Source organism: uncultured Pseudoxanthomonas sp. (assembly GCF_947498795.1).
Lineage (GTDB): Bacteria > Pseudomonadota > Gammaproteobacteria > Xanthomonadales > Xanthomonadaceae > Pseudoxanthomonas_A.
In genome coordinates this window covers 1-44577 of the sequence record NZ_CANMLQ010000013.1, presented here as the reverse complement: position 1 = coordinate 44577, position 44577 = coordinate 1, and the positions used below count along the sequence as shown (strand labels likewise).

The window sequence follows — 44577 nt, the reverse complement described above, 5'->3', positions numbered from 1 at the left end:
CGCAAGACGCTGGACTACGAAACACCAGCAGAGCGATATCGACAAACTGTTGCGTCGATTGGTTGAATCCAAGGTCGAAAGCGGCCGTGCGAAGGCCGCTTTCGTGGTCGAGCTATGCTTCGGTCTGCTCTGCTAGCACAAGAGCATCATCCACCTCCACCCCGAGGTAACGGACGGTGCTCTCAATCTTGCTGTGCCCCAGCAGCAACTGGACGGCACGCAGATTCTTGGTCCTTTGATAGATGAGTGATGCCTTGGTGCGACGCATGGAGTGCGTCCCGTAGTTCACTGGATCCAGATCGATACTAAGCACCCAAGCCTTCACCAAGCGAGCGTACTGGCGCGTGGAAAGGTGGGACGAGCCTCGCTGCCTGCCGGGAAAGAGGTGATCGTCCAAGCCAAGCTCCTGGCTATCGATCCAAGCGACCAATGCGTCTCTAGTCTGCGGCGTGATCTCGAACTGAACAGGACGCTTTGTCTTGCGCTGGATGACGCATCCTCTTGAGCCAATGTGCATGCCATGTGCAACGTCACGTACCCGCAGCCCAACCAAGTCGCATGCGCGCAGCTTGCTGTCGATGGCGAGATCAAAGAGCGCCAGCTGCCGACTATCGCCCTTGAGCTGAAGCCTGACTCGAATCGACCATATCTCCTTGAGCTTCAGAGGCGCCTTCTGCCCAACCAGCTTGCCTAGGTTCCAAGCAGGACGTGCCGCTGAACGGCCTGAGCTTCGCTTCATAGCTTTCTCCAATCCCGAGATGGGATGGAGAGGCTCCGGTTACCTCTGTATCGCCTTAGTTAAGAGCTATTACAAGACCCAGCTTGGCCGTTTCGACCCAGATCGGGCATCAGTTAATCGTGGGATCAGATCAATCTTGAAGATTGAAGTTCCGGTCGATTGCAATGGGCCACCCGTAGGTGGCCCATTGCACCTCATGTGACCAACGATGGCTCAGAAGCGCCAGTCCAGTCGCGCCATCGCGCCATGCGTGGTGCCGCTGCCGGAGAATGTGCCTTCGTAACGCAGGCCCAGCGACAGTCGGTCGGTGACCGGCCAGGACGCACCGGCGGCCACGCGCACGCGTGACTTGTCGGCCTCCGGGCCACGCACGGCGAACGGCGTCGGGCTGCCGGCGAACAGACCGCTGCGTTCCGCGATGCGGTCAGCGGCCACGTCCTGCACATGGACCGCGCGCAGCTCGTAACCGCCCGCGCCCAGTGCGCCGGACACGCGCAAGCCCAAGCCGAGATCCAACTGCTCGTGGCGTTGCCGTTCCAGCGACAGGTCCAGCGCGCCTGCGCCGGACTCGTGGATCGCGTCGAAGTTTGCTCGCAGCGCATCCACGGTCAACACGGGAGCCAGTGCCACCGCGCCGTCGTAAAGCGTCCACGCCAGCTCGCCGCTGAACCCGAATGCATCCATTGCCTGTTCCGCCGTCGCAGTGCGCGTCAGTGCGCCGAACGCGATCCCACGGGCCATGTCGGCGTCACCATCCATGTAACCCAGCGCACCACGGGCCTCCCATGCTCCCTGCGACCAGCCGGCGTAGACACCAGCGTGCCAGGCATCACCACGCGCACGCGACGCACGTCCGTCCACGTCGGCCCGTGTATCGGTCATGCCGATCGCCGCACCCAGCGTCCAGCCACCGTCCGCCGTCGTCGCGCCGCTGCCATAACCCAGTGCGATGCCCCCAACCTGGTGGTCGAGCGCGGCCGCGTTGCCATCGCCGTCGATGTCGCCGGACCCGTACACGCCGGCCAGCCACAGCCCCGGGCCATCGGCCAGCGGCTGCCGCAGCAGGGTCCGGTTGAACGCGCCGCCCGCCGCCGCCATCGCCTGCTGGTTGCCGGCGTGGATCTCGCCGGACGCGGCATCGAAGGCAGCACGTGCCGACGACGCATCCAGCATCAGCACGGTGTTGTACACCGCCAGGGCATCACCCGAGGGGCTGAGATCGCGCAGCGCGGTCGACGACTGCAGCTGGTTCCAGCTCTGCGCGACATCCGGGAACGTCGCCACCTTGGCCAAGGTCAGCCACGCGCTGTTGCCGGTGTAGCCCAGGGTGAAGTCGAGGAAGGCGGAGTCGTCGTTCACGCCGGCGAAGGTGCCGGTCAATCCACCCGCCGCGGTGAGGAAGGTGTACTGCTGGCCGTCGGTGTAGGCGGTGTGCGGATCCAGTGCACGCACCTCAACCGTACCTCCCTGCAGGTCGGCCCGACCGCCGACCTGCAGCAGGTCGCTGCGGCCATCCGCGGCCACTTCCACTTCGAACGTCGAGCCGGCCAGGAACGTCACGTCGCCATCGGCCAACAGGGTGCCGATGGAATTGCCTGGTGCCACCCGGCCGGCGATGCGCAGGTCGTTGGCGCGGCCGGTGCCCGACAGGGTCGCGGCCGCCGCCAGGTCCAGCATCCCGCCGAGTACGCCGGAGAGGTGGAACACGCCACTGCCGCTGCCGAGCGTGCCCGAGTAGCCGCTGCCGTCGCCGGCGAAGTCGAACACGCCGCCACCAATACGATGGAACGCCGCACTGCCGCTGAGCGCACCGCTGTAGCGGACGTTGCCCGCAGTCTCCAGACGACCGCCCTCGTTGCCGATGTCGAAGCCGCGCGCCGTGCTGAATCCGTCGCCCACGCGCAATGTGCCGCCGCGGAAGGTGACGTCGCCCTGCGCCGCGCCCAGTGCCGCGTCCGATGCGGCTTCCAGCACGCCTTCGAACAGCTGCGTGCCGCCTGCGTAGGTATTGGTGCCCGACAGCACCAGCGTGCCTGCGTCGCGACGGACCAGCGCACCGTCACCGGTCAGCGCCACCGACAGCCGCGCGGTGTGGCCCGGGTCGACGCGGATGATCGTCTCCGGCTCGACCAGCGACAGCGCACCGCCCTGGCCGGCGACGACAGAGTAGCCGTCCGCCGCGAATTGCAGGCCGGTGACCTGCTGCTCGCCGACCACGGTCACGGTACCGCCGCTGCCCTGGAACACGGCGAAGTTGCCTCCCCACGCGTCCTCGCGCGTGCCGTTGGCATCGGTCCAGTGCGCCGATCCCGCGTCCCAAGTACCGGATCCACCCTGCCAGAACAGGATCGGCGCATCGATGCCGCCGACGATGAGGTTCACTTGACCGCCGATCGCAGTCTGGATACCGAAGGCCGCATCGTCGAAACCGCCGCCGACCACCCCGGCGACTGCAAGGCCGCGGTCGGTCAGCGCGCCGCCGTAGTTGAACAGGCGGTACACACCATTGCCGAACGCAGGCGCGGCATCCACATGCAGCTGGCCGTCGAGCACGAGCGCACCCGTGACGTTGACCAGATCGTTGTCGGCACCGCCGACGACATCCGCCGTGCCCAGATCGAAGCGCACGATCGATTGCTCGGACAGCGACAGGCTACCAACCGTCAGCGTGCCGACGTCCATGCCGCCCGGCGAGAACGTGGCGCCATCGCTGACGGTCACCGCGCCGACCGTGCCGGAGCCGCCGAAGGTGCCACCGGTGACCGCGACCGTGCCGCCCAGCCCGCCATCGACCAGCAGCGTACCGCCAGTGACAGAGGTGGTGCCGGTATAGCCGGCGCTATCTCCGGTGAGGCGCGTGTCGCCGGCGACGTGCTGCAGTCGGCCCGTCCCCGAAAGCGACGTGCCGAACACGTAGCCGGTGTCGGTGTGGTTGAACAGCAACGTGCCGCGATAACTTTGATAAGGATTGGCTATCGACAACGCGTCGACATCGAAGAGGCCGGCCGCGGTCGCCGCCAGCGGATCGCGATTGCCGTCGATACCGCCGCCGATCGCGAGCACGCCGCCGTACCCCAGCGTCGCGATTTGGCCATGGATGCGGCCACCGTCGGACAGTGTCAACGTTCCATTCGGTGCGTCGCGGCCGTCGCTGCCGATCTGCACATGGCCCGACTCCCAGACCGAGCCCGCACCGGTGATCGCGACATGGCCCCAGCCGTTCAGTCCGCCGGTGCCGATGTTGGCGTTCCCGCTGACCACGCGGCCGCCATCGGCGATCGTCATCATGCCGTCGCCGCGGAAGCCATGGATGTCCAGATCGCCCGCGATCTCCAGCAGGCTGCCGGCGCCTTCAACCGTCAGCTGGCCAAGGCCGTCATAACCGACCTCCGCGGTCGTCGCAGTGACGTGGCCGCCGTTGCTGACGCGCAGATGCCCGGTGGCATCGCCCTGGCCGATGCGCAGCAGGTTGGCGATAGTCCAGCGCGATCCGGCGCCCGCCACGTGGGCGTTGCCATTGCCGATCGTGTAGCCGTGGCCGACGTACGCGTTTTGCGTGCTCGCGGTGGCGCCATCCAGGACTTCCAGCAGGCCTTCGCCGCCGGTGACGCCGATGCGCAGGTCGCCGGTGTTCGCCCAGTGCGAACCCGCGCCGGTCACCGTGAGTCGCCCGTCCGCGCGTTCGGCGGCACCGTTGCTGCCACTGCCGATGTTGGCCTGCGCACTGCTGGCGGCACCGCCGTTCTCGACCACGACGCGTCCGACGCCGGAGGAACCGACCGTCAGCTGCCCGGTCACACTCCACTGCGAGCCAGCTCCGGACACCTGCACGGCGCCGTCGCTGCCGGCGCGCACACCGACGCTGGCGTCGCGCGCGACCGTGACCTGACCACCCTCGACGATGGACAGTCGGCCGAAGGTGTCCCATGTCGGCGCCACTGCAAGGTGGCCACCGATCGCCCACAGGGAATTCACGCCAGTCACGGTCACGAACCCGCGCGCACCGCCCTCCCAGCCCACGTAGCCGCCGCGCCCCGAGTAACCGATGTCGGCGTACTCGTTGGTCTGCAACGTGCTGCCGCCGGACACCGTCACGGTGCCGGTGGTGCGGTTGCCGCTGGCAACCGCCAGGTCCTGCGAGCTCACGCGACTGCCGCCGCTCAAGGTCAGCGTACCGAGGCTGTCGTTGTCGGAGCCGACGACCAGCGTATTGCTGACGATGACTTCGCCACCGTCCTCGACCAGCAGCCGGCCATCGCCGTAGGTGCGGTTGCTGGCCGCACTGTAGCCGCCCAGGAACAAGCTGCTGCGCGCGGTGAGCATGGAGCCGCCGCCAGTGACCCGTACCGTGCCGATGCTGAGGGGGCCGGTCTGCGCGCTGCCGAGGTCGCCAAGCCCGATGTAGACCGCGCCGCTCGAATGCAGGCCGCCGCCATTGCGGATGGTCAGCAGGGCCTCGCCGCCGGCGTCACCGATCACGGCATCGTGGATTGCCGTGGTGGTCCGTGCGCCGACCTGTGCATTGTCGATAACCGCGCCGTCGCCGGTGGTGCGGCGGATCCTGGGATTGACGTTCATGCCAGTGCCCGGCACGTTGCCGGCTGCCCAATTGGCACCGTCGCGCCAGTCACCGCTGCTGCCGTTGCCGGTCCACTCCTGCGCCGCGGCCGTCGATGGCAACCATGCACCCGCCGCCAGTGCGACGCAGATCGCCGCCGCCAGCCCGCTGCGCTCCGGCCGCCGCACCTGCTCGCCCTTCCCCTTGGCACCGGCGCTACGCGCCGGCATCGAACCCGTTGCCTTGCCCATCGTTCCATTCCCCGGTTTTGACGCGAAGTGCGCCGACATAGAGGGGAGGCGCAAAAGGAACGTGAAACGGATCACGCTTACTGAACTGATGATGCATTCCTCGCCGACTCCATCGACAAGGCGACCGCGCTGAAGAGCACGACGGCGGGGACCATGGCGACGCTCGCCATGCAGGTACGACGAGGCAACCCGCAACGTCGGCACGAGAGCTGACGCGTGATCGAGCAAGCAATCTGCCCAGTGCCAAGGGTGCGGCGATTCATCGATCGTAGCGTTGTGGCTCCGGCTCGACGTAGGGCTCAGCGACGTGCAGGTCCCAGAGACCCAAGCTGTGGCCCGATTGGAAGTAGCTGATACCCATCTCAGGCTCGCGCCTGCATTCTCCCCGCCGGTAACCGCCTTCGCAGGTCGCACGTACCGTGCGCAGCTCCCATGCCAGCCACCAGCGGGGAATCCAATCAGAGTCCACGTGCATTGACTGCCACACCGCTTGGGCAGCGGCAAGATCGAACTGTTCGGAAGGCGCAACGATCAGCAAAAGCGGACTGGTTTGCACGTCATGGAATCCGCGGCCCGTTGCTTTGACTTCTACGTCGATCGCCAGGAACTCGCGCGTGGCGCCCAACGGGCCATCACGCGCGATCGCCAGCCAGGCTGCACCAGTCGACCATCCCCGGCGTGAGGCAGGGGTACGCCCGTTCAAGGGCTCGGACGTCGCTACGATCTCGAAGGTTCCGCCACGCTCGGCGAACGCACGTAACGTGTCCCGTGCGATGCGGGCGGCTGCAGATCCCTGGCCTCCCGGTGCAGCATGCTGGCCAGCAATGCGGGACGGAGACCCTAGCGCGATGCGCGCGCCGCTCGTTGGCGCCACCGCCTGCCACAGCACGCAGGATGTCCATGCCGCGCACCCCGGCGTGCCGGGCTCGTAGTAGGGGATGCAAGGCTTCCTGCCGTCGCAAGGTGGCCCGTCGGGTGCAGCCGGGGCGTTTGCCGTCCAGCCCTTCGGAACCTCGATGCGACCGAAGGCAAGCGGCTCGCTACCCCCCTGCGTCACCGCCTCCGTCATCGGCAGCATGGCACGCGCTGCCGTCACGAACGGCATTTCCGCGGGCGTGGCCGCCATCGGTGGCAGACGGTCGTTGTCGAACCGCGCATCGCGCAGCACTCCGTCCATCGGGACTGCACCGGGTCCGGCAACGCTACACGCCGCCAGCAATACGGACAGCAGCCCCCATGGACGCCATCGGCGCACGCGAGTCACCGCGACGCGCCTTGCTGGCCCCCGCCTCTGTTTACCGGCAGGCCAGCTTGCCGCCAGGCCTCGAGGCCGCCGCGATACCAGTACACGTTGCGGAAGCCCATCCGGATCGCGCGCAGCGACGCGTTGTACGACCCCCAGCACTGCACGCCGGCGCAGTAGAACACCAGCATCTTCTGCAGGTCGCCGCCGGTGGCCTGCTTCAGATACTGGCCGAACTCGCGCTGTACCTCGTCGTCGAAACTTCCGCCCTGCGATGCAGGCGCGACCGCGATGGCGCCCGGCAGATGCTCCATGCCACCGAAGGCATGCAGCAGCATCACCTCGCCCTGCCTGCGCTGCAGCAGCTGCGACAACTGCTGCGTGCCGATCACCTTGCCGCCGGGGATCGAGGTGGGCGTGTACGCATGCAACCGATCGCTCGGCCGCAACTGCGGCGTCGGCGACACGCCGAAGTCCTGCGCCTCGCCGGGCGTGCCGCGCGACGGCGCTGGTTGGCCGCGATCCGGCATGCCCCCCGACGGAGGCATCCGGAGTGCGCGCTGCTCCTGTGCCAGCGGCGGCTGCGACGACGGACCGCCGAAGCTGTCTTGGGCCACGACCGGCGCGGGCAGCAGCCACGCGCAGGCCAGGGCGGTCGCCCACACCGCAGCGAGCAGCGTGGCAGCGCGGCTCACGGGATGCGCTCCAGTTCGGTCGCGTCGGTGGGATCGTGGTACGGATCGTTGGTGTTGTAGGCCTGGTTCGGATCGCGATTGCTCTGGAACACGCGGTCGCCGCCATGGATGCTCGATTTCACCACGCTGCCGTCGGTGCCCGCGTACGAGTTCACGCCATTGATCGTGTCCACCGTGCGCGCGTGGATGCGGTCATTGGTCGCGCTGGTGTTGGCGGCGATGGAGCTGTAAATGCCGGCGACTTCCTGGTTGGTGCGCATCCGGATCGCATGGCGATCCGCCGCGCCGCGCGCATTGATGATCGCCATCTGCCGGTTGTGCCAGTCGTTGATGCTGGCGCGCTGGTCGTTGCCGATCTGGCGTACCGCGGCCATGCCGCGCTCGGTGATGGCCTGCGCCCACTGCGGATTGACCCGCACAGTCTCGCCTATGCGCTCGGTCAGGCCCATGTCGAGGCGACCATTCGGCGCGCGGCTCGATGAGATCATGCTGGTACCTGCCACCACGTTGCCTTGCATTTCGGAGAACGTCACCGTGGCGCTGAGCATTTCGCGCATCTCCACGCCGTCCTTGTCGTAGGCGATCAGCAGGCGGCCGGCGTCGTGACGGATCCGGGCCCCGCCCATCGGCGCAGGCGCGGCGGCAGCGGCCTTACTTGCGACGTCGGGCTGGTCCTGGTAGTCCAGCACGCGTGCACCCGGACGCGTCCGCTGCACCGTCGCTTGCAGGAATTCGCGCGTGGACCGGTATGGCGCCACCGGACACGGGTTCATCTGGATCTGCGTGCCGGCGACCTGCCAGTTGAAGCCGGGCAGCAGCTCGACCGCGGTCAGGCTGTCCGGCGCCATCGTGGTCCATCCCATCTGGAACCGGTTGGTCACGCAGCTGGTCTGGTTATTCCACGTCACGCCTCCAACCGTGTCCCACCCATCCGGCACCTGCAGGTCCGCCACCACCATCGGCTGCCCGGCACCGGTCTTGTCGATGATCTGTGCCGGCCGCAGGCGGCGGGTATCGGGCGGTGGTGGCATCGCCATCTGCCTGCCGCCCCCATCGCTGACCACCATGCGGGCCGACATGTCGGGCTGCAGTCCGTCGCCCGCATCGTTGCCGTCAGGCCACGGCTGCGCATTGGCACCCTGAGCATCGTCGGCATAGGCTTCATCTCCCATTTGTCCATCATGGCCTTGTTGTGGGGCGCGACTGCAGGCGGCGGCAAATGCGGTGGCCAGCGCCAAGGCCAGCAACGTGGGAATACGGTGGTGCGTCATGGTCGGTCCCCCGGGCGGAATGCCCTGTCCGGTAAGGAGGCGCAGGACCGCGGAAAATCGGCTCACCAAATCGCAAGAACCCCGAGTGAGCCGATCCGGCCCCGCTTTGCGCCTCTCAGGGCAGAGGCCGTTGTGGCCGCCAAGGCGTATTGCGTGGATGTGGCCAGCCACAACTCGATGTCCAGAAACGCAGAGCCCGTAGCGCGTCCGGCTACCAGCTGCGCGTGGAATCGCGAACGCTTGGGCCTGCCTGGATCAGCCGACGGCGGACAGCGTCTCGAACAGCCAGGTGCGAGCGACTTGCCAATGCCGCTTCACGGTCGCCGGCGACAGGTCCAGCGCCTCGGCGGTCTCCTCGATCGTCAGCCCGCCGAAGTAGCGCAACTCGACAATGCGCGCCTTGTCCGGGTCCAGCCGCTCCAACGCTTCGAGTGCGCTGTCCAGGGCCTCGATGTCGATACCGCCGTCTTCGCCCGCCGCGAGCTCGATCTGGGTCAGCGACATCCGCTCACCGCCATCGCGCTTGTGTGCCGCGCGCCGGCGCGCGTGGTCGACCAGCACTTCGCGCATGATCCGTGCCGCCATGTGGACGAAATGGACGCGGTCCTTCCAATCGATCCGTTCGAGGCCACTGAGCCGCATGTAGGCCTCATTAACCAGCGCCGTCGCCTGCAGGGTATGGCCGGCTCGCTCCCCACCCAACTGGCGCTGGGCGATCGCGCGCAGCTCGGGATACGCCGCCTGTACCAGCCGATCGCGTGCGGCCAGGTCGCCTTGCCGCCATGCGGAAAGCCACGTCGTGAATGGTCCGTCCATGCGTCCGAGTCTAGCAGCGCATCCGCGACCCGACACGTGGGCAAGCGCCACCACTTTTGCTACGTTGATTGCGTCGGCGGGTCGCCCGCCGGCAAGGGGATACCGAATGGCAACGAACGACGAAGGTCAGGTGCTGCTCTGGTTCGAGCGCGCGCTCGACCAGCCGCCGCCGACACGCCGTGACTGGCTGGATGCGCAGTCGCTGCCCGAGTGGCTGCACCTGCGCGTGCTGCGCCTGCTTGAGACTGAGGCGTCGCTTGATGCCTTCCTTGAGAAGCCTGTCGCAGCGCCGGAGCCGGATGGCTTCCCACAACTGGGCGAGCGCCTTGGCAACTACGCGCTCGTCGAACGCATCGATAGCGGCGGCATGGGCGTGGTCTACCTGGCGCGCCGCGCGGATGACGCCTACGAGCAACGGGTCGCGGTCAAGCTGATCCGCCCCCTGCATCTGAGTGCCAGTGCGGCCTTCCGCGCGCAATTGGTCAGTCGCTTCGAGAACGAGCGCGCCCTGCTGGCGCAGCTGTCCCACCCGAACATCGCGCGCATCCTCGACGGTGGTACCACCTCGTCCGGATTGCCCTGGCTGGCGATGGAGTACGTCCCCGGTCTGTCGCTGATCGCGCACTGCGACCAACACACGCTCGACGTACCGGCGCGGCTGCGATTGTTCCGCAAGGTCTGCGACGGCGTGCAGGAAGCGCACCGCCACCTGATCGTGCACCGCGACCTCAAGCCCGAGAACATTCTGGTCGGCGAAGACGGTGAACCACGGCTACTCGACTTCGGCATAGCGCGCATGCTCGAGGCAGAAGAGGACGTTGGCAGTTCGCTGACGTCGCTGACGGCCATGACACCTGCTTACGCAAGCCCGGAGCAGGTGCGCCGTGAACCGACCACGACCCGTTCCGACGTGTACTCGCTGGGCGTGCTGCTGTTCCAGCTGCTGACGGGCATTCGCCCGTACGAGCTTGCAGGGCTCAGTCCGGCGCAGGCGGAACGTACCGTGTGCGAGACGCAGCCATTGCCGCTACGCAAGGCGGTGCGCGAGGCCAAGCTCGTGGACGAAGTGCGACGCCAGCGCGAGGGCACGCTGGACGACGACCTAGAGCGCATTGTCGCCAAAGCAATGCATAAGGACCCGGCGAGGCGCTACGGATCGGCCCAAGAACTGGGCGAGGACCTGCAGCGTCACCTTGAAGGTCGCCCAGTTCGCGCACACCCTGATTCGCGCCTCTACCGCGCCAGCAAGTTCATAGGTCGACATCGCCTAGGCACCACACTCGCCTCATTGGCGCTGGTGGCGATCATCAGCGCCACCGGCGTCGCTCTATGGCAGGCACGAGAAGCGGCGCGCGCAGCCGAGGACATGCGCCAGGTCAACGCTTTCCTGCTCGACGTGTTGTCTATGTCGGACCCATTCGAAGGAAGCGGCGAGCTGACGTTGAGTCAGGCACTGGACAGTGCCGCTGAACGCATCGACGACTATTTTCCGGATCGGCCTGACCTGTCTGCGGAGGTCCGATTCGGGATCGGCTATAGCATGATCGGGCGATACAGGCTGCCGCAGGCCGAGAAGCAGCTTGAGCTTGCCTTCCAGGAGAGTGAGCGCGTGTTCGGACGCGATGACGTGCGCACGATCCGCGTCATAGAAGGCCTCGCGGGGCTGCGCCAGGAGCAAGGTCGCATCGCCGATGCCGAGGCGCTGTATAAGATGGGCATCGCAGCATCCGACAAGCGCGAGTTCTATGACGACCCCATCCGGATGTATCTGCTCAACAATCTCGGCATGATGTATCTGACCGAAGAACGCTATGCCGACGCTGACGTGATGCTGCGGCGGGCAATGGCCGCATGGGAAGAGAATCATGGCGGCAATCGGGAAGAAGCGGATCGGGCGCGAACCCTTTCAAATCTGGCACAGGCAGCGCATGGCCTCGACCAATTGGAGCGTGCCGATCGCCTTTACGAGCAAGCGCAAGCATCACTGCAGAAGCAGTTCCCGGATGGCAATGCGGATCTCGCCATCGCGCTCGGAAATCGCGGCCAACTGGCCGAAGAACGGGGCGATCGTACAGGCGCGCTTGCGTTGTATAACCAGTCGCTGGAGATGCGGGAGCGTATATTTCATGGGGATCACCCAAGCATCGTCGTTGGGCTGGTGAACGTTGCACGGATGTCGGGCGCCACGGGCGCGCCTGCCAAAGCCTTGCCCCTAGCAGAGCGTGCGGCGGCGATGGCCGATCGCGTCTACACGGAACCCGCACCTCGCCATGCAACCACCTATGCGCTACTGGTCGAAGCGCGATTGGACGCTGGTGATACTCGTGGAGCATCGGAAGCGATGCGTCGCGCGAATGCCTTGGCGGCTCGCTTGGAGACGCAGCCGCCAACAACCCGTCAGAACCTGTCTCGTGCGCGTCAGCGCCTTTGTGCTGTGGACGCGCCTCCCCAAGATGTCTGCGGGCCGGGGAGATAGCGGACCAGTAAAGTCAGCGTCAATCGTGTCATTGGCAGCAGCCGATCGGCCTAAAGCGGACACCCCATATCAGGCAATGATTGGATTAGCGCTTCACGTAGCCAGTCGTGCCATCGGCGTACAGCACAATCTGTTCCCAAGCTTCGCCGTTGCGGTCGACCATGCCACGGCGCTGGTAGCGCTCTCCCGGATTCAACGTTTCAAGCACGGGCGCTTCCGCATCGGGGAATTCGCGGACCTGCACCGTATCCCGCGCCTGCCATTGGCCACCCTGCGGTTTGACCCGGAACTCCAGCGTCGCCATCCGTGCCATCACCGGGTCGTGCACGTAGGCCTTGCGCTTGTCCGCCCCCCACGGCGCCACCTCGATCCACCCCGTCGTGCCCACGATGCCACTGACCGGGATGAGCAGATCCTTGCCCAGGTCGTCGATCGGGGGCGCCTGCGGCGAGGGAGCCGCGTGGAAAACAACCGGCGTCGCCTGGCGATGACTCCACTTGGGCAGGTTGCGACTGCGCACGAGCGAGATCGGCTGCGCGGAGATCGCGATGCCGGCGGGCATGGAGGTGGCGCCGGACGTGGCCAACACGTCCGCCGGTAACGCGGCGAGATTGCGCGGGTTGCCAGCGACGAGCTTCACCCCATTGCGGGTGCGGTACACCAAGGTCGGGAATGCGAACGTCGAGGAGCGGTCGTACGGCCGCATCTGGTAGTTGACGCTGTCCATCACTCCCTGGTTGTAAGCGAGGCCACGCTGCGCCGCCGCCGTATCCGGCAAGCGCGCACTGCGGCCGTTGAACGCCCCTGCGATGCTGGCGCCATCGCGTGCCGCCACCACGCCGGTCGCCGTGCCACCCGCCACCGGAATCCATCGCAACTGCACCTTCCCGGCGAGGCTGCGCGTGTCGTCGTAGAGACGCTTGCTCCACGCGCAATCGGTGCTGTACAGCACGTAGACCGGCTTGTCCGCGGCCTGGCCATCCGCCGCCCATATCGCGTTCTCCACCGTGTCCAACAGCTGCGCAGCGGGCGCCGATGAGGACACCACCACCTGCTTGCCGCGATCCACGGCTTCGCCGCGCAGCGGCAGCAAGGTGACGAACGTCAGGGCCATCGCAGCGAAGAGACGCCGTGCCGCTCCCGGCCCGCCTGCATATTCGATTCCGTTTTTAAGTGCGGAAGGATGAATCCCCATGCCTGCTCCCCTGTTCTGTAATGGCACGCGTACACCCGCGCCCCGCGGGGACGGCGATGCATGGCGGAAGGATGTGCCGCGGTCGCGCGGCCTATTTCCTGCGGATGTCCTGCAGGGCTTCGTTGATCTTGAACAGCACGATCATGATTTCGCAGTAGATGCGTGCCAGCAGCGCAGACAGCGTGGCCAGGATGGGCGCGGCCACCACCATGCCGAAACCGGCGAAGCCCGAGTAACGCATCATCCCGAAGCCCTTGAACATCAGAACCAGTCCGGACACGACGGCGCCCGCCAGCAGGATCCAGTAGATGAAGGTGATCATCTTCGGGGTCACCATCGCATCGAAATAGAGCCAGTCCCTCATTGCGTTCTCTCCTGTTGGAATCATGATCGGGATGGCGGGCACTCAGTCCGTCACCCGCTTGTAGGTGACGCCCATCGGGCCGGACAGGGTGTTCCCATCCACGCGCGTGAGCACCAGCGCCGCGCCGTCGATGTCGGGATGCGACAGACGCACGCGATCGTCATCCACCTCGTAGCGCAGGCGGACCTCGACGCCGCCCAGCGCGGCGGACTGCACGACCGAACCGTCGCGCTCGAACCGCAGCTGGCTCAATCCCATCGCATCTTCGTAGGTACCCTGCATGCCGCTGCCGCAGGCGGCCAGCAGCAACACCAGGCACGCCAGCGGGACGATTCGCGCGATCGCCATGTCATGGTCCCCCTGCGCCGAACTGCCGATCGCCCAGCGACACCGGTCTCCCGTAGCGGTCGCTGCCGATGCTGTAGCCCTCCAGGCGCGCGGTGATCACCGGACCATCGCTGCGGCGGTTGACGCCGGTGATGCGCAGGCGGCTGTCCAGCGTGACGTCGCGCAGTCCGCTGTTGCGCGCCAGCACGTCCTGCGCGGCGGCCGCATCGAGCGGCCAGAAGTTGAGCTCTTCCGGGTTGTCGATCTGCAGGCTGACGCGTTGCTGGCGTTCGGCGGGCGACGGTTGCGCGTTGAAATGGAACACGCTGCCGGGCATGAAGGCATCGAGGTAGTAGCCGCCGCGCGCACTGTCGTACTCGCCGAACCGCGCGTTGACGTTCAGGCGCAACCGTCCGACGTCGGCAGTGCCGTCATGGATCGCCTGCAGGCGCCCCCGTTCGTCCAGCAGCAGTGCGGGGCGCTGGAACTCGTCGGCATAGACCACCCGCGACTGCTGGCCCGCCCACGTGGCGATGGGCGGCTCGCGTCCTTCCAGACGATAGGACAGCAGCAGCATCTGCAGGTCGTCCGGATGGTCCAGCTGGCGTTCGCCGTAACGCGCTTCCGTCGCCGCAGGCTGCGTGGAAGAAGACGTCGATGTCGTGCCCGCCACCGGCGCATCGCTGGACGACGATGCCGGCGTTGCGGTGGCCGCAGCCGGCGCTTCGACCGCGGCGTCGTTGTTGCCACCGCATGCGGACAGCACCAGGAGCAGCGCCACGATCGCGGACGCGCGGACTTCAGAGGCGGACATCGCTGGCATCGCCGGCCTCCTTGACCTCGGCATCGCGACGCGCCTGGCCGAGCCGCTGCAACTCCGCCCCCATGCCTTCCACGACGGCGTAAGTGTCGCTCTGCTGGATCATGGCGGTGTAGAACTCCATCACCAGCCCCGGGTTCTTGCCGCTCAGCACGACACGCGCACTGATGTTCAGGCCACACCCCTCGGTCCAGCGGGCGCTGGTGTTGTCGCTGGCCGCATAGACACCGTTGCGGCACTGGTTGAACAGTGGATTGGCCTCGGACAGCGGATTGCCCGCACGGTCGTAGATCCACTGCAGATCACGCGTGCCGGCCGCATAGCCGCGCGGCGAATCGATGTTCTCGCGCACCTGCGGCTGTCCGTACTTGCCGGTCAGCGCTTCCAGCGTGGCATCCACCGACGGCATCTGGCCATCGCGGAACTTCTGCGTGCGCCAGATCGCGACCGCCGTTTCCCTGCCCGGCACGCCCGGCGTGGCGACGCTGATGATTTCGTCGGTGTGCTCCCACTTGAATTTGCCGCGGCACTCCTGCCACTCGCGCGCGAAGTTGCACGGCCGGTAGCTGCCTTTCTCGACGGTGAAGAACTGCGGGCCCAGCTCGACGCCGTAGGTATCCAGCCGATCGAGCCAGCGCTTTTCCTCGGTCACCACCGCGTCTTCGCCCAGCGTGCAGCGCACGATGGACAGCGCTTCCTCGCGCGTCATGCCCGGGCGCAACCCGGTGATGTCCGGGCCGACCAAGTCCTTGCGCACCTTCGGCGGACAACGCAGCGACGCGGTGTCGTCGGGCGCGGCCGCCGCCGCTTCCTCTAGCTCATCGACCGGCACGCCCATTTCCTCCTGGCCGTCGGCGAGGTCGTTGTCGCCGCCGCAGGCGGACAGCAGCAGGACGGACAGGGCCAGCAGGGGCAAGGTCTTCGTCATCGGCATTTCCTTTTCTGGTTGATGGGTGTCGTGGCGCGCGCGGGCGACACGGCGCAAAGGTTCAGTCCAGCAACACGATCTCGACCCGGCGATTGGCTTCCGCCTCGGGCGTGCGCGGTTGCTTGAGGCGTGTCTTGCCGAAGCCCTGCACGTCGACGCGTTGCGGCACGATGCCGAACGCACGCTGCAGGTATTCGGCGACAGCCGCCGCACGCTGGCGCGACAGGCGCAGGTTGGCGTCCGGGTTGCCGACGGCATCGGTATGGCCGTGGATGCCGATGCGCCGTGCGGACAGCGCGGGCGTCAGCAGGATCCGTCCCAACTCGTCGAGTTGCGGCAGGCTGTCTGGCCGGATCGTCGCCTGCGCGAAATCGAACAGGATGTTCAGATCGACGCGGCCCGCGTTCGTCAGCGCGTCGCCAAGGCGTCCCGCATCCTGCAGGTCGGCCTGCGCGACCGGCATGGCGATGGCGCAGGTGGCTGGCGGTGTCACCGGTGATGGCGCGCGGGCCAGGTCGAACTGCTTGCATGCGGGCGCACCGCTGACCTTGCCGGTGAACCGGCGACCCTCCGCATCGACATGGCCGTCGAAGTGCACCACGCGGTAGCCCCCGGGCTTGAGCAGCCAGTCCCCGCCCTTGAGTTGCAGCCGGCCTGACGCGGGGTCGTACTGGCCGGTCATGGTGAAGCAGCCGGTCGGCACCCGCGGATTGCGCGGATCCGCATAAAAATGGAAGAGCGCGCGTGCCTGCGTGGGCGTGGCCTCGGCGATGCTGAGCGTCAGCCCGGTCAGGCCCTGCGCGCAGACATAAGTGCCCACCCACGGACCCAGGACGCTGCGCGCAGGCGCTGGGGTCTGGGCAACGACCGCTCCGGCAACACCACACCCTAAGGCGGCGATGAGCAGGGTGATAAGCACGCCCCGGCCCCGCCACCCCCGTCGGCTTCCCCTGTCCGTTCCCATGCGCGCTCCCCTGGATGTCCGTCCGGGAGCCACATGGCCCGGGCATGGAACCGAGGCTGCGGGCCCTGCGCCCCTGACGTCCTCATGGAGTTTTCAAGAAACCTTCAAGCCCGCCAGGAGGGGGTTTTCGCCCATGCAATCGACGCTGTAACCGGCGTTATCATCGATCGCATGCCACCTTCCCCGCCTCCCGACGCCCGCCTCTACCGCTGGCGCTTCGGCACCGTCGAGTTCGATGAAGCCCGCCACGAGCTGCGGGTCGCCGGCCTAGCCGTCGACATCGAGCACAAGCCGCTGCAGGTGCTGTCGGTACTGCTGCGCCACGTCGGCGAGGTGGTGACCAAGGAGGAACTGTTCGATCAGGTCTGGACCGGCCGGATCACCGTCGACCACGTCCTGGCCACCGCCATCGGCAAGCTGCGCAAGGCGCTCGATGCCGCCGGCGAAGACCGCATCGCCACCGTGCCGCGCGTGGGCTACCGCCTCGACGGCCCGGTCGAACGCGTGGCGCAGGGACAACGGCTCGGCACCGCGCTGAGTTTCGTCGCCGGCCAACCGGTGCCCGGCCGCGAACACTTCCTGCTCGAACGCCCGCTCGGCCGCACCCTGGGCAGCGAAGTCTGGCTGGCCCGCCAGCCACGCAGCCGCGATGCGCGCGTGTTCAAGTTCAGCGTGGGTGGCGAGCGCCTGGCCGCCATCAAGCGCGAGGCCACGCTGATGCGCGTGCTGCGCGACACGCTGGGCGAACGCGACGACTTCGTGCGCGTGCTGGACTGGAACTTCGAGACCGAACCCTATTTCCTGGAGTGCGAGTACGGCGGCCAGGCGCTGCCTGATTGGGCGGCGGAGCACGATGCGCTCGCTGGCTGGGACCGCGCACGCAAGCTGGCGTTCTTCCTGCAGATCGCGGCGGCCGTGGATGCCGCACATGGCGTGGGCGTGCTGCACAAGGACATCAAGCCGGACAACGTGCTGGTGCGCGCACGTCAGGGCGAGCGCTGGCAGCCCTGCCTCACCGACTTCGGCAACAGCCGCCTGCTGCAACCGGAACGGCTGGCCGAACTCGGCATCACCGGCATGGGCATGACGGTGACCACCGCCGGCAGCGACAGCTCCGGCACCCCGCTCTACCTGGCGCCGGAACTGATCGCCGGACAGCCGGCCACGGTGCGCAGCGACGTCTACGCTCTGGGCGTGCTGCTGTACCAGTGGCTGGTGGGCGACCTGCGCCGCCCGATGGCGCCCGGATGGGAACGCGACATCGATGATCCGCTGCTGGTGGAAGACATCGGCCGCGCCACCGACGGCGACCCGACGCGGCGCCTCGGCAGCGTAGCGGACCTGATCGATCGCCTGTCCTCGTTGCCGCAGCGACGCGCACGCGAGGACGAACAACAAACGGCAGAGCGCAACGCCCGGCACGCGCAACGGATGCTGGAACGCACGCATGCGCGGCGTCCCTGGATCGTCGCCAGCTTCGTGCTGCTCAGCGCAGGCCTGCTGGCGAGTTCGCTGTTCTGGTACCGCAGCGAACAGCAGCGCCAGAGCGCGGCAATGCAGGCCGCCCGCGCAGAGGCGGTGACGCGCTTCCTCAGCGACGACCTGATCGGCGCACTGAGTCCGGGCGGCGTAGGCTTCGAACGCGATCCGACCGTGCGGCAGATGCTCGAACAGGCCGGCGCACCGCTGGCCGCGCGCTTCGACCGCGATCCCGCCGTGCGCGGCGGCATCCACGCGGCACTGGGGGATGCCTGGCGCACGCTCGGCGACCGCGAGCGCGCCGCCGACCATCTGCGGCAGGCGGTGCAGGACTACGGCCGCGCCTTTGGCGTGGACGACGAACAGACACTGGTCACGCGCTACGGCCTGGTGCGCACGCTGGCCTATGCCGGCACGCGCGAATCCTTCGCCGAGGCCGAGCGGCAGTTGCAGGAGGCCGACCGCCTCGCCGGCCGCCTACGGCTGGACGGCCGGAACGACGTGGCCCTGTATGCCGCCATCGCGCGCGGCCAGCTTCACTTCCAGCAACTGCAGATCGAACCGTCGCTGGTCGCGCACCGCCGCGCGGATGCGTTGCAGCGTGCGTTGCGTCCCGACGACGCCTCGATGGCGGCGCTGATCCGCTCCAACATCGCCGATGCCCTGCTCCGCTCCGGCAAGGCCGAAGAAGCGGTGCCACTGCTGCAACAGCTGTTGGTCGATCCGTTGCTGGACGCCGGCCGGATCGGCGAGTCCACCGTCGCCGGCTACCGCGTGATGCTGGCGCGGGCGCTGCGCAACATGGGCCGCTACGCCGAGGCGCTGCCGATCGCACAGACCGCGGCCGCCACCACCGAACGCATCCTCGGCCCCGACGACTACACCACGCTGGTGCAGCTCTCGCTGGTGGCCAGCATCCACGACTACGCCGACGCCTGCCCCAAGGCCTTGCCCATCGCGCGCACGGTGCGCGAGCGCATGGCGAAGCGCTACGGCGAAGAACGCCAGGCCACGCTGATCGAGACGGGCAACCTGGGCTTCAAGGAGTACGACTGCGGCGACCGTCCGGCGGGCCTGGCCTACCTGCGCCAGGCGGAGAGCGGCCTGCGCCGGCATTTCGGCGAAGACAACGTCGCCGCGCACAGCTTCCGCTATGCGCTCGCCGGCCACCTCGCCACCGAAGGCCAGTACACCGAAGCGCTGGAGATGGTAGATGGCCTCAGCGTGCCTGCCCTCACCGCCGGCGACTCCACGCCCGGCTGGGAACACCGGCTGCAGGCGCTGCGCGGCCAGATCCTCATGCAGTCGGGTCACGCGCAGGAAGGCCGCCCGCTGCTGGTTGCCGCAGTGGCGGCGCTGACCGACCTCGGCACGCCGGAGGAAGACGAGATGGCCGCGTGGCAACGCTTGTTGCAGGGCCCGGGAGGCGCGGGGGATTGAGGTGGTATCCGGGGGGATGGACGTCCGCCTCGCTCAAAGCGGGGCCGGCCTGCCTCCACTGCCGGCGATGCGGGTTCGCAGAACCCGCGGGACATGTCCGGAACAGCATCACTCACAGGGGAAGCGTATGAAGATCGGCGCGGCGTTGATGTTCGCCTTACTCGGCACACAGGCAGGACTGGCATGGGCGAATGACAAGGATGCCGCTGCCCTGGCGCACTATCCTTCCGCAGAGCAGGTCCAGTCCGACCTTCTGGCGACCGCAGGGGACGCGGAACCCGACGAAATCGCCGGCCGCCAGGCCGGGCGGCTGATGATGCTGCACAGTGCCCTGGCGCATACCTCAAGCAGCAGCGGCAATGTGTCCCAGGCATCGCGTCCTGCTCGCGAGCTGCTCGACGCGTACAGCCAGGCGTATCGTGCCCTCGACGAAAAGATGCAGGCCGATCCCGACTGGCGCAAGAAGTGCGGCTATGTGGACAACCTGTTCGATACCTGCCGCCGCCAGCGCTTTGCCAGGGAGAAGAACTACTTCAAGGCGAGTCCGCAGGCGGCGCAGGAGACGGCCCAGCTGTATTTTCCGCCGGGGTATCAGGATCGATTCGTGGACCTGACCGGCGTGGGCGGCAGCCGTCAGCGGTTCGCCGACTATCAGAGTGAACGCCGCGAAGCCGGACGTGCCGAGCGCGGACGCGAATTCCGGAAGAAGCTGCCCCTGATTCTCGGCGGGCTCTCGCTGATTCCGCTGGGCATCGGCATCGCCCTGTTCGCCTTGGCCCGCAGACTGGGCACCTCTCTTGCACGCTACGAATTCCACAACACCTCTGCGGGGGGCGTTGTCGAGTTTGCGAGCTTCGGAGCATCGCAAGCGCACGAAAGGAAACGTCTGTTTCGGCGCATTCTCGGCAATGTCGGCTACCTGATGCTGGCTATCGGCGCGCTGGGATTTGGTTTGGCGGTTGGCGTGCAAATTGCTAACTCGCAATGAGCAATCAATGCCGTTGGCAGCATAGTAAGAAGCCTTGCTGAGCTAGGGACTGATAGACCAGACCTTGTCCGCTATCGGCCAGAAGCGGACATGGAACGACCGAGCGTGGGGCCGCCTATCCCTGCGGCACGCCCGTCATGTTCGGCAGGTGGTGGGCCACGCCCTTGTGGCAATCGATGCAGGTCTTCTTGCCGGTGCCCAACCACAGCTTGTGCACCTGCGCCGCGCGCGATCCCTGGCGGGTGAGGTCCATCGAGTCGTAGTCGTGGCAGTTGCGGCACTCCAGCGAATCGTTGGCCTTCAGCCTGTTCCATTCGTGCGTGGCCAGGATCAGGCGCTCGTCGAGGAACTTCTCGCGCGTGTCGATGGTGCCGAAAATCTTGCCCCAGACCTCCTTGGATGCCTGCATCTTGCGCGCGATCTTGTCCGTCCAGTTGTGCGGCACGTGGCAGTCGGGGCAGGTCGCGCGCACGCCGGAACGGTTGCTGTAGTGGATCGTGGTCTTCAGTTCCTCGAAAACGTTGTCGCGCATCTCATGGCAGCTGGTGCAGAAGGCTTCCGTATTGGTCGCCTCCAGCGCCGTGTTGAAGCCGCCCCAGAAGATCACGCCCGCCAGGAAGCCGGCCACCGTCAGGAAGCCCAGGCTGTAGTGGCGGCTGGGCAGGCGCAACGTGCGCCACAGGCCCAGCACCCGCGCTTTCGTCCGTGACCACATGGGCTACTCCTTCGCCGCCGGCGGCGACGACAGCACGCTGTCGATGTCGCGGAACTGGTTGGCGACCAGCACCGGCGCATCGGTCTGCACGACATGGCACTGGTTGCAGAAGTAGCGGCGCGGTGAAATCGTGGCCAGGAACTGGTCGTCGCGATCCATGTAGTGGGTAACGCTGACCGGTGGCGCCTGGAACGTGGCCGCGTTCGCACGCGCGTGACACAGCATGCAGCGGTTGCTGTTCTTGTCGATCTGGTAGCCGTCGATGGCGTGCGGGATCGTCGGAGGTTGCATCGGGTAGGCGCGCGCGCGCCTGAGGTCCGCGTTCTCCACGTGCGCCATCGGTGGCGGATGGCCCTCCTGATCGATCGGCACACCACGTCGGATCGCATCAATCTGCCCACCGCCGGGAACGAACACCGCGCGCGCATCCACCGGTGCGGATTCAACCTCCGCCACGACATCGGCGTGCTTCGGCCGGCCGAACATCCAGCCGGCCACGAACAACAGCACCATCAGCAGCCCCGTCAGCGCCACTGCGATCCACAGTTGCTTGTTCTGCATGGCGAGCCTCTAGGCAGCGACGACCTTGACCGCGCACTTCTTGTAATCGGTCTGCTTGGAAATCGGATCGGTGGCGTCCAGCGTCACCTTGTTGATCAGCTGCCCGGCATCGAACCACGGCACGAACACGACACCGCGTGGCATCCGGTTGCGTCCTCGCGTTTCCACCCGCGAGCGCATCTCGCCCCGGCGCGAGGCCACGATGATCTCGTCGCCGCGCTTGAGTCCGCGCTCTTTCGCGTCATCCGGATTCATGAACACCACGGCCGCCGGGAACGCCTTGTACAACTCGGGCACGCGCATCGTCATCGAACCCGAGTGCCAGTGCTCCAGCACCCGGCCGGTGACCAGCCACAGGTTGAACTCGTCGTCGGGTGATTCGGCGGCCGGCTCGTACGGCAGCGCCCAGATCACCGCCTTGCCGTCCTTGTTGCCGTAGAACTCGAAACCGCTCCCCGCCTTGACGTAAGGATCGGCGCCTTCCCGGTAGCGCCAGCGGGTCTCCTTGCCCTTGACCACCGGCCAGCGTAGGCCGCGCGCCCTGTGGTAATCGTCGAACGGCGCCAGATCGTGGCCGTGGCCGCGACCGAAGGCCGCGTACTCCTCGAACAGGCCCTTCTGCACATAGAAGCCGAACAGCGCCGATTCGTCGTTGGCGTAGCCGCGCTCGATCTGATCGCTGGGGAACCGGTCCACGTTGCCGTTGCGGTACAGCACGTCAAACAGCGTCTTGCCCTTGTACTGCGGGTTCGCCGCCAACAGTTCGGCCGGCCAGCACTCGTCGGTGGTGAAGCGCTTGGAGAACTCCATCAGCTGCCACAGGTCCGAGCGCGCTTCCCCCGGCGCCTTCACCAACTGGTGCCAGAATTGGGTGCGCCGCTCGGCGTTGCCGTAGGCGCCTTCTTTCTCCACCCACATCGCCGCCGGCAGGATCAGGTCGGCGGCCTGGGCGGTCACCGTGGGGTAGGCATCGGAGACGACGATGAAATTGTCCGGGTTGCGGTAGCCCGGCCAGGTCTCTTCGCGCAGGTTCGCCGCCGCCTGCATGTTGTTGTTGACCATCACCCAGTACGCGTTGAGCTTGCCGTCCTTCAACGCGCGGTTCTGTTCGACCGCGTGGTAACCCACCTTCGGATTGATGGTGCCCGGCGGGAGTTTCCAGATCTCCTCGGCGTGCTTCCGGTGTTCGGGATTGGTCACTACCATGTCGGCCGGCAAGCGATGGCTGAAAGTGCCCACCTCGCGCGCCGTGCCGCACGCCGAAGGCTGCCCGGTCAACGAGAACGGGCTGTTGCCCGGCGTGGCAATCTTCCCGGTCAGCAGGTGGATGTTGTAGACCATGTTGTTCGCCCACACGCCGCGCGTGTGCTGGTTGAAGCCCATGGTCCAGAACGACATCACCTTGGTCTTCGGATCGGCGTACAGTTCGGCCAGCTGCTCCAGCCACCCGCGTTCCGCGCCCGTCATTTCGACGGCTTTCTCCAGCGTGTACGGCGCCACGAAGCGTGCGAAATCCTCATAGCTGATCGGCTGGCCGCCGTTGGGGTCCTTCGCGTTCTTCGCCTTCACTTCCAGCGGGTGCTCCGGTCGCAGGCCGTAGCCGATGTCGTCGTTGCCGCGCTTGAAGGTGGTGTGCTTGCCGACGAAGTCCTGGTCGACCTTGCCGGTGCGGATGATGTGGTTGGCGATGTAGTTGAGGATGACCAGGTCGGTCTGCGGCTTGAAGATGATCGGGATGTCGGCCAATTCGAAGCTGCGGTGCTCGAAGGTGGACATCACCACCACCTTCACGTGCGGGTGCGACAACCGCCGGTCGGTCACCCGCGTCCACAGGATCGGGTGCATCTCGGCCATGTTCGAACCCCACAGCACGAACGCGTCCGCCGCCTCGATGTCGTCGTAGCAGCCCATCGGCTCGTCCATGCCGAAGGTGCGCATGAAGCCCGCCACCGCCGACGCCATGCAGTGGCGCGCGTTCGGGTCGATGTGGTTGCTGCGGAAGCCGGCTTTCATCAGCTTGTTGGCCGCATAGCCTTCGAAGATCGTCCACTGCCCCGAGCCGAACATGCCGATCGCGTCGCCGCCCTTCTCCTTGAGGACGCGCTTGAACTGCGCCGCCATCACGTCGAAGGCTTCATCCCACTCCACCGTGGTGAACTCGCCGTCCTTCGCGTACACGCCGTTCTTCTTCCGCAGCAGCGGCTGGGTCAGGCGATCGGCGCCGTACAGGATCTTCGAAAGGAAGTAGCCCTTCACGCAGTTGATGCCGCGGTTGACCTCGGCGTGCACATCGCCATGCGTGGCCACCACGCGCCCGTCCTTGACCGCGACGTTCACGCCGCAGCCGGTACCGCAGTAGCGGCAGGGCGCCTTGTCCCACTTCAGCGTGGTCAGGTCGCCTTCGGTGACGACGTTGCTGCCGGTGCCGGTCAGCGGCAGGCCGGCCGCCGCGGCGGCCGTGGCCAGCGCGCTGTGGCGGATGAAGTCACGACGTGTGCTCATGGGCCTCTCCGGTCGTGGACAGGATGGAAAGTGAAGGCAACGGCTCGTCGAGCGCGTGCGCCGGCTCGGCGTGGTGGTAGACCAGCAGCACGTTGAGTACGCCGGGCACCGCCTGCAGCTGGTCGACGCGCTCCATCACCGCATGGCGGTCGGCGGACTCGCAGATCACCACGCTGCGCGTTCCACCGGCGAGCGCCAGGTCGAGGTCGGCGTGTTCGCGGATCATCGCGGCCAATCCGTCGCCGGCGGTGTCGCGGTGCTGGATGACGAAGCTGGCGATATGGATGTCGGGTGCGTGTGCGTTCAAGCGACGGCCTCCATGGCGGGTGCGTGGTGCAGGGAGATGGCGTCCACCGGACACGGTGCGACGCAGGCGCCGCAGCCGGTGCATGCCTCCTGCTCGACGCTCGCCGCGCCCCGCGCGCCGGGCGGTACGTGGATCGCGGATGCGGGGCAGACGTCGCGGCAACTGGCGCAAACCACGCCCCGCGCCGACAGGCAGGTGCCGGCGACCTGCGCAACGAGCGTCCATGGCGGATCGCGCGCAGGCTCGAACGCGCCGCTGTCGCACGCCGCCACGCAGTCGCCGCAGAAGGTGCATTCGCCTGCGTGCGACTCGAAGCATGGCAGGCCGTCGGCACCCCGGAGCAGTACCTGTTCGGGACACGCACGCACGCAGGCATCGCAGTGCGTGCAGGCGGCAAGGAACTCAGGCTCGGGTTTCGCCCAGGGCGGCCGGAGTACGGCAAGCGACGGCGCGTTCGGCACAGGGCCGAACAAGAGGGCACGACGGGAAGGGGAGCGGATATCGCCCATCGCTCACGGCCCGGTCGGCGGCCCAGAGAACAGCAGCTGCCACATCCATACCAGGAAGCCGTAGCCGGCGACGATCAACACGGCCGCCAGCGGAAAGATGACCGCCGTCAGCAACAGGAACGCGGTGCGCTCCTGTTTTTTGCTCGCAACGGCTGTTCCTTCGCTCTGCTCCATGATGCCTACCTTGCGGTTGGGTACTGAGTGCGACGATGCTGCGGCCGCAGGCTATCACATCCCCATGACCGCCCCGGCGCCTGCTGTCGGCAAAGGAAACTCAGGGCGCCGGATGCGGGAGCGCGCTCCAGTCTTCCGGGGTATTGCAGTTGCGCAGCGCCTGCGCCCAGGGGGCCGCCGGCAATACCTGCGTTTCCACGCAGTGCTGCAGCGCGCGCAACGAACGCTCGCGGCCGGACCGCTGGCCGATGTCTTCCATCACGGCACGCAGGCGGTCGTCCATCCGCAGCCGCATCGGCAAGGCATGCCCTTCCACGCAGGCGCAAGCGGCCCCGGCGGCGAGCAAGGCGTGCAGCAGGTCCGCGGACAGCAGCGGCATGTCCACGGGCACCACGATCCATGCGCCGTCGTGCAGGCGCGGGGCGAGTTGCGCCAGCGCGCCCATCGGCCCGGTTTCGGGCGTCGCGTCGGGCACGCCGCCGATGTCCGGGTGATTGCCGCTGACGAGCACTTCGTCGGCACCTGCGGTGAGCAACAACGCGCGCATGTGCGTCAGCAACGTGCCGTCGCCCCAGGGCAGCAAGGCCTTGTCCTTGCCCATGCGCGAGGAGCGCCCGCCCGCGAGCAGCACCGCGCGCCAGAGCGGCGATGCGTGGCTCACGCCGGCATCCACGCGGGGGGCCGCAGATGGCTCAGCCCATGCACCTGCACCGACGTGCCTGCGACCACGTCGCCGACATCGGCCGGCAACGTGATCCATGCGCTTGCCTGCGAGAACGGCAGCAGGCGGAACGAGGCCTGCGCCGGTGCCACGTGCACGCGCAGTCGACCGTCACCGTCGCACTGCAGCGTGCCGTGCAACGCGGCGTGCAACCCGGTACGCGAGCGGCAGTCGTCGGCGAGGGGCAACCAGCGGCTCGTTTCCGGCGGCAAGCCCAGCCAGGCGCGCAGCAGCGGCTCGACCAGGAAGCGGAAGCCCACCGCCGTCGACAGCGGATTGCCCGGCAGGCCGACGAACAGCGGCCCTTCGCGCAGGCGCGCGGCGAGCACGGGCTTGCCCGGTCGGATCGCCACGCCGTGGAACAGGATCCCGGCACCCCGCGCGCCGAGTGCGGCGGGCACGAAGTCGTAGCAGCCCTTCGACACCGCGCCCGTGCTGAGCACCAGGTCGACGCCCTCGGCAAGCGCGCCATCGAGCGCGGCCTGGAACGCGGCCACGTCATCGCCCACGCGCACGATGCGCTGCACCTCGGCGCCGGCGCCGGCGATGGCGAGCGAGAGATAGGGTGAGGTCGCATCATGGATGCCGCCCGGTGGCAGCCGTTCGCCCGCCGCGACGATCTCGCGGCCCGTCGCCAGCACCGCCACGCGTGGACGCCGCGCCACCGGGATCCGGTCGATGCCCAAGCCGGCGATCAGCATCAGTGAGGCAGCATCGAGCACGTGTCCGGCCGGCAACACGGCCTGCCCCGGCATCACATCTTCGCCGCGGCGACGGATGTTCGCGCCAGCCGCCACGTCGCCCAGCACGCGTATCCGCGATGCGCCCGAGGCCGACGCAGGCAACGCCTCGATCCGTTCCACGGGAACGACCGTATCGGCGCGCGCCGGCAACGGGGCGCCGGTCATGATCTCCCACGCCAACGCGTCATCCTGCGGCGCAGGCTCGCCGGCGCCGATGCGCGCGCCGATCTCCCATGCCCGTGCATCCGGCACCGGCATGCCGCCGGTCGCGAGCGCCACGCCGTCCACTGCAGCATTGTCGAAGGGCGGCAGTGCGAGGTTGCTGACGATCGCCACAGCCAGCACCCGGCCGAGCGCGTCGCCCGGCGCAAGCGTCTGCGTGCCGCGCAAGGTCGCGCCGTCCGTCAGTCGTGCCACCGCGTCGTGGTACCCGATCAACCTGCCTCCTCGTCCCTGGCCTCACGGCGGGCACCAGCCTAGTGCGGCCCTGTGCGCTTGCCAATCATGGCGAGCGGATGCGCCTTCACGCCGCTGAAGGCTGCGACGGCGCGCCGCAGGCGGTTGACCCATGTCAAGGACAACCCCGCCACGCGGGCCTAGCCTGCACGCATGGCCAGCCTGTCCTCCCTCTTCGACCCCGAGCTGCTGCGGCGTTACGACACGCCGGGGCCGCGTTACACCTCCTACCCCACCGCCCCGCAGTTCTCGCCCGGCTTCGACGAAGGCGACCTGCGCGGCATGGCGGCGATCAGCAATGGCGACCCCATCCCGCGCCCGCTGTCGCTCTACCTGCACATCCCGTTCTGCACCAGCCCGTGCTTCTACTGCGGTTGCAACCGGATCATCACCCGCGACACCGCGCGCGGCGCCGCCTACCTGACCCGCCTGTATCGCGAAGTGGCGATGGTGTCTTCGCTGTTCGACCGCGACCGCGACGTGGAGCAGGTGCACTTCGGCGGTGGCACGCCCAACTTCCTGACGCCCTCGCAGATCGCCGAGGCGATGGATGTGTTGCGCCGGCATTTCTCGTTCGCCGCACCGTCGCGGCTGGACTGCTCGATCGAGCTCGATCCGCGCTTCATCTCCCCGCGCGACGTGGGTGAGCTCGCCGCGGCCGGCTTCAACCGCGCCAGCCTTGGCGTGCAGGATTTCGATCCCGAGGTGCAGCGCGCGGTCAATCGCATCCAGAGCGTCGAACAGACGCTGGCGATCATCGACGCCTGCCGCACGCACGGCCTGCAGTCGGTCAACGTGGACCTGATCTATGGGTTGCCGAAGCAGAGCCTGGCTGGCTTCTCGCGCACGCTCGACATCACCCTGCAGGCGCGGCCGGACCGCCTAGCGATCTACAGCTACGCGCACCTGCCCGCGATGTTCCGCCCACAGCAGCGCATCAACGCCGACGAGCTGCCGTCGCCCGAGGTGAAACTCGGCCTGCTGCAATGCGCGATCGACAAGCTCGGCGAGGCCGGCTACGTCTACATCGGCATGGACCATTTCGCCCTGCCCGGCGACAGCCTGGCCGAAGCGCAGCGGCGCGGCGGCCTGCACCGCAACTTCATGGGTTACACCACGCACGCCGAGAGCGACCTGGTCGGCCTGGGCGTCAGCGCCATCAGCCACATCGGCCCGAGTTTCAGCCAGAACCCGCGCGATCTCGGCAGTTGGGAACAGGCCATCGACCAGGGCCACCTGCCCGTCTGGCGCGGCATGCGGCTGGAAGAAGACGACGTGATCCGCGCCGATGTCATCCAGCAGCTGATGTGCCACGGCACGCTGGACTACCGCGACCTCGGCCGTCGGCACGTGATCGACTTCACGACGTATTTCGCCGATGCACTGAAACGCCTGCGTCCGTTGCAGGACGACGGCCTGGTGGAGCTGCGCGGCGACGGCCTGCGTGCGACCTCGCGCGGGCGCATGCTGTTGCGTATCATCGCCATGTGCTTCGACCGCTACCTGCCCACCACTGCAGCCTCGACGCCTCGCTTCTCGCGCACGGTCTGACCTTCCCGGGAGTGTCCGCATGACCTCGCCGCTGGTCTTCCCGCGCACCGACGCGAGCATCGTCGCCGACGACGGCGATTCGCTGACCTTCTGCTCCACCTGCGCGTTCTCGCAGGCCTGCCTGTCCGAAGGCATGGACAAGCGCGCCCTGATGGACCTGCACGTGCTGGTCGAACACGTCGGCCCGCTGCGTGCCGGCGAACACGTGTTCCGCGAAGGCGACCCCTTCGGCGCGATCGCTGCGGTACGCGCCGGCACGGTGAAGACCTACCAGATCGACCGCAATGGGCACGAGCAGGTGCTCGGCTTCCACCTGCCGGGCGAAGTAATCGGCCTCAACGCCATCCACGGCGACCGCTACCCGTGCAACGCGATCGCGCTGGACACGGTGATGCTGTGCCGCTTTTCGTTCCCGAAGATCGCGATGCTGGCCGCGCGCCTGCCCAACCTGCAGGCGCACCTGTTCAAGCTGATGAGCCGCGATATCGGCGTGGCCTCGCTGTTCGCGCGCGACAACACCGCCGACGAGCGCATGGCTGCGTTCCTGATCGGCCTTTCGCGCCGGTTGGCCGCACGCGGCTTTTCGCCGCGCCGGTTCCAGCTGACGATGGCGCGCACCGACATCGCCAACTACCTGCGCCAGGCACCCGAGACGGTCAGCCGCGTGCTGCGCCGCTTCGAACAGGACGGCCTGCTGCACATCAAGCAGCGCGACGTCGAGATCCTCGACCTGCCCCGCCTGGAAGCCCTCGCGCTGGCCGTGCTGCGGGATTGAGGTCATGCCCTCTCTGTAGGAGCGACGTAAGTCGCGACCGGAGACCTTCCGGCCTTCGTAATGCGGATCGGTAGCCGGGCCGGGCGGTCGCGACTTACGTCGCTCCTACAGAAAGCACCTATTGCGATTCCATCCCGGCTTGACCTGCGTCATGGAGCCCCCGGGCCGGCGCGCCGATGATGCGGCCGTTTCCCGAGGAGAGCCGCATCATGAATTCGACACGCAAGTTGTGGGTGGGGTTGGCGGCCCTGCTCATTGCGTCGTTCGCCGTCCTGCTTTGGGTCGGCAGCGAAGTGCATCGCCAGGCGCCGCCGGTACCCGAACGGGTCGTGGCGGAGGACGGCCGGGTGATCTTCACCCGCCAGGACATCGAGACCGGCCGCCAGGTCTGGCAGTCCATCGGTGGCCAGCAGCTGGGCTCCATCTGGGGCCATGGGGGCTACGTGGCGCCCGACTGGGGCGCGGACTGGCTGCACCGCGAAGCCGAGGCCGTCCTGGACGGATGGGCCAAGCGGGAAGCCGGCGTGGAGGGCTACAAGCAGCTCGACGCGCCCATCCAGGCCGCCTACGCCACGCGCGTGCAGGCGCTGATGCGGCCCAACACCTACGACGCCGCGAGCGGCACGATCACCCTGTCGAACGATCGCGCGGACGCGATCGGCGTGGTCGGGGCGCATTACCAAAGCCTGTTCTCCGCCGATCCGGCCACCGGCGACCTGCGCGAGGCCTATGCCATGCGCAACGATACCGTGCCCAACGCCGAACACCGTCGCCAGCTGACCGCGTTCTACTGGTGGGCGGCGTGGTCGTCGGTGACCGAGCGTCCGGGTGCGGAGATCAGCTACACGGCCAACTGGCCGGCGGACGAGCTGGTCGGCAACACGCCGCCACCGAGTGCGTTCCTGTGGACGGTCTTCAGCGTGTTGTTCCTGATCGCCGGCGTCGGCCTGCTGGGCTGGCACTACGCGGTCAACCACGGCGACGAAATGGCCCCCGTGCTGCCCAAGAGCGACCCGTTGGCGAAGATCAAGGTCACGCCATCGATGCGCGCCACCGCGAAGTATTTCTGGGTGGTCATCGCGCTGTTCGTGGTGCAGATCCTGCTGGGCGCGATCACCGCGCACTACCAGGTCGAAGGCCAGGAGGCCTACGGCTTCGCGCTGGCCGACATCCTGCCCTACTCGCTGACGCGCACCTGGCACACGCAGCTCGCGGTGCTGTGGATCGCCACCGCTTGGCTGGGCATGGGCCTGTACATCGGCCCGGCGATCTCCGGACATGAGCCGAAGTTCCAGCGCCTCGGCGTCAATTTCCTCTGGACCTGCCTGATCATCATCGTGGTCGGTGCGTTCACCGGCCAGTGGTTCGCGGTGATGCAGAAGCTCGGCCTGGAGCACAACTTCTGGTTCGGCCACCAGGGCTGGGAATATGTCGACCTGGGCCGCTTCTGGCAGTGGTTCCTCTTCATCGGCCTGACCCTGTGGCTGGTGCTGGTGGGCCGAGCGCTGTGGCCGGCCATCCGCAACGGCGGCGAATCACGCAGCATCGTCAGCCTGCTGTTCCTGTCCACGGTGGCGATCGGCCTGTTCTACGCGGCCGGCCTGATGTGGGGCGAGCACACGCACCTGTCGATGGTCGAGTACTGGCGCTGGTGGGTGGTGCACCTGTGGGTGGAAGGCTTCTTCGAGGTGTTCGCGGTGGCGGTGATCGCCTTCCTGTTCACCCGCCTGGGCCTGCTGCAGACCAAGACCGCGACCATCGCGGTGCTATTCGCCACCATCGTGTTCATGGCCGGTGGCGTGCTGGGCACGCTGCACCACTTGTACTTCACCGGCACGCCGACGGCGGTGATCGCGTTGGGCGCGAGCTTCTCCGCGCTGGAAGTGGTGCCGCTGGCCTACGTGGGCTTCGAGGCGTACCACAGCTGGAAGATGGGCAAGGCCACGCCGTGGATGCAGCGCTACCGCTGGCCGATCCAGTTCTTCATCGCGGTGTCGTTCTGGAACCTGGTGGGCGCGGGCCTGTTCGGCTTCCTGATCAACCCGCCGCTGCCGCTGTACTACATGCAGGGCCTGAACCTGACGCCGAACCATGGCCACACCGCGCTGTTCGGCGTGTACGGCATGCTTGGCATCGGCCTGATGCTGTTCTGCCTGCGCGGGCTGAAGCCGGACGTGGTGTGGAACGAGAAGCTGCTGAAGACCGCGTTCTGGTCGCTCAACATCGGCCTGGCCGGCATGTCGCTGCTGACCCTGCTGCCGCTGGGCATCCTGCAGCTCAACGCGGCGCTGGAGCACGGTTACTGGTTCGCGCGCTCGGCCGAGTTCATGCAGCAGCCGCTCGTGGACATGCTGGTGTGGATGCGCGTGCCGGCCGACACGCTCTTCAGCGTGGGCGCGCTGGCGCTGGTGTGGTTCGTGGCCAGCCTGTGGCTGGCCCCGCGCCGCGAGCCACTGCCGGTCGCACACCCCAGCGAAGCCTGACCCTGGAACCGGCCTCTCCGGGTGGGGAGGCCGGGCCACCTGCTGCAGGTTGCAGCCCGAGAGCCGCGCAAGCGGCTCTCTTTTGTTTGCGCATCGGCGGCGCCCGCTCGACGACGAGGCTCGGCGCCTTGCAGACGGGGCTCGGAATGTCATGCGCAAGGCACCGCCATGCCATCGATGGCTCTCTGAGCCCGATCTTTCTCACATTGAGCCCGGCAGATCACACGCCGAGTGCCATCGATGGGATTCGGAAAGCCAGCACCTCACCTTCCGAGCCCGATCCGCGAAGCTCCACGCCTTGCACATCGAGCTCCGCGTGCCATCGATGGCACGCGGCGAGCCATCGATCGCCCTCCAGAGCCCGACACCTCACACGCTGAGCCCCATCGTTGGCACTCCACGCCTTGCACATGGCGCTCGGAGCGCGATCGATGGGGCTTGGAGCCCCATGTCCTCACATTTACCCGGACGGGTGGGGTGTCTCACCTTTAACATCGGGTGGGGCGGCAGGGGTGCCGGGGGAGTGCTGGTCGGGTGTCCAGGGAACTCGTCATCTCGACGGCGGTAGCACTGCTGACGCTGCTGGCCGGCGTCCTGCTGTCGGGCGGCGGACACGGCTGGGTCGCCGGTAGCGCGGGCGCCTTCGCGCTCGCACCGATCTCCTTTTTCGCCTGCCGCAATGCAATGGGTACCGTCGCTTCGACACGGGTGGGTGGGACCGTCCTGCTATGCGGTCTGGTTGCGTGCGCCTTGGTGGCCGCTTATACGTTCATCGAGGGGACGCAGTATTTCTTCCAGTTCTTCCGCATCAATGGGGTGGTGGGCGCGGTCATCGCTGCCCTCACCGTCCTGGGCTGGCTGGCTCCGTCGCTGTGGGGGCTTGCCCGTGCACGCTCGCCCACGCCGGACCGTTGAGTCCTTCACCGCCAAACGCATGCCGCGTCCGATCCGAACGGAAGAACGACACATGAAGAAGCTCATTCTGCTGCTTGCACTGGCGTCATCCGCCCAAGGCGCAGATGCCGCGAACCCGCAAGACGTCGTCAAGGACTTCTATACGCGGGAGATCCATGGGCCGTTCGCCGCGGACGGGCGCATGCTCGGGAACGTCCGGCACCTGCTGTCGAAAGAGCTGGATGCGCTGCTGACCGCGACCGATCGCTATCAGGATGCATGCACCCAGCTTGTACCGCCCGACGTGAAGCCGTGGATCATCGATGCCGACCCTTGGTACTACTACTCATCGGACGGCGCCAAGTCGATCGAAGGCACCTCGCTGGTCTCGCGAGGAACATCCGCTGCGCTTGTCTCGGCACAGCTGGCCTACGACCCCAGCCTGCGTTGGACGGATACGGTCGTCCTGGTGAAGGTGGGCGAATCCTGGCGTATCGCGAACATCCGATTCGAACAGGGCGGCAGCCTGATCCACACCTTGCGTAGTTACATCCGCGTCTCGTGCACATCGGAGTGATGCATATGGAAGCGTGGGCGATCAGTCGAGGTGCGGCGTACGTGCCGGCACGTGTTCCCCGGAAACGCCGGTGATGTCTAAGTTCTTAGCCCTGATCTCCGCGCTGCTGCTCATGTCGCCGGGCCTGGTGCTGGCGCACGAGGATCGCATCCTGCACATCGGATCGGATGGGTCACTGACGGATATTCCCGATCGCTACGGCCCTGTCAGAGTCCTGGTTCAACGATCCAGCAACGATCCGCGCAAGACCCAGCAGGTCGTTCTTTCATCTCCCCATTTCCGGGTGTCTCTCAACCCATGCCTGATCGACAAGCTTCAGGACATCACCCACATCGAGGCGCAAGGCTCCTGGTATCACGAAGAAACCGTCATGCCGCCTTACGTGTCCATCACTTTCTATGTGGGCCGTTACGAGGCTCGCGCGACGAACAATCCGTCCTACACCATCGTCTACTCGCTCGTGGATGGTCGGATACTCATGGGGCAGCGAGCGTGGGATCCGCTCATCGGTGCTCCACGCGGCAAGGTGATCAATCCCGCGAACAAATGTGCGCACTGGCAGTGACGCGGTACTGGGAAATCAACAATGACGATGTTTGATCTGTTGCTGGCGGCTGGCGGCGTGACCGGCATGTGGGCGGCGCTGGACTTCCTGCGCATGCGAGCGGCGAGGACGTGGCCCTCCGCGCCCGCGCGAGTCGTGGAAGTGCCGCCGCAATCGTCGTTCGAGGAGTTCAGCCGGGGCCAATGGGTCGTCAATCGCGACTCCGACCATGTCCTGGTCTGGACGGTGGAGGGAACGGAGTACCGCAAGCGTGTCGAGGACCGCGCGGCCGTCCAGTTCGCCGGCTTCAAGCTGTGGCGCAGTCCGCCCACGTTCGAAGACATCCTCATCCGTTACGACCCCCGTAACCCCGGCAAGGGCTTCACGCCGGAAGAACTCGGGGCGTGGCGGTGGTTCCTGGCGGCGTCCGCCCTCTTCTTCCTGGTCGCTGCGTGCGTCCGCGTCTTCTGACGAGTCCAGCCGCCGGCTGAGCGTACATTGGCCTGGGCTGGACACTTGTCCCATCATTCATCCGCCTTCAGGGCCTAGGGAGGGACCATGTCCGACGTCAACCCATGCTCGACCTTCGTCGCGGAGTTGGGGCGCGCGTGAGCATCTACGCCCAGGTCGCCTTGTGCATCGTCGGCATGTCCCTGTACTTCAATGCGGGGAAGATCGAGGCGCGCAATGGCGCGCGTGACCACACCGTCCTGTGGGCCGCACTTTCGTTGGTGGTGTCGCTCGTGGTCTTCTGGACGGGCGCCGGTTGGATCGTCTGGGTGCTCGCCCAGGTCGCGTTGCTTGCGGGCATCACCCTGGTTCGCGTCGCCCTCGACGGTCGCGGCGACTAGGGCGCCACCATGACGACGAATGCACTGAAGGAAAAGGAACTGGACAGGCTGGCTTGGCGCTGCGTCCGCGCTTCGATGGTGGGCGTGGCGGCGTTGTTGGTGTATTTCAACGCGAAGCATGGCTGGATCACCGCGCCGGCGTATCGCCGCGTCAAAGGTGTGTGGCTCGAGTCGTTGATGCCTGCGCTGAAGCCCTATCTGCCCCACTTGGTCCTGGCGCTGGGCGTCGGCGCCTTGGTCGTGGCTGCCTACTGCGGCCTTCGCTATCTCTGGATCAGCAGGAAGCGCTGAGGGCTTACGAGGCGATGTGGGCGTCGCCTCGCCTCTCCCTCCGATCATCTCCCGATCAGTGCGAACACCCACCGCAGCATTGCCCGGCATTGTGTCCGCGCGGTTCGCTTTCCCCGGCTTCGGCATGTTCACCGGCTTCCTTGAGGATGGCGATCACGCGCTCGGTGGGCAGCGTGGTCATCACCATCAGGCGGCCGGTGCCGGACTCGAGGCTGACTTCGGCTTCCGGATCCCAGGCGCGCAGGGCCTCGGTCATGGCCTGCTGGCGCTGCTCGGTGGGGGATGGAGTGTGGTCGGACATCGGGCTTCCTGTGGCGGACGTGGCGCGCATGCGCGGGTGGCAGGACTGTAGGGGCTGGCGGCGCGGGCGGCCTTGACCCGGATCAAGGCCGCGCGGGCCACCGGATCGCGTCCGGCCTGACCCACGTCAAGGCGGTCGGCAGCCAGGGCGGGCACGCTGGCCGCATGAAGATCGACGTCGTTCCCCCGCCCCGTTCCCGCGCCGCGCCGCCGTTGCCCGGGCTGTCTCCCGCCTGGCTTGCGCACGCGCCGCACCGGCTGATGTTCTTCGTCGGCGCCGGCAACGTGCTGCTGGCGATGCTGTGGTGGACGCTGTGGTTGGTGGCCACGCGCTGGGGCCTCTGGACGATGCCGGAGACACCGATCTACGCCGGCTGGCTGCATGCCTTCCTGATGCAGTACCTGGTACTGCCGAGTTTCATCTTCGGCTTCCTGCTGACCGTGTTTCCGCGCTGGATGGGCATGGCCGACCTGAAGCGCTGGCATTACGTGCCGGTCGGGCTTGGCCTGATGGGCGGGCAGCTGGCGATCCTGCTGGGCGTCGCCGGGTGGCAGGCGGGCCTTACCGTCGGCCTGTGGATGGCGCTCGCCGGCTGGAGCGCCGCGCTGCTGACACTGGGCCGGCTGCTGGCCGACGACACGGCGAAGACCTGGCATGCGCGCTCCTGCTTCGCTGGCCTGCTGCTGGGCTGGCTGGGGCTGGTGATGTTCATCGCCTTCGCGCTGGGCGCCTCGCCCACCTGGGCGTTCGCGAGCATCAAGCTCGGCGGCTTCGGCCTGCTGCTGCCGGTGTACGTGACGGTGGCGCACCGCATGTTTCCGTTCTTCGCCAACAACGTGGTGCCGGGCTACGTGCCGTGGCGATCGTTGCCCTGGCTGGGCGCAGTGTGGGCGCTGCTGATGCTGCACCTCGGCCTGGAACTGGTGCATGCGTATGCGTGGCTGTGGCTGGCCGACGTGCCGCTGCTGGTGCTGACGGCATGGGCGGTGTATCGCTGGTGGCCGCGCGGCCGCATGCCGGGCCTGCTGGCGGTGCTGTTCATCGGCACCGCGTGGCTGCCGATCACCTTCCTGCTGTACGTGGTGCAGAGCGTGACCTTCTTGGCGACGGACGAGTTCGTGCTGGGGCGCGCGCCGATGCATGCGATGTTCATCGGCTTCTTCGGCAGCCTGCTGGTGGCGATGGTCACGCGGGTGACGCAGGGCCACTCCGGAAGGCCGCTGGTGATGCCGAAGGTGGCGTGGTTCGCCTTCGTCGCGATCCAGGTCGTCGCCGTGATGCGCATCGTCGCCGACCTCGCGCCGGATGCGATGGCGTGGCAGGCGGCCGCCGCAGTGGGTTGGCTGCTGGCGCTGGCGCCATGGGTGGGCCGCATCGGCGGGATCTACCTGAGTCCGCGCGCGGACGGGCGGCCGGGATGAGCGCGATGATGGTGTTCTACCCCGACATCAAGCTGGTCCACGTGGCCGCGGCGATGACCAGCGGCACGCTGTTCGCGCTGCGTGCGCTCGGCCTGCTCGCCAACATGCGCTGGCCGCGCGCGGCGCTCGTGCGCTACACCAGTTACACCGTCGACACCGTACTGCTGACCGGCGCGATGATGCTGCTGACGATCCTGCCGGCGGGGATGTTCGCCAACGGCTGGCTGTTCGCGAAGATCGTGCTCGTCTTTGCGTACGTCGGATTGGGGATCGCCGCCTTCCGACCCTCGCATGGCCGTGCCACGCGCGCCATGCTGGTGGTGGCAGCGCTGCTGTGTTTCCTGCAAGTCTACGGCATCGCGCGGGCGCACGATCCGTGGGGCTGGCTGCTGTGGCTGGCGGGATGATCGCCATGGACGCCTCCTTCGATGCCTCGATGCTGACCGACGCATTCGCGAGCTGCGCCTGCTGCGTGCGCGAATCACTGGATGCCGCAGGCGTGTCGCTCGACTGCAGATCGCTACCGCTCGACGAGGCAACGGACGCATGGCACTCGAGCTGACGCTGCTGCGTCTGGACCTGCGCCAACTACCGGCGCCGGAGCCGATGGAACGCATCCTCGACTGCCTCGGCACGCTGCAGCGTGGCGAGCGGCTGGTGGCGCTGACGCCACGCCCGCCACTGCCCCTGCTGCCCATCCTCGATGACGGTGGATTCGTCTATCACGTGTATGCCGCCGCATCGGGGAGCGCCTGCATCGCGATCTGCCATGCCGAGGACCGGGACGCGCTGCACCCACCACGCGCGGCATGAGCGGCCTGGCGTTCGCGCAGGCGCCGTCCCCGGCGCTGCCGATGCGCTTGCTGCATTGGGCGTTGGCATGGGGTCTTGCCACCGGCCTGTGGCTGGCCTGGCAGGGCGAACCCGTGCTGCTGTCGCGCTGGACGCCCGCAACGCTGGTGGTGGTTCACATGCTGGTACTGGGAATGCTGGGCAACGCGATGCTGGGCAGCCTGGTGCAGTTCCTGCCGGTCGCCGCCGGCAGTCGCTGGCCGTGTGTCCGTTGCGTGCCCTGGCTGCAGGGCGCTTTCAATGCAGGCATCGTGCTGTTGCTCGCCACGCTGGGTGGACAGGCCCGCGTCTTCGCGCTGCCGGCAGCGATCCTGCTGGGCAGCTCGCTGGCACTGTTCGCGGCGCTCGCACTGGTGGCGGTGATGCATGGAAACGGCGAGCGCTTGGTGCGCGATGGGATCGGCCTGGCCCTGCTGGCGCTGCTTGCCACGGCGGCACTCGGACTTCTGCTGCTGGGTGCGCGCACCGGATGGCTGGCGCCCGCACCTGCCGGGCGCGTGGACCTGCATGCCGCGATCGGAGGTATCGGCTGGATGCTCGGACTGCTTGCCGCGGTAGGCAGCGTCACGCTGCCGATGCTGCAGGGCACGCGCGCCGTACCGGTGGTCGCATCGCGTCTGTGGCAGACGGCCTTGCTGGCGACGCTCGGCCTGGTGGCCGCCGCGCAAGGTGGCGTGTTGCCTCAAGGTGTGTGGCTTGTCGCCACGGCGCCCTTCGTCGCGTTCGCCATCGCCGTCTTCGTCCTGCATGCGACCGCGCGGCATCGACGCAATCCGGTGCTGCGCCGCTTCTGGCAGGCGGGATGCGCCAGCCTGCTCGCCGCCTGCGGGGTCGCGCTGTGGCCGGACAGGCCGTGGATGCTGGTCGGCGCGCTGATGCTCACCGGATTGCCGCTGCTGGTGGTGGGCATGGCCCTGGAGATCACCGGCTTCCTCACCTGGATCGCGCTGCGCCAGCGCGTGCCGCGCGGGATCCGCGTGCCCGGCGTGGGCAGCCTGTTCGACGAAGCGGGCAAGCAGCGCGCGTTCGTCCTGCATGCCATCTCGGGCGTGCTGCTGGTGACGGCGACGTTGGCACCGGTGCTGGCCCGCGTCGCCGGCGTCGCGATGGCACTGGCCTACGCGGTGAGCCTGCACGCGCAATGGCGCTGCTGGCGGCAGGCCGATGGCTGGCAGGCCAGCGGTCCCGGCTGATCCGCCGGGACCGTCGCTCACCGGTCAGTAGCGCAGGTTGAGTTTCATCCAGGCCGTTCGGCCCGGCTCGCCGATGCGTACCGGATCGGCCGGATAGCCGAAGGCACTGTTGCCGCCGAGATTGAGGTGTTCGCTGTAGGCGCGGTCGAACAGGTTGTCGATGCCCGCGGTCACCTGCACGCGGTCGTTGAAGCGGTAGCCGCCGTTGAGCGAGAACACTGCGAAGCCGGCGCTCGGGCCCAGATCGCGGCCGACGATGTTGCCCTGGCTGGTGCTGACCCGCTGCTGGTCGGCGACGACGCGCCACAGCGCGCCCCACGTCCATGCGCCCTGCTCGCGGGCGACCGAAAGGCGCGCTTCCAGCGGCGGCATCTGCGGCAGTGCCGTGCCGGTGTCGCTCACCTCGCCCCAGGCGTAGGACAGCGCGCCGGACAGCTTCCAGCCGTCGGCCGGCCGCCAGTCGATGCCGGCTTCGCCGCCCCGGATATCCGCATCCATGTTGTGCGCGCGTGTCGTGCTGCCCATCATGCCGGCGGCGTAATCGAACAGGATGAAGTCCTGCACGCGCCCCGCGTAAAGCGATGCCCAGGCATCGACCTTCGCACCCTTGTACTGCACACCGACATCGAGTTGCGTGGTGCGCTCGGGCTGCACGCCGGCGAACGCGTTGGGCGCACCTGCCGGGCCGCGCGTGGGCGAGAACAGCTCCCAGTAGTCGGGCATCCGCTGCGTGTGGCCGAGGCCGGCATACGCACCCCAGCGACCGCCCATGTCGTATTCGTAACGCACGAAGGCGCTGGGCAACGTCTCCTCGCGCGTCATGCCGGCGGTGGGGTTCGGCATCGGCATCATGCCGCCAGTGCGGACACGCAGGTCCTCCACGTCCGCACGATCGAAACGCACACCGCTCATCAGGTGATGCGTGTCGGTGATGTGCCAGTGCGACTCGGCGAACACGCCCCAGGTCTGGAACTTCGCATCCACCGTCCACGGCAGCGCGCGGTAAGCGCCACGGCCGGAGGCGCTGCGCTGGCTGTGCCGGCTCGCACGCAGGTCGATACCCGTGGTGATTTCCCAGCGATCCGCCTGCCAGGTGGTCGCCACGCGCCCGCCGCGCGTGCGGTGGGCCACGTTGCTGGCCATCGGCATGGGCATGCTGCCGTTCGGATCGGGATCGCGCAGCGTGTAGTTGTCCATCACGTGGTCCACGTCGTTCTGGTAGACATTGGCGACCACGGCGTCGAGCACGCCGCCGATGCGCTTCTTCTCGAAGCGCAGGCCCAGGCTGTCGCGCCGGAACTGCGCGCCGTCCATGCCGCGGCCGGCATAGCGTGCTTCCGCATCGCCGATGCCGGCACTGAGCTCGAGCACGGTGTCCTGATCCGGTGTCCAGCCGATCGCGGCATCGGCGTTCCACTTCTTCCACGCCGACGGCACCACGTCGCCGTTGCCGTCCTCGTAGTCGTCGGCCTCGGAGCGGTTGGCGGATACGCGGGCATAACCACGCGGCGTGCCGGCGCTGACGTCCAGCACCTGGTCGTTGCGGTTGCCGCTTCCGGCAAGCACGCTGCCGGAGCCCTGCACGCCCGGCTCGGCGAAATACGGGATCTCGCGTTCGAAGCGCACCGTACCGGCGGACGCGCCGCCGCCCCACAGCACCGTCTGCGGCCCCTTGGTGACCACCAGCCGGTCGTAGGTTTCCGGTGCGATGTACGACAATGCATTGTCCATGCGCGACGGGCAGGCGCCGCTCATCGCACCATCGTTGGTCATCAGGTTGATGCGCGAACCGAACATGCCGCGCAGCACCGGATCGCCATTGGTTCCACCGCTGCGCAACGTAGCGAAGCCGGGAATGGTCTTCAGGTAGTCCGCGCCATCGCTGGCCGGCACCGGCTGGCGCGGCAGCTTGGGGTCGGTGATGAAGGTGGTCGCCATTGCGGGAGCGACGCCGACCACGACGATGCCGTCCAGCGTGGTCGTCGTCATCGCTTCTGCATGCATGGCGGCGTGCGCGTCGTCCGCGTGCGCCAGCGGCATGTTCGCGAGTGCACCCAGCAGGGCGACAGTCAACAGATGACGGTTCATGACGCATCTCCTCGTGTGATGCGGCCATTCTCGCGACGCACCCCGGAGCGAAGATGCGACGCGTTGTCGCAGGCGTGGCGACGCTTGACTTTGGTCAAGCCCGCGCACGAATCCCTGCGTTCGCCCCCGTCGGATTGATCGAAATCAACGTCGTGCTTCGGTCGCGTTTCCACCATGGCTGCACACCCACCGAGAGCCACCGAAGGAATCGCCATGAAACGTCTGCATCACTCCCTGCTCGCCTGCGCCCTTGCGGCGCTGTTCGCCGGCCCCGTCTTCGCAGGCGGAGAGGGCGGCAAGATCACGCCCGCCGGCGAAACCGTCCATGCCGTCCTGACGGCCCCGCCGATGGTGCCGCCGCCGATCACGCGCAAGACGCCCGCCCATGTCGTCGTCGATCTCGAGATGATCGAGAAGGACATGCGCATGGCCGACGGCGTGACCTACAACTTCTGGACGTTCGGCGGCACCGTGCCGGGCAGCTTCATCCGTGTGCGCGAAGGCGACACGGTGGAGTTCAAGCTGAAGAACCGCCACGACTCGCACATGTCGCACAACATCGACCTGCACGCCGTCACCGGCCAGGGCGGCGGCGCCGAAGCCACCTTCACCCTGCCGGGCAAGGAAACGCAGTTCTCGTTCAAGGCGCTCAACCCGGGCCTGTACATCTACCACTGCGCGATGGCGCCGGTCGGCATGCACATCGCCAACGGCATGTACGGCCTGATCCTGGTGGAACCGGAAGAAGGCCTGGCGCCGGTGGACAAAGAGTTCTACGTGGTGCAAGGCGACTTCTACACCGAAGGCGAGTACGGCGAACCCGGCCAGCAGCCCTTCAGCCTGGAAAAGGCCATCGACGAGCATCCGACCTACGTGGTGTTCAACGGTTCGGTCGATGCCCTGCAGGGCGACAACGCGCTGACGGCGAAGGCCGGCGAGACGATCCGCATGTTCGTCGGCAACGGTGGCCCCAACCTGGTGTCCAGCTTCCACGTGATCGGCGAGATCTTCGACAAGGTCTACACCGAAGGCGGAAGCAAGTACCAGGAGAACGTGCAGACCACGCTGATACCGGCCGGCGGTTCGGCCATGGTCGAATTCAAGGCGGACGTGCCGGGCAACTTCGTGCTGGTGGACCACAGCATCTTCCGCACGTTCCACAAGGGCTCGCTGGGCATCCTGAAGGTGGACGGCGCGAAGAACCCCGACATCTACACGGGCCAGCAGCACGACATCGACTACCCGGAAGCCAAGCCGGCCGGCGGGAAGTGAGGAACGGATGACACGGACGCTGCCCCCGACGGTCGCTCTCCTGTTCGCCCTGGCGTCGGCACCTGCCGTCGCCGGGGACGCAGGAAACCCGTACCGGCCCGTCGAGGGCGGCGACTTCCGTTCGTCCGTGCGTTACGAAGAGGCCACGCGCGTCGTGCGGTTAGCCTCGTTCTCGCTGATGGCACGGCCGGTCAGCAACCGCGATTTCGCCGAATTCCTCCAGCACCAGCCGCAGTGGCGGCGCGACCGCATCCCGGCGGTGTTCGCCAGTCCGGGTTATCTCGGCCATTGGGCCGGAGCCGACGCGCCCGGCGACGGCGTCGATGCCGACGCGCCCGTCGTGCACGTGAACTGGTATGCGGCCGATGCCTATTGCCGTGCGCAGCAGGCCCGCCTGCCCCGCTTTGTCGAATGGGAGTACGCCGCAGCAGCGGACGCCACGCGCCGCGATGCACGCGGCGATGCGGCGTGGCGGATGCGCCAGGTCAACGACGGCACGCCGCGCGCGATCGACGCCGCGCCGGATGCGCCGGCCAATGCCTACGGCCTGCACGGCCTGCATGGCGCGCATTGGGAGTGGAGCGAGGACTACGCGTCGCTGCTCGGCGATGGCGACCGCCGCGGCCAGCAGGACGGCGAAGCGCTGCGCTACTGCGGCGCCACCGCCATGAGCTTCAACGATCCCGGCGACTACGGCGTGGTCAAGCGCTTCGTCCTGCTGTCGGCCCTGCAGCCCGGTGCAACGCTGGGCAACATCGGTTTCCGCTGTGCAAGGAGCACGCCATGAAATGCATTCCCTTCCTCCTGATCGCTCTATTGGCTGTCACGGGCGCAGCGCGCGCGCAGGCGCTACCGGGCGACTCCGTCTATCACCTGTCGGCCTCGACGCAGGACGCCAGCGGCCAGCTCGTCGCCTGGTCGTCGCTGCGCGGCCAGCCGCGCGTGGTGTCGATGTTCTACACGCACTGCCACCTGATGTGCCCGCTGATCATCGAGAACTCCAAGAGCGTGCAGAAGCAGCTGGCGCCGGCCGAGCGCAGGCGGTTGGGCATGGTCATGGTCAGCCTGGATCCCGTCCGCGACACGCCGGCGGCGATGCAGGACGTGGCGGAGCGCCATCGCGTGCCCGATGGCTGGCAGTTCCTCACCCCCGCCGACAACGACGTGCGCGCGATCGCCAGCGTGCTGGACGTGCGCTACCGCGTCCGCGAGGACGGCAGCATCAACCACACCAGCGTGCTGGTGCTGCTGGATGCCGATGGCCGGATCCGGGCGCGCAGCGAGGTGACCGGCGCCGCCGCCGATCCGCAGTTCCTGATCCAGATCAAGGCGCTGCTCGCCGGGCCGTGATGACATGGCACCCACACCCCTCCCGCTTATGCCCCATTCCCCAAGGAGTTCCACCATGAAGCTCTCCCGTACCTTCGCCACCATCGCCCTGCTTATCGCCGCCGGCATCGCGCAGGCCGCCGGCAACTGCACCATCAGCCTCAAGGGCGACGATGCGATGAAGTTCGACCTGAAGGAGGCCACCGTCTCCGCCAGCTGCCCCATCATCACCCTCGAGCTGACCCACAGCGGCAAGCTGCCGGTCGCCGCGATGGGCCACAACGTGGTGGTGTCCAAGACCGCCGACCTGGCCGGCGTGGCACGCGACGGCATGAAGGCTGGTGCCGCCGGCGCCTATGTGCAGGCCAATGACGCCCGCGTCATCGCGCATACCTCGCTGATTGGCGGCGGCCAGAAAACGAAGATCACATTCCCCGGCAAGAAGCTCACCGCCGGCGGCGACTACAGCTTCTTCTGCAGTTTCCCCGGCCACTCCACCCTGATGAAGGGCAAGCTGGTCGTCACCAAGTAAGTCCACCCGATGCGTCGCCTGCCCGGGCAACGCATTCCAGGAGCCCTGCGATGGAATATGTCATCCGCTCAGGCAGCATTCCCGTCGACCTTGGCCTGCTGGCGCACCAACTTCTGGATCTCGATCCGGCCATACTTTTCGACCGCGACGTGCTAACTGGAAACCTGCGCTGCGCCACCAGTGCGCTGGCGGCGGAACTGCTCTTGGCCTTCTCCCGGTCCGGCTATCACCTTGGACCGGAAGACATTGTTCTCGTTCCTTCTGTCTGCTGTGGTGGTTGCAGCGGTTGATGTCCGCTTTGGGTCGCGGATTCATATGATCGACGCAACACACGGATAGCTGCATAGGCAGCGGGAGTGTTGCAGATGAAGCGTAGGAAGA

44 protein-coding genes are annotated in these 44577 nt (G+C 67.4%); 22 read left to right on the top strand and 22 right to left on the bottom strand.

Annotation, left to right across the window (positions count from 1 at the left end; translation table 11 throughout):
• Positions 1-112 precede the first annotated feature (112 nt).
• From Q0907_RS18315 to Q0907_RS18290, 6 genes are all read right to left on the bottom strand, one after another.
• A complete protein-coding gene (locus Q0907_RS18315; RefSeq protein ID WP_299347388.1) occupies positions 113-739 on the bottom strand; it encodes a tyrosine-type recombinase/integrase in 627 nt (208 codons plus the stop codon).
• A 213-nt stretch (positions 740-952) separates the two neighbouring features.
• Positions 953-5548: an autotransporter domain-containing protein gene (locus Q0907_RS18310; RefSeq protein WP_299347387.1), complete on the bottom strand. Its 4596-nt coding sequence runs from the start codon at positions 5546-5548 to the stop codon at positions 953-955.
• 259 nt (positions 5549-5807) lie between these two features.
• Complete coding sequence (locus Q0907_RS18305; protein WP_299347385.1) at positions 5808-6725, bottom strand: hypothetical protein; 918 nt, start codon at positions 6723-6725, stop codon at positions 5808-5810.
• Between the two features lie 83 nt (positions 6726-6808).
• On the bottom strand, positions 6809-7486 hold the full coding sequence (locus Q0907_RS18300; RefSeq protein WP_299347383.1) for a rhodanese-like domain-containing protein: 678 nt from the start codon (positions 7484-7486) through the stop codon (positions 6809-6811).
• Positions 7483-8757: a hypothetical protein gene (locus Q0907_RS18295; RefSeq protein WP_299347381.1), complete on the bottom strand. Its 1275-nt coding sequence runs from the start codon at positions 8755-8757 to the stop codon at positions 7483-7485. The genes Q0907_RS18300 and Q0907_RS18295 overlap by 4 nt, the downstream gene beginning before the upstream one ends.
• 255 nt (positions 8758-9012) lie before the next feature.
• Positions 9013-9573, bottom strand: a complete 561-nt coding sequence (locus tag Q0907_RS18290; protein WP_299347380.1) for a sigma-70 family RNA polymerase sigma factor — start codon at positions 9571-9573, stop codon at positions 9013-9015.
• A gap of 106 nt (positions 9574-9679) precedes the next feature.
• Here Q0907_RS18290 and Q0907_RS18285 point away from each other — a divergent pair, with 106 nt between their 5' ends.
• The gene (locus Q0907_RS18285; protein WP_299347378.1) at positions 9680-12049 is read left to right on the top strand and encodes a serine/threonine-protein kinase; all 2370 of its coding nucleotides are present in this window, start codon (positions 9680-9682) and stop codon (positions 12047-12049) included.
• Positions 12050-12134: 85 nt separating this feature from the next.
• Here the strand turns inward: Q0907_RS18285 and Q0907_RS18280 are convergent, their stop codons facing one another.
• The 6 genes from Q0907_RS18280 to Q0907_RS18255 form a co-directional block, all read right to left on the bottom strand.
• On the bottom strand, positions 12135-13163 hold the full coding sequence (locus Q0907_RS18280) for a hypothetical protein (RefSeq protein WP_299347376.1): 1029 nt from the start codon (positions 13161-13163) through the stop codon (positions 12135-12137).
• Between the two features lie 172 nt (positions 13164-13335).
• A complete protein-coding gene (locus Q0907_RS18275; protein ID WP_299347374.1) occupies positions 13336-13608 on the bottom strand; it encodes a DUF4282 domain-containing protein in 273 nt (90 codons plus the stop codon).
• 42 nt (positions 13609-13650) lie between these two features.
• Positions 13651-13956 (bottom strand): hypothetical protein, encoded by a 306-nt coding sequence (locus tag Q0907_RS18270; RefSeq protein ID WP_299347372.1) that lies wholly within the window; start codon positions 13954-13956, stop codon positions 13651-13653.
• 1 nt (position 13957) lies between these two features.
• The gene (locus tag Q0907_RS18265; protein ID WP_299347370.1) at positions 13958-14749 is read right to left on the bottom strand and encodes a hypothetical protein; all 792 of its coding nucleotides are present in this window, start codon (positions 14747-14749) and stop codon (positions 13958-13960) included.
• Positions 14736-15683 carry a hypothetical protein gene (locus Q0907_RS18260; protein ID WP_299347368.1) on the bottom strand — a complete coding sequence of 316 codons (948 nt, stop codon included), beginning with the start codon at positions 15681-15683 and terminating at the stop codon, positions 14736-14738. The genes Q0907_RS18265 and Q0907_RS18260 overlap by 14 nt, the downstream gene beginning before the upstream one ends.
• A gap of 61 nt (positions 15684-15744) precedes the next feature.
• Complete coding sequence (locus Q0907_RS18255; protein ID WP_299347366.1) at positions 15745-16503, bottom strand: OmpA family protein; 759 nt, start codon at positions 16501-16503, stop codon at positions 15745-15747.
• Positions 16504-16818: 315 nt separating this feature from the next.
• Between Q0907_RS18255 and Q0907_RS18250 the strand changes: the two genes are divergently transcribed.
• Both Q0907_RS18250 and Q0907_RS18245 read left to right on the top strand, forming a co-directional pair.
• Entirely contained in the window at positions 16819-19566 is a 2748-nt protein-coding gene (locus Q0907_RS18250) for a winged helix-turn-helix domain-containing protein (protein WP_299347365.1), read from the top strand.
• A gap of 127 nt (positions 19567-19693) precedes the next feature.
• Positions 19694-20554, top strand: a complete 861-nt coding sequence (locus tag Q0907_RS18245; protein ID WP_299347363.1) for a hypothetical protein — start codon at positions 19694-19696, stop codon at positions 20552-20554.
• A gap of 115 nt (positions 20555-20669) precedes the next feature.
• Here Q0907_RS18245 and Q0907_RS18240 read toward each other — a convergent pair whose 3' ends face one another.
• The 8 genes from Q0907_RS18240 to Q0907_RS18205 all read right to left on the bottom strand — a co-directional run bounded on the left by Q0907_RS18240 (position 20670) and on the right by Q0907_RS18205 (position 27203).
• Positions 20670-21269 carry a NapC/NirT family cytochrome c gene (locus Q0907_RS18240; protein WP_299347362.1) on the bottom strand — a complete coding sequence of 200 codons (600 nt, stop codon included), beginning with the start codon at positions 21267-21269 and terminating at the stop codon, positions 20670-20672.
• 3 nt (positions 21270-21272) lie between these two features.
• The gene (locus Q0907_RS18235) at positions 21273-21830 is read right to left on the bottom strand and encodes a nitrate reductase cytochrome c-type subunit (RefSeq protein ID WP_299347360.1); all 558 of its coding nucleotides are present in this window, start codon (positions 21828-21830) and stop codon (positions 21273-21275) included.
• A 9-nt stretch (positions 21831-21839) separates the two neighbouring features.
• Positions 21840-24332: a periplasmic nitrate reductase subunit alpha gene (napA, locus tag Q0907_RS18230; RefSeq protein ID WP_299347359.1), complete on the bottom strand. Its 2493-nt coding sequence runs from the start codon at positions 24330-24332 to the stop codon at positions 21840-21842.
• Positions 24316-24639 (bottom strand): chaperone NapD, encoded by a 324-nt coding sequence (locus tag Q0907_RS18225; RefSeq protein WP_299347357.1) that lies wholly within the window; start codon positions 24637-24639, stop codon positions 24316-24318. Before Q0907_RS18225 ends, napA begins: the two co-directional genes overlap by 17 nt.
• Complete coding sequence (gene napF / locus Q0907_RS18220; protein ID WP_299347355.1) at positions 24636-25148, bottom strand: ferredoxin-type protein NapF; 513 nt, start codon at positions 25146-25148, stop codon at positions 24636-24638. The genes Q0907_RS18225 and napF overlap by 4 nt, the downstream gene beginning before the upstream one ends.
• A gap of 3 nt (positions 25149-25151) precedes the next feature.
• Entirely contained in the window at positions 25152-25322 is a 171-nt protein-coding gene (locus tag Q0907_RS18215; RefSeq protein WP_093488832.1) for a periplasmic nitrate reductase, NapE protein, read from the bottom strand.
• Between the two features lie 100 nt (positions 25323-25422).
• The gene (locus Q0907_RS18210; protein ID WP_299347353.1) at positions 25423-25983 is read right to left on the bottom strand and encodes an NTP transferase domain-containing protein; all 561 of its coding nucleotides are present in this window, start codon (positions 25981-25983) and stop codon (positions 25423-25425) included.
• A complete protein-coding gene (locus Q0907_RS18205) occupies positions 25980-27203 on the bottom strand; it encodes a molybdopterin molybdotransferase MoeA (RefSeq protein WP_299347352.1) in 1224 nt (407 codons plus the stop codon). Before Q0907_RS18205 ends, Q0907_RS18210 begins: the two co-directional genes overlap by 4 nt.
• A gap of 192 nt (positions 27204-27395) precedes the next feature.
• Here Q0907_RS18205 and hemN point away from each other — a divergent pair, with 192 nt between their 5' ends.
• The 9 genes from hemN to Q0907_RS18160 all read left to right on the top strand — a co-directional run bounded on the left by hemN (position 27396) and on the right by Q0907_RS18160 (position 35208).
• Positions 27396-28793 carry an oxygen-independent coproporphyrinogen III oxidase gene (gene hemN, locus Q0907_RS18200; protein ID WP_299347351.1) on the top strand — a complete coding sequence of 466 codons (1398 nt, stop codon included), beginning with the start codon at positions 27396-27398 and terminating at the stop codon, positions 28791-28793.
• A 19-nt stretch (positions 28794-28812) separates the two neighbouring features.
• Positions 28813-29568: a helix-turn-helix domain-containing protein gene (locus Q0907_RS18195; RefSeq protein WP_093488838.1), complete on the top strand. Its 756-nt coding sequence runs from the start codon at positions 28813-28815 to the stop codon at positions 29566-29568.
• Between the two features lie 209 nt (positions 29569-29777).
• The gene (locus tag Q0907_RS18190; RefSeq protein ID WP_299347349.1) at positions 29778-32051 is read left to right on the top strand and encodes a nitric-oxide reductase large subunit; all 2274 of its coding nucleotides are present in this window, start codon (positions 29778-29780) and stop codon (positions 32049-32051) included.
• Between the two features lie 534 nt (positions 32052-32585).
• Positions 32586-32966: a hypothetical protein gene (locus tag Q0907_RS18185; protein WP_299347348.1), complete on the top strand. Its 381-nt coding sequence runs from the start codon at positions 32586-32588 to the stop codon at positions 32964-32966.
• Positions 32967-33018: 52 nt separating this feature from the next.
• A complete protein-coding gene (locus Q0907_RS18180; RefSeq protein WP_299347346.1) occupies positions 33019-33522 on the top strand; it encodes a DUF3828 domain-containing protein in 504 nt (167 codons plus the stop codon).
• Positions 33523-33595: 73 nt separating this feature from the next.
• On the top strand, positions 33596-34087 hold the full coding sequence (locus Q0907_RS18175; protein WP_299347344.1) for a hypothetical protein: 492 nt from the start codon (positions 33596-33598) through the stop codon (positions 34085-34087).
• 21 nt (positions 34088-34108) lie between these two features.
• Complete coding sequence (locus Q0907_RS18170) at positions 34109-34537, top strand: DUF3592 domain-containing protein (protein WP_299347343.1); 429 nt, start codon at positions 34109-34111, stop codon at positions 34535-34537.
• Between the two features lie 137 nt (positions 34538-34674).
• A complete protein-coding gene (locus Q0907_RS18165) occupies positions 34675-34917 on the top strand; it encodes a hypothetical protein (RefSeq protein WP_299347342.1) in 243 nt (80 codons plus the stop codon).
• A gap of 9 nt (positions 34918-34926) precedes the next feature.
• Positions 34927-35208, top strand: a complete 282-nt coding sequence (locus Q0907_RS18160) for a hypothetical protein (RefSeq protein ID WP_299347341.1) — start codon at positions 34927-34929, stop codon at positions 35206-35208.
• 55 nt (positions 35209-35263) lie between these two features.
• Here the strand turns inward: Q0907_RS18160 and Q0907_RS18155 are convergent, their stop codons facing one another.
• Positions 35264-35509 (bottom strand): hypothetical protein, encoded by a 246-nt coding sequence (locus tag Q0907_RS18155; protein ID WP_299347339.1) that lies wholly within the window; start codon positions 35507-35509, stop codon positions 35264-35266.
• Positions 35510-35673: 164 nt separating this feature from the next.
• Here Q0907_RS18155 and Q0907_RS18150 point away from each other — a divergent pair, with 164 nt between their 5' ends.
• Genes Q0907_RS18150 through Q0907_RS18130 form a run of 5 tightly spaced genes read left to right on the top strand, consistent with a single transcriptional unit; the run spans position 35674 to position 38975 of the window.
• On the top strand, positions 35674-36930 hold the full coding sequence (locus Q0907_RS18150) for an NnrS family protein (RefSeq protein ID WP_299347337.1): 1257 nt from the start codon (positions 35674-35676) through the stop codon (positions 36928-36930).
• Positions 36927-37337 (top strand): SirB2 family protein, encoded by a 411-nt coding sequence (locus tag Q0907_RS18145; RefSeq protein WP_343229828.1) that lies wholly within the window; start codon positions 36927-36929, stop codon positions 37335-37337. The genes Q0907_RS18150 and Q0907_RS18145 overlap by 4 nt, the downstream gene beginning before the upstream one ends.
• A gap of 5 nt (positions 37338-37342) precedes the next feature.
• A complete protein-coding gene (locus Q0907_RS18140; RefSeq protein WP_299347336.1) occupies positions 37343-37492 on the top strand; it encodes a hypothetical protein in 150 nt (49 codons plus the stop codon).
• Entirely contained in the window at positions 37477-37743 is a 267-nt protein-coding gene (locus Q0907_RS18135) for a DUF2249 domain-containing protein (protein ID WP_299347335.1), read from the top strand. Before Q0907_RS18140 ends, Q0907_RS18135 begins: the two co-directional genes overlap by 16 nt.
• Complete coding sequence (locus tag Q0907_RS18130; protein WP_299347334.1) at positions 37740-38975, top strand: hypothetical protein; 1236 nt, start codon at positions 37740-37742, stop codon at positions 38973-38975. The genes Q0907_RS18135 and Q0907_RS18130 overlap by 4 nt, the downstream gene beginning before the upstream one ends.
• 24 nt (positions 38976-38999) lie before the next feature.
• On the opposite strand, the gene Q0907_RS18125 is transcribed toward Q0907_RS18130, so the two are convergent.
• Positions 39000-40964, bottom strand: a complete 1965-nt coding sequence (locus Q0907_RS18125) for a TonB-dependent copper receptor (protein ID WP_343229829.1) — start codon at positions 40962-40964, stop codon at positions 39000-39002.
• A gap of 312 nt (positions 40965-41276) precedes the next feature.
• Between Q0907_RS18125 and nirK the strand changes: the two genes are divergently transcribed.
• The 5 genes from nirK to Q0907_RS18100 are packed head-to-tail and all read left to right on the top strand — an operon-like array spanning position 41277 to position 44486.
• On the top strand, positions 41277-42335 hold the full coding sequence (gene nirK / locus Q0907_RS18120; RefSeq protein ID WP_299347332.1) for a copper-containing nitrite reductase: 1059 nt from the start codon (positions 41277-41279) through the stop codon (positions 42333-42335).
• A gap of 7 nt (positions 42336-42342) precedes the next feature.
• Entirely contained in the window at positions 42343-43122 is a 780-nt protein-coding gene (locus tag Q0907_RS18115) for a formylglycine-generating enzyme family protein (RefSeq protein WP_299347331.1), read from the top strand.
• On the top strand, positions 43119-43685 hold the full coding sequence (locus Q0907_RS18110; protein WP_299347330.1) for an SCO family protein: 567 nt from the start codon (positions 43119-43121) through the stop codon (positions 43683-43685). The genes Q0907_RS18115 and Q0907_RS18110 overlap by 4 nt, the downstream gene beginning before the upstream one ends.
• 55 nt (positions 43686-43740) lie before the next feature.
• Positions 43741-44196, top strand: a complete 456-nt coding sequence (gene azu, locus Q0907_RS18105) for an azurin (protein ID WP_299347328.1) — start codon at positions 43741-43743, stop codon at positions 44194-44196.
• Between the two features lie 50 nt (positions 44197-44246).
• Positions 44247-44486 carry a hypothetical protein gene (locus Q0907_RS18100; protein WP_299347326.1) on the top strand — a complete coding sequence of 80 codons (240 nt, stop codon included), beginning with the start codon at positions 44247-44249 and terminating at the stop codon, positions 44484-44486.
• The last annotated feature ends 91 nt before the right edge of the window (positions 44487-44577 follow it).

Excerpts from the sequence above, each read along its gene's own strand:
- Q0907_RS18315 (WP_299347388.1), bottom strand. The coding sequence starts at position 739 with ATGAAGCGAAGCTCAGGCCGTTCAGCGGCACGTCCTGCTTGGAACCTA.
- Q0907_RS18310 (WP_299347387.1), bottom strand. The coding sequence starts at position 5,548 with ATGGGCAAGGCAACGGGTTCGATGCCGGCGCGTAGCGCCGGTGCCAAG.
- Q0907_RS18305 (WP_299347385.1), bottom strand. The coding sequence starts at position 6,725 with ATGGACGGAGTGCTGCGCGATGCGCGGTTCGACAACGACCGTCTGCCA.
- Q0907_RS18295 (WP_299347381.1), bottom strand. The coding sequence starts at position 8,757 with ATGACGCACCACCGTATTCCCACGTTGCTGGCCTTGGCGCTGGCCACC.
- Q0907_RS18290 (WP_299347380.1), bottom strand. The coding sequence starts at position 9,573 with ATGGACGGACCATTCACGACGTGGCTTTCCGCATGGCGGCAAGGCGAC.
- Q0907_RS18285 (WP_299347378.1), top strand. The coding sequence starts at position 9,680 with ATGGCAACGAACGACGAAGGTCAGGTGCTGCTCTGGTTCGAGCGCGCG.
- Q0907_RS18280 (WP_299347376.1), bottom strand. The coding sequence starts at position 13,163 with ATGGCCCTGACGTTCGTCACCTTGCTGCCGCTGCGCGGCGAAGCCGTG.
- Q0907_RS18275 (WP_299347374.1), bottom strand. The coding sequence starts at position 13,608 with ATGAGGGACTGGCTCTATTTCGATGCGATGGTGACCCCGAAGATGATC.
- Q0907_RS18270 (WP_299347372.1), bottom strand. The coding sequence starts at position 13,956 with ATGGCGATCGCGCGAATCGTCCCGCTGGCGTGCCTGGTGTTGCTGCTG.
- Q0907_RS18265 (WP_299347370.1), bottom strand. The coding sequence starts at position 14,749 with ATGTCCGCCTCTGAAGTCCGCGCGTCCGCGATCGTGGCGCTGCTCCTG.
- Q0907_RS18260 (WP_299347368.1), bottom strand. The coding sequence starts at position 15,683 with ATGACGAAGACCTTGCCCCTGCTGGCCCTGTCCGTCCTGCTGCTGTCC.
- Q0907_RS18250 (WP_299347365.1), top strand. The coding sequence starts at position 16,819 with ATGCCACCTTCCCCGCCTCCCGACGCCCGCCTCTACCGCTGGCGCTTC.
- Q0907_RS18245 (WP_299347363.1), top strand. The coding sequence starts at position 19,694 with ATGAAGATCGGCGCGGCGTTGATGTTCGCCTTACTCGGCACACAGGCA.
- Q0907_RS18240 (WP_299347362.1), bottom strand. The coding sequence starts at position 21,269 with ATGTGGTCACGGACGAAAGCGCGGGTGCTGGGCCTGTGGCGCACGTTG.
- Q0907_RS18235 (WP_299347360.1), bottom strand. The coding sequence starts at position 21,830 with ATGCAGAACAAGCAACTGTGGATCGCAGTGGCGCTGACGGGGCTGCTG.
- napA (WP_299347359.1), bottom strand. The coding sequence starts at position 24,332 with ATGAGCACACGTCGTGACTTCATCCGCCACAGCGCGCTGGCCACGGCC.
- napF (WP_299347355.1), bottom strand. The coding sequence starts at position 25,148 with ATGGGCGATATCCGCTCCCCTTCCCGTCGTGCCCTCTTGTTCGGCCCT.
- Q0907_RS18215 (WP_093488832.1), bottom strand. The coding sequence starts at position 25,322 with ATGGAGCAGAGCGAAGGAACAGCCGTTGCGAGCAAAAAACAGGAGCGC.
- hemN (WP_299347351.1), top strand. The coding sequence starts at position 27,396 with ATGGCCAGCCTGTCCTCCCTCTTCGACCCCGAGCTGCTGCGGCGTTAC.
- Q0907_RS18195 (WP_093488838.1), top strand. The coding sequence starts at position 28,813 with ATGACCTCGCCGCTGGTCTTCCCGCGCACCGACGCGAGCATCGTCGCC.
- Q0907_RS18190 (WP_299347349.1), top strand. The coding sequence starts at position 29,778 with ATGAATTCGACACGCAAGTTGTGGGTGGGGTTGGCGGCCCTGCTCATT.
- Q0907_RS18180 (WP_299347346.1), top strand. The coding sequence starts at position 33,019 with ATGAAGAAGCTCATTCTGCTGCTTGCACTGGCGTCATCCGCCCAAGGC.
- Q0907_RS18175 (WP_299347344.1), top strand. The coding sequence starts at position 33,596 with ATGTCTAAGTTCTTAGCCCTGATCTCCGCGCTGCTGCTCATGTCGCCG.
- Q0907_RS18170 (WP_299347343.1), top strand. The coding sequence starts at position 34,109 with ATGACGATGTTTGATCTGTTGCTGGCGGCTGGCGGCGTGACCGGCATG.
- Q0907_RS18160 (WP_299347341.1), top strand. The coding sequence starts at position 34,927 with ATGACGACGAATGCACTGAAGGAAAAGGAACTGGACAGGCTGGCTTGG.
- Q0907_RS18155 (WP_299347339.1), bottom strand. The coding sequence starts at position 35,509 with ATGTCCGACCACACTCCATCCCCCACCGAGCAGCGCCAGCAGGCCATG.
- Q0907_RS18150 (WP_299347337.1), top strand. The coding sequence starts at position 35,674 with ATGAAGATCGACGTCGTTCCCCCGCCCCGTTCCCGCGCCGCGCCGCCG.
- Q0907_RS18145 (WP_343229828.1), top strand. The coding sequence starts at position 36,927 with ATGAGCGCGATGATGGTGTTCTACCCCGACATCAAGCTGGTCCACGTG.
- Q0907_RS18140 (WP_299347336.1), top strand. The coding sequence starts at position 37,343 with ATGGACGCCTCCTTCGATGCCTCGATGCTGACCGACGCATTCGCGAGC.
- Q0907_RS18135 (WP_299347335.1), top strand. The coding sequence starts at position 37,477 with ATGGCACTCGAGCTGACGCTGCTGCGTCTGGACCTGCGCCAACTACCG.
- Q0907_RS18130 (WP_299347334.1), top strand. The coding sequence starts at position 37,740 with ATGAGCGGCCTGGCGTTCGCGCAGGCGCCGTCCCCGGCGCTGCCGATG.
- Q0907_RS18125 (WP_343229829.1), bottom strand. The coding sequence starts at position 40,964 with ATGACGACGACCACGCTGGACGGCATCGTCGTGGTCGGCGTCGCTCCC.
- nirK (WP_299347332.1), top strand. The coding sequence starts at position 41,277 with ATGAAACGTCTGCATCACTCCCTGCTCGCCTGCGCCCTTGCGGCGCTG.
- Q0907_RS18115 (WP_299347331.1), top strand. The coding sequence starts at position 42,343 with ATGACACGGACGCTGCCCCCGACGGTCGCTCTCCTGTTCGCCCTGGCG.
- Q0907_RS18110 (WP_299347330.1), top strand. The coding sequence starts at position 43,119 with ATGAAATGCATTCCCTTCCTCCTGATCGCTCTATTGGCTGTCACGGGC.
- azu (WP_299347328.1), top strand. The coding sequence starts at position 43,741 with ATGAAGCTCTCCCGTACCTTCGCCACCATCGCCCTGCTTATCGCCGCC.
- Q0907_RS18100 (WP_299347326.1), top strand. The coding sequence starts at position 44,247 with ATGGAATATGTCATCCGCTCAGGCAGCATTCCCGTCGACCTTGGCCTG.